At 44.8% G+C, this 57,671-nt stretch carries 49 protein-coding genes, 2 tRNA genes and 3 rRNA genes (2 of these 54 cut by a window edge); 21 read left to right on the top strand and 33 right to left on the bottom strand.

What is annotated here, in order from left to right; genetic code table 11:
- From ilvD to leuB, 9 genes are all read left to right on the top strand, one after another.
- Positions 1 to 817 carry the end of a dihydroxy-acid dehydratase gene (ilvD, locus tag BDE36_RS20180; protein ID WP_141816272.1) on the top strand. Its footprint begins 905 nt before the window's first position, so the window shows 817 of its 1,722 coding nt (coding positions 906-1,722); its start codon lies beyond the left edge, outside the window; it ends in the stop codon at positions 815 to 817.
- A 113-nt stretch (positions 818 to 930) separates the two neighbouring features.
- Positions 931 to 2,670, top strand: a complete 1,740-nt coding sequence (ilvB, locus tag BDE36_RS20185; protein WP_141816273.1) for a biosynthetic-type acetolactate synthase large subunit — start codon at positions 931 to 933, stop codon at positions 2,668 to 2,670.
- A 71-nt stretch (positions 2,671 to 2,741) separates the two neighbouring features.
- A complete protein-coding gene (gene ilvN, locus BDE36_RS20190) occupies positions 2,742 to 3,350 on the top strand; it encodes an acetolactate synthase small subunit (RefSeq protein ID WP_141816274.1) in 609 nt (202 codons plus the stop codon).
- Positions 3,351 to 3,492: 142 nt separating this feature from the next.
- Entirely contained in the window at positions 3,493 to 4,551 is a 1,059-nt protein-coding gene (gene ilvC / locus BDE36_RS20195) for a ketol-acid reductoisomerase (protein ID WP_128768597.1), read from the top strand.
- Between the two features lie 146 nt (positions 4,552 to 4,697).
- Positions 4,698 to 6,206, top strand: coding sequence for a 2-isopropylmalate synthase (locus BDE36_RS20200; RefSeq protein ID WP_141816275.1), 1,509 nt, complete (start codon positions 4,698 to 4,700; stop codon positions 6,204 to 6,206).
- A 57-nt stretch (positions 6,207 to 6,263) separates the two neighbouring features.
- The gene (gene leuC, locus BDE36_RS20205; protein WP_141816276.1) at positions 6,264 to 7,661 is read left to right on the top strand and encodes a 3-isopropylmalate dehydratase large subunit; all 1,398 of its coding nucleotides are present in this window, start codon (positions 6,264 to 6,266) and stop codon (positions 7,659 to 7,661) included.
- Between the two features lie 41 nt (positions 7,662 to 7,702).
- Positions 7,703 to 8,299, top strand: coding sequence for a 3-isopropylmalate dehydratase small subunit (gene leuD, locus BDE36_RS20210; protein ID WP_141816277.1), 597 nt, complete (start codon positions 7,703 to 7,705; stop codon positions 8,297 to 8,299).
- Between the two features lie 94 nt (positions 8,300 to 8,393).
- Positions 8,394 to 9,926 (top strand): alpha-isopropylmalate synthase regulatory domain-containing protein, encoded by a 1,533-nt coding sequence (locus BDE36_RS20215; RefSeq protein WP_141816278.1) that lies wholly within the window; start codon positions 8,394 to 8,396, stop codon positions 9,924 to 9,926.
- A 15-nt stretch (positions 9,927 to 9,941) separates the two neighbouring features.
- On the top strand, positions 9,942 to 11,003 hold the full coding sequence (gene leuB / locus BDE36_RS20220) for a 3-isopropylmalate dehydrogenase (RefSeq protein ID WP_141816279.1): 1,062 nt from the start codon (positions 9,942 to 9,944) through the stop codon (positions 11,001 to 11,003).
- Positions 11,004 to 11,073: 70 nt separating this feature from the next.
- Here the strand turns inward: leuB and BDE36_RS20225 are convergent, their stop codons facing one another.
- Complete coding sequence (locus BDE36_RS20225) at positions 11,074 to 11,640, bottom strand: ORF6N domain-containing protein (protein ID WP_141816280.1); 567 nt, start codon at positions 11,638 to 11,640, stop codon at positions 11,074 to 11,076.
- The gene (locus BDE36_RS23830; protein ID WP_161987732.1) at positions 11,603 to 11,755 is read right to left on the bottom strand and encodes a hypothetical protein; all 153 of its coding nucleotides are present in this window, start codon (positions 11,753 to 11,755) and stop codon (positions 11,603 to 11,605) included. The genes BDE36_RS20225 and BDE36_RS23830 overlap by 38 nt, the downstream gene beginning before the upstream one ends.
- Before the next feature lie 103 nt (positions 11,756 to 11,858).
- Here BDE36_RS23830 and ilvA point away from each other — a divergent pair, with 103 nt between their 5' ends.
- A complete protein-coding gene (gene ilvA / locus BDE36_RS20230; RefSeq protein ID WP_202618165.1) occupies positions 11,859 to 13,106 on the top strand; it encodes a threonine ammonia-lyase IlvA in 1,248 nt (415 codons plus the stop codon).
- Positions 13,107 to 13,294: 188 nt separating this feature from the next.
- Here ilvA and BDE36_RS20235 read toward each other — a convergent pair whose 3' ends face one another.
- The 14 genes from BDE36_RS20235 to hemA all read right to left on the bottom strand — a co-directional run bounded on the left by BDE36_RS20235 (position 13,295) and on the right by hemA (position 26,986).
- On the bottom strand, positions 13,295 to 14,287 hold the full coding sequence (locus tag BDE36_RS20235; protein WP_141816282.1) for an ABC transporter ATP-binding protein: 993 nt from the start codon (positions 14,285 to 14,287) through the stop codon (positions 13,295 to 13,297).
- 100 nt (positions 14,288 to 14,387) lie between these two features.
- A complete protein-coding gene (locus tag BDE36_RS20240; protein WP_141816283.1) occupies positions 14,388 to 15,215 on the bottom strand; it encodes an outer membrane beta-barrel protein in 828 nt (275 codons plus the stop codon).
- A 10-nt stretch (positions 15,216 to 15,225) separates the two neighbouring features.
- Positions 15,226 to 15,990: a hypothetical protein gene (locus BDE36_RS20245; protein ID WP_128768606.1), complete on the bottom strand. Its 765-nt coding sequence runs from the start codon at positions 15,988 to 15,990 to the stop codon at positions 15,226 to 15,228.
- Positions 15,980 to 16,549, bottom strand: a complete 570-nt coding sequence (locus tag BDE36_RS20250; protein WP_141816284.1) for an RNA polymerase sigma factor — start codon at positions 16,547 to 16,549, stop codon at positions 15,980 to 15,982. Before BDE36_RS20250 ends, BDE36_RS20245 begins: the two co-directional genes overlap by 11 nt.
- A gap of 54 nt (positions 16,550 to 16,603) precedes the next feature.
- The gene (locus BDE36_RS20255) at positions 16,604 to 17,734 is read right to left on the bottom strand and encodes a hypothetical protein (protein ID WP_141816285.1); all 1,131 of its coding nucleotides are present in this window, start codon (positions 17,732 to 17,734) and stop codon (positions 16,604 to 16,606) included.
- Positions 17,735 to 17,969: 235 nt separating this feature from the next.
- A complete protein-coding gene (locus BDE36_RS20260; RefSeq protein WP_202618166.1) occupies positions 17,970 to 18,503 on the bottom strand; it encodes a CopD family protein in 534 nt (177 codons plus the stop codon).
- A gap of 13 nt (positions 18,504 to 18,516) precedes the next feature.
- Positions 18,517 to 19,554, bottom strand: coding sequence for a uroporphyrinogen decarboxylase (gene hemE, locus BDE36_RS20265; protein ID WP_141816287.1), 1,038 nt, complete (start codon positions 19,552 to 19,554; stop codon positions 18,517 to 18,519).
- Positions 19,554 to 20,069, bottom strand: coding sequence for a tetratricopeptide repeat protein (locus tag BDE36_RS20270; RefSeq protein WP_141816288.1), 516 nt, complete (start codon positions 20,067 to 20,069; stop codon positions 19,554 to 19,556). Before BDE36_RS20270 ends, hemE begins: the two co-directional genes overlap by 1 nt.
- Before the next feature lie 5 nt (positions 20,070 to 20,074).
- On the bottom strand, positions 20,075 to 20,779 hold the full coding sequence (locus BDE36_RS20275; RefSeq protein ID WP_128768612.1) for a response regulator transcription factor: 705 nt from the start codon (positions 20,777 to 20,779) through the stop codon (positions 20,075 to 20,077).
- Positions 20,769 to 21,644 carry a sensor histidine kinase gene (locus BDE36_RS20280; RefSeq protein ID WP_141816289.1) on the bottom strand — a complete coding sequence of 292 codons (876 nt, stop codon included), beginning with the start codon at positions 21,642 to 21,644 and terminating at the stop codon, positions 20,769 to 20,771. The genes BDE36_RS20275 and BDE36_RS20280 overlap by 11 nt, the downstream gene beginning before the upstream one ends.
- A complete protein-coding gene (gene hemL, locus BDE36_RS20285) occupies positions 21,644 to 22,942 on the bottom strand; it encodes a glutamate-1-semialdehyde 2,1-aminomutase (RefSeq protein WP_141816290.1) in 1,299 nt (432 codons plus the stop codon). The genes BDE36_RS20280 and hemL overlap by 1 nt, the downstream gene beginning before the upstream one ends.
- A gap of 145 nt (positions 22,943 to 23,087) precedes the next feature.
- Positions 23,088 to 24,059: a porphobilinogen synthase gene (gene hemB, locus BDE36_RS20290; RefSeq protein WP_128768615.1), complete on the bottom strand. Its 972-nt coding sequence runs from the start codon at positions 24,057 to 24,059 to the stop codon at positions 23,088 to 23,090.
- Between the two features lie 56 nt (positions 24,060 to 24,115).
- Entirely contained in the window at positions 24,116 to 25,696 is a 1,581-nt protein-coding gene (hemC, locus tag BDE36_RS20295; protein ID WP_141816291.1) for a hydroxymethylbilane synthase, read from the bottom strand.
- Between the two features lie 63 nt (positions 25,697 to 25,759).
- Positions 25,760 to 26,986 (bottom strand): glutamyl-tRNA reductase, encoded by a 1,227-nt coding sequence (hemA, locus tag BDE36_RS20300; protein ID WP_128768617.1) that lies wholly within the window; start codon positions 26,984 to 26,986, stop codon positions 25,760 to 25,762.
- A 243-nt stretch (positions 26,987 to 27,229) separates the two neighbouring features.
- Between hemA and BDE36_RS20305 the strand changes: the two genes are divergently transcribed.
- The 8 genes from BDE36_RS20305 (at position 27,230) to BDE36_RS20340 (ending at position 34,691) form a co-directional block, all read left to right on the top strand.
- Positions 27,230 to 28,060, top strand: coding sequence for an alpha/beta hydrolase family protein (locus tag BDE36_RS20305; protein WP_141816292.1), 831 nt, complete (start codon positions 27,230 to 27,232; stop codon positions 28,058 to 28,060).
- Between the two features lie 108 nt (positions 28,061 to 28,168).
- A complete protein-coding gene (locus BDE36_RS20310; RefSeq protein WP_141816293.1) occupies positions 28,169 to 28,720 on the top strand; it encodes an RNA polymerase sigma factor in 552 nt (183 codons plus the stop codon).
- A gap of 31 nt (positions 28,721 to 28,751) precedes the next feature.
- Positions 28,752 to 29,384 (top strand): hypothetical protein, encoded by a 633-nt coding sequence (locus BDE36_RS20315; protein WP_141816294.1) that lies wholly within the window; start codon positions 28,752 to 28,754, stop codon positions 29,382 to 29,384.
- Between the two features lie 11 nt (positions 29,385 to 29,395).
- Positions 29,396 to 29,809: a hypothetical protein gene (locus BDE36_RS20320; protein ID WP_141816295.1), complete on the top strand. Its 414-nt coding sequence runs from the start codon at positions 29,396 to 29,398 to the stop codon at positions 29,807 to 29,809.
- A 63-nt stretch (positions 29,810 to 29,872) separates the two neighbouring features.
- Positions 29,873 to 31,060, top strand: coding sequence for an aspartate aminotransferase family protein (locus tag BDE36_RS20325; protein ID WP_141816296.1), 1,188 nt, complete (start codon positions 29,873 to 29,875; stop codon positions 31,058 to 31,060).
- A gap of 253 nt (positions 31,061 to 31,313) precedes the next feature.
- Entirely contained in the window at positions 31,314 to 32,765 is a 1,452-nt protein-coding gene (locus BDE36_RS20330) for a circularly permuted type 2 ATP-grasp protein (protein WP_141816297.1), read from the top strand.
- Positions 32,766 to 32,784: 19 nt separating this feature from the next.
- On the top strand, positions 32,785 to 33,720 hold the full coding sequence (locus tag BDE36_RS20335; protein WP_128768624.1) for an alpha-E domain-containing protein: 936 nt from the start codon (positions 32,785 to 32,787) through the stop codon (positions 33,718 to 33,720).
- 11 nt (positions 33,721 to 33,731) lie between these two features.
- Positions 33,732 to 34,691 (top strand): transglutaminase family protein, encoded by a 960-nt coding sequence (locus BDE36_RS20340; RefSeq protein WP_128768625.1) that lies wholly within the window; start codon positions 33,732 to 33,734, stop codon positions 34,689 to 34,691.
- Positions 34,692 to 34,730: 39 nt separating this feature from the next.
- On the opposite strand, the gene BDE36_RS20345 is transcribed toward BDE36_RS20340, so the two are convergent.
- The gene (locus BDE36_RS20345; RefSeq protein ID WP_141816298.1) at positions 34,731 to 35,714 is read right to left on the bottom strand and encodes an acyl-ACP desaturase; all 984 of its coding nucleotides are present in this window, start codon (positions 35,712 to 35,714) and stop codon (positions 34,731 to 34,733) included.
- A 407-nt stretch (positions 35,715 to 36,121) separates the two neighbouring features.
- On the opposite strand from BDE36_RS20345, the gene BDE36_RS20350 reads away from it, so the two are divergent.
- Both BDE36_RS20350 and BDE36_RS20355 read left to right on the top strand, forming a co-directional pair.
- Positions 36,122 to 36,481 carry an ISAon1 family transposase N-terminal region protein gene (locus BDE36_RS20350; RefSeq protein WP_244939621.1) on the top strand — a complete coding sequence of 120 codons (360 nt, stop codon included), beginning with the start codon at positions 36,122 to 36,124 and terminating at the stop codon, positions 36,479 to 36,481.
- A complete protein-coding gene (locus tag BDE36_RS20355) occupies positions 36,471 to 37,457 on the top strand; it encodes an ISAon1 family transposase (protein ID WP_244939628.1) in 987 nt (328 codons plus the stop codon). The genes BDE36_RS20350 and BDE36_RS20355 overlap by 11 nt, the downstream gene beginning before the upstream one ends.
- A 97-nt stretch (positions 37,458 to 37,554) precedes the next feature.
- Here the strand turns inward: BDE36_RS20355 and rrf are convergent.
- The 6 genes from rrf to gnd all read right to left on the bottom strand — a co-directional run bounded on the left by rrf (position 37,555) and on the right by gnd (position 44,941).
- Positions 37,555 to 37,666 (bottom strand): 5S ribosomal RNA (gene rrf, locus BDE36_RS20360).
- Positions 37,667 to 37,817: 151 nt separating this feature from the next.
- Positions 37,818 to 40,690: ribosomal RNA gene (locus BDE36_RS20365) — 23S ribosomal RNA — on the bottom strand.
- Positions 40,691 to 40,944: 254 nt separating this feature from the next.
- Positions 40,945 to 41,018, bottom strand: a tRNA-Ala gene (locus BDE36_RS20370).
- 89 nt (positions 41,019 to 41,107) lie between these two features.
- Positions 41,108 to 41,182: transfer RNA gene (locus BDE36_RS20375), tRNA-Ile, on the bottom strand.
- A gap of 200 nt (positions 41,183 to 41,382) precedes the next feature.
- Positions 41,383 to 42,904 (bottom strand): 16S ribosomal RNA (locus tag BDE36_RS20380).
- The 16S, 23S and 5S rRNA genes sit together here with 2 tRNA genes alongside, the layout of an rRNA operon.
- A gap of 1,077 nt (positions 42,905 to 43,981) precedes the next feature.
- The gene (gene gnd, locus BDE36_RS20385; RefSeq protein ID WP_141816299.1) at positions 43,982 to 44,941 is read right to left on the bottom strand and encodes a phosphogluconate dehydrogenase (NAD(+)-dependent, decarboxylating); all 960 of its coding nucleotides are present in this window, start codon (positions 44,939 to 44,941) and stop codon (positions 43,982 to 43,984) included.
- 202 nt (positions 44,942 to 45,143) lie between these two features.
- Between gnd and ypfJ the strand changes: the two genes are divergently transcribed.
- Positions 45,144 to 45,980, top strand: coding sequence for a KPN_02809 family neutral zinc metallopeptidase (gene ypfJ, locus BDE36_RS20390; RefSeq protein ID WP_141816300.1), 837 nt, complete (start codon positions 45,144 to 45,146; stop codon positions 45,978 to 45,980).
- A gap of 11 nt (positions 45,981 to 45,991) precedes the next feature.
- On the opposite strand, the gene BDE36_RS20395 is transcribed toward ypfJ, so the two are convergent.
- The 10 genes from BDE36_RS20395 to BDE36_RS20440 all read right to left on the bottom strand — a co-directional run.
- Positions 45,992 to 47,233 carry a dicarboxylate/amino acid:cation symporter gene (locus BDE36_RS20395; protein ID WP_128771298.1) on the bottom strand — a complete coding sequence of 414 codons (1,242 nt, stop codon included), beginning with the start codon at positions 47,231 to 47,233 and terminating at the stop codon, positions 45,992 to 45,994.
- Positions 47,234 to 47,235: 2 nt separating this feature from the next.
- Positions 47,236 to 48,222 (bottom strand): glycoside hydrolase family 43 protein, encoded by a 987-nt coding sequence (locus tag BDE36_RS20400; RefSeq protein WP_141816301.1) that lies wholly within the window; start codon positions 48,220 to 48,222, stop codon positions 47,236 to 47,238.
- Between the two features lie 51 nt (positions 48,223 to 48,273).
- Positions 48,274 to 49,083, bottom strand: a complete 810-nt coding sequence (locus BDE36_RS20405) for a glycoside hydrolase family 16 protein (protein WP_141816302.1) — start codon at positions 49,081 to 49,083, stop codon at positions 48,274 to 48,276.
- Positions 49,084 to 49,148: 65 nt separating this feature from the next.
- Positions 49,149 to 50,207 carry a DUF6807 domain-containing protein gene (locus tag BDE36_RS20410; RefSeq protein ID WP_141816303.1) on the bottom strand — a complete coding sequence of 353 codons (1,059 nt, stop codon included), beginning with the start codon at positions 50,205 to 50,207 and terminating at the stop codon, positions 49,149 to 49,151.
- A gap of 75 nt (positions 50,208 to 50,282) precedes the next feature.
- The gene (locus tag BDE36_RS20415) at positions 50,283 to 51,653 is read right to left on the bottom strand and encodes a 3-keto-disaccharide hydrolase (protein ID WP_128771294.1); all 1,371 of its coding nucleotides are present in this window, start codon (positions 51,651 to 51,653) and stop codon (positions 50,283 to 50,285) included.
- A gap of 4 nt (positions 51,654 to 51,657) precedes the next feature.
- Positions 51,658 to 52,869, bottom strand: a complete 1,212-nt coding sequence (locus BDE36_RS20420; protein ID WP_128771293.1) for a Gfo/Idh/MocA family protein — start codon at positions 52,867 to 52,869, stop codon at positions 51,658 to 51,660.
- A gap of 19 nt (positions 52,870 to 52,888) precedes the next feature.
- Complete coding sequence (locus BDE36_RS20425; RefSeq protein WP_128771292.1) at positions 52,889 to 54,244, bottom strand: Gfo/Idh/MocA family protein; 1,356 nt, start codon at positions 54,242 to 54,244, stop codon at positions 52,889 to 52,891.
- A gap of 211 nt (positions 54,245 to 54,455) precedes the next feature.
- Positions 54,456 to 56,318, bottom strand: coding sequence for an LTA synthase family protein (locus BDE36_RS20430; protein WP_161987736.1), 1,863 nt, complete (start codon positions 56,316 to 56,318; stop codon positions 54,456 to 54,458).
- 141 nt (positions 56,319 to 56,459) lie between these two features.
- Positions 56,460 to 57,038 carry a hypothetical protein gene (locus tag BDE36_RS20435; protein ID WP_244939629.1) on the bottom strand — a complete coding sequence of 193 codons (579 nt, stop codon included), beginning with the start codon at positions 57,036 to 57,038 and terminating at the stop codon, positions 56,460 to 56,462.
- A 10-nt stretch (positions 57,039 to 57,048) separates the two neighbouring features.
- On the bottom strand, positions 57,049 to 57,671 hold the 3' portion of the coding sequence (locus tag BDE36_RS20440) for a metallophosphoesterase family protein (protein WP_141816305.1). The gene runs 190 nt beyond the window's last position; the window shows 623 of its 813 coding nt (coding positions 191-813); the start codon falls outside the window, past its right edge — the gene reads right to left on this strand; the stop codon is at positions 57,049 to 57,051.

The following is a 57,671-nucleotide window of genomic DNA, read 5'->3' on the forward strand; positions in this document are numbered from 1 at the left end:
ACTGACTCAGGATGACTTCCAGGCGATCAGCAACAGGATCCCGGTCCTTGCCGATATGAAGCCAAGCGGTAAATATATGATGGAGGACCTGCATAACGTTGGCGGTGTTCCTGCAGTTATGAAATACCTTCTTCAGCAGGGATGGCTTCATGGCGATTGCCTCACCTGTACCGGTAAAACACTCGCGGAAAATCTCGCTGACGTACCCGAACTGGATTTTGATACGCAGAAAATCATTTTACCCGTTGATAAGCCCGTTAAAGCGACCGGGCACCTGCAGATCCTGTACGGCAACCTGGCTGAAGGCGGAAGCGTAGCTAAGATCACGGGGAAAGAGGGTGTTTACTTCGAAGGTCCGGCAAGGGTTTTTGACGGGGAGTCGCATCTGATTGAAGGCATCAGCAATGGCAGGGTGCAGCATGGTGACGTAGTGGTAATTAAGAACATCGGGCCAAAAGGTGCTCCCGGGATGCCGGAGATGCTGAAACCTACGTCGGCTCTGATTGGCGCCGGACTTGGAAAGTCGGTAGCCCTGATCACCGATGGACGCTTTAGCGGCGGTACTCACGGATTTGTAGTAGGACATATTACTCCTGAAGCTTACCTCGGCGGCTTAATCGGCCTGGTACAGGACGAAGACAGGATCGAAATAGACGCGATAAAACGCCAAATCACTCTGAAGGTATCTGAAGAGGAGATTGCCAAACGAAAAGCAGCATGGGTACAGCCCGAATTAAAAGCCAAAAAAGGTTTACTCTATAAATACGCAAAGCTGGTAAGCAACGCTGCTGAAGGTTGCGTAACCGACGAAGACTGAGTTGGGAGTTGAGAGTTGAAAGTCGAAAGTTAAGAGTCGAAAGGCGAAAGCTTAAAGGTAAAAGTTGAAAGCTTACCGCTGATAGCAAAATATCTAATTTTAAATCTAAAAACATGGAAACAGCGCAACAGGAAGTATTGACTGCGAAAGAACCCGACACAGGAATAGAACTGACAGGATCAGTGGCTTTGCTGGAAGGACTCGTCGTGGAGGGTGTTGATACAATCTTCGGGTATCCGGGCGGTGCAATAATGCCTATCTACGATGCTTTATATGATTACTCAGATAAGCTGAAACACATACTGGTCCGCCATGAACAGGGTGGAATCCATGCCGGACAGGGATATGCCCGTTCTTCGGGAAAAGTGGGTGTGGTATTTGCAACGAGCGGACCAGGGGCAACCAACCTGGTCACCGGACTTGCTGATGCACAGCTCGACAGCACTCCTGTTGTTTGCATTACCGGACAGGTATTTGCACATCTGCTGGGGACTGATGCTTTCCAGGAAATCGATGTGATTAACATTACTTCTCCGGTAACTAAATGGAATTACCAGATAACGGATGCTACTGAGATTCCCGAAGTACTTGCCAAAGCATTTCATATCGCCCGCAGCGGCCGGCCCGGTCCGGTCTTGATAGATATTACTAAAAATGCGCAGCTTCAGAAGTTCAACTTCAAGGGATATACTCCCTGCAGACATATAAGGAGTTACCGTCCGAAGCCCATTGTGAGAAAAGAGTACGTGGAGCAGGCAGCCGAACTCATCAACAGTGCAAAGATGCCTTTTGTGTTGTGGGGACAGGGCGTTATTCTCGGCAATGCAGAGCAGGAATTTAAAGCGTTTATAGAAAAATCGGGAATTCCTTCGGCGTGGACTATCCTTGGCGCAGGAGTGATACCCAACGACCATCCGCTTAACGTTGGAATGCTTGGAATGCACGGCAATTACGGTCCTAATGTGCTTACCAACGAATGTGACGTACTGATAGCCATCGGAATGCGCTTCGACGACCGGGTAACAGGCCGTCTGGATAAGTATGCTAAACAGGCGAAGGTTATCCACCTGGACATCGACCCTGCAGAAATCGACAAAAATGTACAAACAACGGTTCCTGTATGGGGCGACTGCAAAGAGACGTTGCCTTTGCTCACTTCTCTTGTTGAAACAAAACAACATGCTGAATGGCTGGAACGATTCAAAGAATTCGAAAAGAAGGAAATTGATGCCTTGATCCGGGAAGAGCTCTTCCCTACCTGTGAAGAGATGACAATGGGCGAAGTGATCCAGTCGTTGAATGAACTCACGAATGGCGACGCTGTTATTGTTACCGACGTAGGGCAGCACCAGATGGTTGCCTGCAGATATGCGAAACTGAACCACACGAGAAGCAATATTACAAGCGGCGGTTTAGGCACTATGGGCTTCGCTCTGCCCGCAGCAATAGGCGCAAAATTTGGCGCGCTGGACAGGCAGGTGGTAGCTATTATCGGCGATGGCGGTGTACAAATGAATATTCAGGAGCTGGGCACCATCATGCAAAGTGGCGTAGATGTCAAAATAATCATTCTGAACAATCAGTTTCTCGGAATGGTTCGCCAGTGGCAGGAACTGTTCAATGAAAGGCGCTATTCCTTTGTAGATATAACCAGTCCCGATTTTGTAAAAGTAGCCGAAGGTTATGGAATCCACGGAAAGAGTATTGCAAAAAGGGAATATCTTAAGGATGCCCTGAAAATGATGCTCGAACATGAGGGATCTTATCTCCTGGAGGTGATGGTTAAGAAAGAGAATAACGTGTTCCCTATGGTACCTCAGGGTTGCAGCGTTAGTGAGATAAGACTGGCTTGAGTTATGAATTATGAGATATGAGTTATGGGATATGAGATACTCAAATCTCAAGACTAATTAATTAAAAAATCATGGATACAGAAAATACTCCGGTAAAGCAGGAATATAACATTACTGTTTATACAGAAAATCAGATTGGTCTGCTTAGCCGTATCGCCATTATCTTCACAAGAAGAAAGATTAATATCGACAGCCTGAATACCTCTCCGTCGGAGATTGAGAGTATTCACCGTTTTAATATTGTGATTAACGAAACGGAGGATGTAGTAAGAAAAGTTACACGACAGATCGAAAAGCAGGTAGAAGTACTTAAGGTGTATTACAATACCAACGAAGATGTGATCTGGCAGGAGATGGCCCTCTATAAGGTACCTACTGACACTATTGCTGAGAAGGCATCGGTAGAACGCCTCCTTCGCGAGAATGGCGCCCGGGCAGTGGTAATCAGAAAAGACTATACAGTATTTGAAACCACTGGCCATCGCGAGGAAACGGATAACCTCACTGCGGCTCTTCAGCCCTACGGATTGATTGAGTTCGTAAGAAGTGCACGGATTGCGATCATTAAGGATAGCGAAGGTTTTAACTGCAAGCTGAGGGAGTTTGAAAGAACTGAACCCGGACAAGATGTAGTAGAAAATGAGTACCTTAACAGCCGCGAAAAAGTATTCACAATGTGAGCGTCGGGAGTTAAAAGTAGAGAGTTAAAAGTAGAAAGTTAAAAGTAGAAAGTTGAGAGTTAAAAGCTGAAAGCTAAAAGCACAAAGCAGAAGGCTGACAGCAATAATCATAAAAACAAAGCAAAAGTTCAAACAAACAATCATGGCAAAATTAAATTTCGGCGGTGTTGAAGAAAATGTAGTGACCCGCGAAGAATTTCCGTTATCAAAAGCACAGGAAGTACTTAGCAAAGAAACGGTAGCAGTAATAGGCTACGGAGTACAAGGACCCGGACAGGCTCTTAATCAGAAAGATAACGGCATCAACGTTATTGTAGGACAACGCAAAAACTCTAAATCATGGGATAAAGCAGTACGTGATGGTTTCGTACCGGGTGAAACTCTTTTTGATATAGAAGAAGCACTTGAAAAAGGTACAATCATTTGCTACCTTTTAAGCGATGCAGCTCAGATAGAACTTTGGCCTACCGTTAAAAAGCACCTTACTGCAGGCAAAGCCTTGTATTTCTCTCATGGCTTCGGTATCACGTTTAATGAGCAAACCGGAATCGTTCCTCCTGCTGATGTTGACGTATTCCTCGTAGCCCCTAAAGGATCAGGCACTTCATTACGCCGGATGTTCCTTGAAGGCCGTGGATTGAATTCAAGCTTTGCAATCTTCCAGGATGCCACTGGTAAAGCATGGGAAAGAGTAATAGCTTTAGGTATTGCCGTAGGTAGTGGTTATTTGTTTGAAACTGACTTCAAAAAAGAGGTTTTCAGCGACCTGACCGGCGAGCGTGGTACTCTCATGGGTTGTATCCAGGGTATCTTTGCTGCTCAGTATGAAGTATTGCGCAGTAAAGGGCACACTCCTTCTGAAGCATTTAACGAGACTGTTGAAGAATTAACTCAGTCGCTGATGCCTTTAGTTGCAGAAAACGGTATGGACTGGATGTATGCAAACTGCTCTACGACTGCTCAGCGCGGTGCCCTTGACTGGTGGAAGAAATTCAGGGATGCTACCAAGCCCGTTTTCGAAGAATTATACGAAAGCGTTGCAACAGGAAAAGAATCTCAGAGATCTATCGACTTAAACAGTCAGCCAGATTACCGCGAAAAGCTTGACGCAGAGCTAAAAGAACTTCGCGACAGCGAAATATGGCAGGCTGGCAAAACTGTAAGAGGCTTGCGCCCGGAAAATCAAACAGTAGAGGCATAAGCCAACGCTCAATATAAGAACAGGGAGCAATTAACAAGTGCTTCCTGTTCTCTGTATAATTACAATTTGAATTAATATATACTTAATTCTATTTCAAAAACAAGTACTTAAGCTTAGCCTGGCAGAACGGGCAACAAAACGAGAATATGTTACACGATCCTAACCGCATATTTATTTTTGACACAACACTCCGCGACGGAGAACAGGTACCCGGTTCTCAGCTCACAACTCCTGAGAAGATCATTATAGGTGAGGCACTTCAGTCGTTGGGCGTAGATATTATTGAAGCAGGATTCCCTATTTCCAGTCCTGGCGACTTCCAAAGCGTTATTGAGCTGTCAAAAATAATTCGCGAGCCTATCATCTGCGCACTGAGCCGTGCTAAAAAGGGAGATATAGACCTTGCAGCTGATGCATTGAAATATGCGAAACATCCACGTATACATACGGGCATCGGCGCCTCCGATATGCATATTAAGTATAAGTTTAACAGCACAAGAGAGGAGATCCTTGAGCGGGCTGTAGAAGCTGTTAAATACGCAAAGAAGTTTGTTGAGGATATTGAGTTCTATGCAGAAGATGCTGGCAGGGCCGACAATGTATATCTGGCTCAAATGATCGAAGCCGTTATTGCGGCAGGTGCAACTGTAGTTAATATCCCGGATACCAATGGATATTGCCTGCCGGAAGAATATGGAGCGAAAATCCGTTTTCTGAAAGAAAATGTAAAAAATATTGATCAGGCCGTTATTTCAGTACATTGCCACAACGACCTCGGCCTGGCAACAGCAAACAGCATGGCCGGCCTTCAGAACGGAGCCCGCCAGGTTGAATGTACTATTAACGGAATAGGTGAACGTGCGGGAAATACTTCACTGGAAGAGGTAGTGATGATCCTCAAAACACACCGTTCACTGAACCTTCATAACAGCATAAACACAAAGCATTTATATAAATTAAGCGGAATGGTAAGCCGCATGATGCGCATGCCTGTACAGCCAAACAAGGCAATTATAGGAAAGAACGCATTTGCACATAGCTCGGGGATCCATCAGGATGGCGTACTTAAACACCGCGAGAATTATGAAATAATAAACCCGGAGGACGTTGGGATCGATCAGTCTGAAATCATCCTGACGGCACGCAGCGGCAGGCATGCCCTGAAGCATCACCTTGAACGCCTGGGGTATTCTGTAGATCGTATCGACCTGGATCATGCTTATGAGCGCTTTCTCGAAATGGCTGATAAGAAAAAAGAGATCAAAGATGATGACCTTCTTTTACTCATGGGCAACGGCAATGATACAAACTATAAAAACGGGGTAAAAATACAATCGCTGAAGGTAATCTGCGGCGAAGAAACCAGTCCCCAGGCAACGGTAAAACTAAGCTATAACGGAAATGAAGTTGAAGCGACAGCCTCTGGTAACGGCCCGGTTAGCGCCACGATTAAGGCGATCGAGAGCATACTGGGCAATCATGTGGAGATTAAAGAATTTAATATCCATTCCATCGAAGGGGGAAGCGATGATGTTAGTAAGGTAGACATGAGGGTGATCCACGAAGAGAAATCATACATGGGCTACGGATTCAGCACCGATATCGTGAGAGCTTCTGCGAATGCGTACCTCGATGCCCTGAATAAATTTGTATAGATATATCTCTTCGAATGGAGAGACGTTAAAAGAACAATATAATTTTGACTAAAGAAAATGAGCAAGACATTATTTGACAAGGTGTGGGATGCGCATGTGGTACGTAGCATTGAAGGCGGCCCGGATGTGTTATTTATTGATCGCCATTTAATCCACGAGGTTACTAGTCCGGTAGCATTCCTGGGGTTAAAGACCCGGGGAATCCCTGTGCTATATCCGGAAAGAACTTTTGCAACCGCAGATCACAATACACCAACAATCAATCAGCATCTTCCTGTTGCTGATCCGCTTTCAGCGAACCAACTGAAGGCGCTGGAGGAAAATGCCGGAGCTTATGGAATCAGGCATTGGGGACTGGGTCACCAGAAAAATGGGATTGTACACGTTGTGGGACCGGAAAACGGCATAACCCAGCCAGGTGCAACCATCGTTTGCGGCGACTCGCATACATCAACTCATGGCGCTTTTGGAGCTATAGCCTTTGGTATCGGTACATCCGAAGTGGAAATGGTACTTTCTACACAGTGTATCATGCAGCCGAAGCCTAAAAAGATGCGGATCAACATTACAGGCAGTCTTAGCAAAGGAGTAACTCCAAAAGACGTGGCCCTGTTTATCATCTCAAAACTTACCACATCCGGCGCTACAGGATATTTTGTAGAGTATGCCGGAGAAGTTTTCGAAAGCATGAGCATGGAAGGCCGCATGACGGTTTGTAACCTCAGTATTGAAATGGGTGCACGCGGAGGTATGATCGCTCCCGACGAAACAACATTCAATTATATTAAAGGACGTGAATTCACTCCTAAAGGTGAAGCATGGGATAAAGCGATGGCTTACTGGCAGACGTTAAAGACTGACGCTGACGCTACTTTCGATAAAGAGTTTACATATGATGGGAGCAGCATTGAACCCATGATCACTTATGGTACCAATCCGGGAATGGGCATGGGAATATCTAACAATATCCCAACGGCGCAGGAACTGGACGGTGGTGTAGCTACTTATGAGAAATCGTTAAACTACATGGGCTTCCATGAAGGAGAATCGATGATCGGAAAGAAAGTAGATTATGTGTTTGTTGGAAGCTGTACGAACGGCCGCATTGAAGATTTCAGAGCTTTTGCTTCTATCGTTAAAGGCAAGAAAAAAGCGGATGATGTTACGGTATGGCTCGTACCCGGTTCTCATGTAGTTGAAGCACAAATTAAAGAAGAAGGATTGCTTGATGTATTAACAGAGGCTGGTTTTTCTTTACGTCAGCCTGGCTGCTCAGCATGTCTTGCGATGAACGACGATAAAGTCCCTGCCGGTAAATATGCGGTAAGTACCTCTAACAGGAACTTCGAAGGCCGCCAGGGCCCTGGTGCCAGAACCATGTTAGCAAGTCCCCTGGTTGCAGCTGCTGCTGCCGTTACGGGAGTGGTAACCGATCCAAGAACGTTAATTCAATAAAACTAATCACACGGGATTCAATTTACCCGCAAAGAAATAATATGGCTTACGATAAATTCACTGTATTAAAAAGTACCGCCGTTCCTCTTCCGATTGAGAATGTCGATACCGATCAGATCATCCCGGCCCGCTTCCTTAAAGCAACAGAACGCGTAGGGTTTGGAGATAATTTATTCCGCGACTGGAGATATAACCCCGACAATACTCCTAAAGCAGATTTCGTTCTAAATAACCCCGTCTACAGTGGTAAAATACTTGTCGGTGGCAAGAACTTCGGGTCAGGATCATCCAGAGAACATGCAGCATGGGCTATTTACGATTATGGCTTCAGATGCGTTGTTTCCAGTTTCTTCGCCGACATATTCCGCAACAATTGCTTGAATATTGGAGTGCTGCCGGTACAGGTTAGCGCAGAGTTCCTTGAAAAGATCTTCAATGCCATCTTCGCCAATCCGCAGACAGAACTGGAAATAAACCTATCTGAGCAAACGATTACGCTTTTGGCTACCGGCGAAAGCGAGAGCTTCGACATCAGCAGTTATAAAAAGGATAATATGTCAAACGGTTTTGACGACATAGACTATCTTCAGAATATAAAGGGAGAGATCCAGGAATTCGCTTCGAAACTACCATTCTAATAAGAATGATGCTATAAGTCCTCGTTTAACGAAAGGCGTTTCAACCCATTAATGAAACGCCTTTTACTTAAAAGGACAGCAAAGGAAATAAGCAATGAGCAAGCTAAACGCCGAAAAAAGAAAAATTGAGATAATGGATACCACACTCCGCGATGGTGAACAAACATCGGGAGTATCGTTTTCTATTTCAGAAAAACTAACCATTACACAATTACTCCTTGACGAGCTCAGGGTAGACCGCGTAGAAGTTGCGTCCGCCCGTGTTTCTGACGGCGAGTTCGGAGCAGTTAAAGCCATAACAGACTGGGCAGAAAAAAACGGATACATAAACGCGATAGAGGTATTATCTTTTGTAGATAACGGCGTTTCTATTGAATGGATGGAAAAAGCAGGTGTCAGAGTACAGAACCTGTTAACGAAAGGCTCACTGAACCATTTAACCCATCAGTTAAAAAAAACGCCCGAACAGCACTTCGCCGAAATCGCCACGGTTATACAATCTGCCAAAAGTAAGGGGATCGATACAAACATCTATCTCGAGGACTGGAGTAACGGGATGAGGCATTCGCCTGATTATACCTGGCAGTACCTGGAATTTCTGTCGACTCAACCGGTAAAGAGGATCATGCTGCCTGATACGCTGGGCGTGCTTACACCATCAGAGACGTCTCAATTTATATCGGCAATCAGGACTAAATTTCCGCAGCTTCACTTTGACTTCCATGCTCATAACGACTACGACCTTGCTACATCAAATGTGCTTGAAGCGGTTAAAGCCGGTATAAACGGGCTGCATTTAACCGTGAACGGCATGGGCGAAAGAGCAGGAAATGCTCCTATGGCGAGTGTAGTTGCCGTTATTAACGACTTTCTTCCTGAAGCTGAAATTGCCTTAAAAGAGTCGTCAATTTACAAAGTAAGTAAACTGGTTGAAACGTTTTCGGGCGTGAGAATTCCGACTAACAAACCCATTGTTGGAGAGAACGTGTTCACTCAAACGGCGGGGATTCATGCGGACGGTGATAACAAGAGTAACCTCTATTGCAACGCCCTGCTCCCTGAACGCTTTGGACGAAAACGGAAATATGCACTTGGCAAGACTTCAGGCAAGGCGAACATTGAAAAGAACCTCCAGGAGCTGGGCCTGAAGTTAAACAATGAGGACCTGAAGAAAGTGACTCAGCGCGTTATCGAGCTGGGCGATAAAAAGGAGGCTGTAACAACAGAAGATCTTCCTTATATTATTTCCGATGTTTTGAACAGCAAGCTCTACGAAGAAAAAGTGATCGTAGAATCTTATGTTCTTACGCATTCAAAGGGACTGAGGCCTTCAGCCACTCTTGCTGTGTGTATCAACGGAAAACTTTTTGAAGAGCATGCGCAGGGCGACGGTCAGTTCGATGCATTTATGAACGCCCTGACGAAGGTTTACTCCCGCATAAACATGAAACTGCCTAAATTAGTGGATTATGCAGTAAGAATAGCTCCCGGCAGTAACTCCGACGCGTTATGCGAGACGATAATAACCTGGGAAACGAACAATAAAACCTTTATTACCCGCGGGCTTGACTCTGATCAGACAGTCTGCGCGATTAAGGCAACTCAGAAAATGTTAAATATTATATAGAAATAAACCAACACAATGAAACTAAACATAGCCCTTTTAGCAGGAGATGGAATAGGGCCTGAAGTAATAGACCAGGCAGTTAAAGTAGTAAATGCAGTTGCTGTAAAGTTTAATCACGAAGTAAACTGGACTTCTGCTTTAACCGGAGCAGCAGCCATTGATGCAGTTGGCGAGCCTTATCCTGATGAAACCCATGAAGTATGTATGGCCGCCGACGCCGTTTTATTTGGTGCCATTGGCCACCCCCGCTTCGACAACGACCCTAAGGCTACAGTACGTCCCGAGCAGGGGCTGCTTAAAATGCGTAAAAAACTGGGCCTCTATGCTAATGTTCGCCCGACCTTTACATTTCCATCGTTAATCGACAATTCTCCTTTAAAGAGAGAGCGGATTGAAGGCACCGACTTAATCATCCTCCGTGAGTTAACCGGAGGTATTTACTTCGGCGAGAGAGGAAGAAAAGATGATGGCAACACGGCCTTTGATACATGCACATATACACGTGAAGAAATACAACGGCTTGCAAAGCTCGGCTTTGAACTTGCCATGACTCGCGGAAAGAAACTGTGCTGCGTAGATAAAGCCAACGTCCTTGAAAGTTCACGCCTGTGGAGGGAAACCGTACAGGACATGGAAAAGGATTTTCCCGAAGTTGAAGTAAGTTACGAATTTGTGGATGCAGTAGCTATGCGACTGGTTCAATGGCCGAAATCATACGACGTGATTATCACAGAGAACCTCTTTGGCGATATCCTTACAGATGAAGCTTCTGTAATTTCAGGATCTATGGGATTAATGCCTTCTGCATCTGTCGGCATCCACACCTCTCTTTACGAGCCGATCCATGGATCATATCCGCAGGCTGCAGGTAAAGATATCGCTAATCCGCTGGCAACGGTATTATCGGCGGCAATGATGTTTGAAGATGCATTTGGCTTAAAAGAAGAAGCAGAACTCATCCGGACAGTAGTTAACAAGTCGCTCACCGAGGGGATCGTAACAGAAGACCTTGCCGGAAAAGACAACAAAGCCTACAAAACCAGCGAAGTCGGCGACTGGCTGGCAAAAAACATATAAGGATTTACCAATTGCCTCCTCTCCCCCTTGCTGTTTAGGTAAGGGGGAATTTTTGTGTTATGGCAGTTGGTTACTTTGAGTTCCCTTCTTTCTCTCCACCAATCCGGTAGCCGATGGCTTTCCTGGGCTCTGCCGGTTGTTCTTTTTTTTCCAGCAGTTCGTCCAGATACTGAAAGACGATCTCCATATTCTTGTCCTGATTGTTCAGTCTATTTTTGATGTATTCGATTTCCAGTTTGAGTGCTGTATTCCCTGAAAGCATTTCCCTTAGTTTTACAAACACATCAATGATCTTAAAGCTTACTTCTATCGCCCGCGCACTTTTTAGAACATTGGACAGTTGCAACACGCCATGTTCTGTAAACACCATAGGTAAGTAGCGGCTTCCGCCCCGCCCCTCTTTTGAGGTCGCATTTTGCGACCTCAAAGTTGCAAACTCCCGTTCGGTCAGTTCAAACATATAAGGAGGAGGAAAGCGGTCCTGATTACGTTTTACCTGTTCTTTCAGACGTTTTGTCTCTACTCCGTAAAGCTCCGCAAGGTCCCGGTCCAGCATGACCTTCTGTCCCCTGATTTGGTAGATCTTACTAATCACTACTTCATCGGGTACTACCTGCATATTTTGTTGCCCGTTCATTGATGATCTTTGTTTTCAACGTTCCAATATAGTCGGCCGCAAGCCCGTCAATTCTGCAATGCTGACTTAAGTTCACGTACACTACAATGAGATTTAAAGTTACTATTCTTTTCATTCGGCGGATGGACTTCTTCAATAAAAAGCCTGGCAGAAGGACTGCCAACTTATTGTAACTATCTGTAATGATCCCTACCTTCGCACTCAATGAAATTCTGAAGATGACTAGTTATCTCTATGATCCCGATCCTGTAAAAGCGCTGGAACGCCTAAAGCCGGTTATCAAGCGTACGCCTTTGATATACAATACCCGCCTTTCTGAAAAATATGGATGCCAGCTATTCCTCAAGCGCGAGGATCTTCAGGCTGTAAGGTCGTACAAATTGCGCGGAGCGTATAACATGATCTGCCAGCTAAGCGCTGAGCAGCTTGCCAAAGGCGTTGTATGTGCGAGCGCAGGGAATCATGCCCAAGGCGTGGCTTTCTCGTGCAGGGAGTTAAATACGCGGGGGGTGATTTTCATGCCCGAAATAACTCCTAAGCAGAAAATTGACCAGACCAGGATGTTTGGTAATGGGATGATTGAGATCATATTGGTTGGTGATACTTTTGACGATTGTCTTAAGGAAGCGCTGGCCTATACCGACGAGAATAAAATGACTTTCGTACCGCCATTTGATAATTACAATATTATCGAAGGACAGGGTACAGTGGCGGTAGAAATTCTGGAAGATCTGCCAGATACCGATATCGTGATTATACCTGTGGGCGGTGGTGGCTTAGCTGCGGGCGCTGGCAGCTACCTCAAGCAGGTAAACCCCTCTATCCGGGTGTTAGGTGTTGAACCTGAAGGCGCACCTTCCATGTTTAGAGCCTTTGAAGCCGGAGGTCCCGAAACACTGCAGTCCATCAATCGCTTTGTCGACGGAGCATCTGTAAAGCGGGTTGGTGAGCTTACTTATCCCATCTGCAGAAATGTTCTCGACCAGATAATCCTTGTTCCCGAAGGAAAGGTTTGTACTACTATATTGAGACTCTATAATGAGGAAGCTATTGTTGCTGAACCGGCGGGGGCATTATCTGTTGCGGCCCTTGATCTTTGTGCTGATCAGATAAAGGGGAAGAATGTAGTGTGCATCCTGAGCGGAGGCAATAATGACATCGAACGGATGCAGGAGATTAAGGAACTTTCGCTGTTATACGAAGGACTCAAACACTATTTTCTGATCCGCTTTCCGCAGCGTCCGGGAGCTTTAAAAAGGTTCGTTAACAATGTACTCGGCCCCGGCGACGACATTACCCGTTTTGAGTTTATTAAGAAAACAGAGCGCGAAAGCGGCCCGGCCCTTGTTGGTATAGAACTTAAGTCGGCCGAGGACTATGCTGCCCTGATCCAAAGGATGGAAGCTCATCGGTTTGACTATAAGGCTATCAACCGCGATCAGACATTGTTTGAGTATTTGGTGTGACGCTTCGCTTAGTAGCAAGTAGATAGTATCAGGTATTAAGACTGGTTTCCTATATTATTAACTGAAAGAAAAGGATTGGCAAATGCTCTCCTATTTAAGGCTGACGGCATATTGCCTGAAGCCAGCCCCATATCTTGATACCTGATACTGGTTACTTGATACTAGTTGCTTGATACTAACTTCAAACTTCAAAACTCCACAAACCTGTCGATACTAACACCAACCTCCTGCCCTTTTACATAGCGGAAATTTCCGGTATTGATTGCCCTTAATTTCACGCCGTTTCGTTCTAACAGAACTTCTTCATAGAAGCCCTTAAAGAAGCAGTCCTTCACGGTGAAAGTCAGCGAGTCATCGTTCCTATTTAACCTTACCCACTCTGCATATACGGCAACCGTATCCTTCCCTGTGTATATGTCTAATTCCCGGGCATCTTCAGAAGAGAGTACATTGCAGTTTGAAAGCAGCTGGGCAGTATATAAACATCCCGGCGCATTGTATAGGTCAGACGGGGCGCCTTCTTCGAGTACTTCTCCATCTTTAAGGACAATCATCTTGTCGGCAAGTGACAGTCCGTCGAGAGGGTCGTGTGATACGAGTATTGCAGTGATCCCCAGGTACCGCGACATCCGTTTAATATCGGCACGCAGTTCGTTTTTCAGTATGGAGTCAACCTGACTAAAGGGCTCGTCAAGCAATAATACTTCAGGACCAGTAATAATGGCTCTTGCTATTGCTACTCTTTGCTGCTCTCCTCCACTCAGATCAACTGCGCGCTTCTGTGCCAGATGGTCAATTTTGAGAAATTCCATCACCTCGAAGGTCTTCTGCTGCTTTTCTTTGAGATTCGTATTAGAAAGCAAGCCGGCAATATTATCGTAAACCCGAGCGTAGATATTTAAATTAAAATCCTGGGCCACGGTTTTCATTGCATCGTGTCCGGGGATTAACCGGCTTTCGGGGCCCATAACAGGCCCGTTCTTATATAATACAACCCCACTATCCGGACTCATTAATCCCGAAATAAGTTTCAGCAGCGTGCTCTTCCCACTTCCGCTCTCACCCGATATCACTGTTACCAGGCCCTCCGGAATGGAAAGGCTTACGGATTGCACTCCCGCCAGTGGATTATTCTGATATATTTTACTTACTTCCTGTAGTTCTATAATAGCGTTATTCATTGGATGGGATTGGCGAATGGCATCATACGCAAATAAACAAAAAAATCCCTGCAATTCCGGGACCGGAAAAACAGGGAAAGGTTAACCAATTGTATGTGTTTTAAAATCCTATGCTAAGGCCGAAGGCCATATTTTTAAGTCCTTTTTGAGCAGGGCTCTTTTCAAACATGTCGTTGAAATAATATTTTGCATATAAGCCAGCGCCACCATATCCTATCCTGGCGAACGCTCCGTATCTGAATTTAGTGAAGTGATAATCATCGTTAAACTTCTGTTTTCCGTTTTCGTTACTCTTTTGCTTCACGCGTCCGTTAAGGAGAAAGCCCATATCCGGCCCGGCTATGAAGCGGAATTTCTTGCCGCTTTTATCTTCCTTCGTCCTGAACTCAAAGGATAGTGGAATCCGAAGGTAGGTGGAGGAAAAGCGATTCTTACTGAACTGAATATCGGATTCATCATATTCAAGTACAGGGGCATTTCTTCTCATGGTGATATTGCGCTCTAAACGGAGGTGAGTCCAGTCAACCCCACCTGAGAGATATATTTTAAATGCACTGTTGAAGCGATATCCAAACTGAAGAAGATCAAAACCTACATTACTTGTTTTCCAGCCGTCGTATTCCAGGAATTCGTTCTCTGGAGAAAGCGTAAAGCTTCCGTTATCTATCAACTTAGAAAAACCGATATCAAAGCGGGCAAACGTTAAACCGAAAGACACACCTGAATGTCGCGAACCTTTCGAGCCATCTTCTTCGCTACGGCTCTCATCACTTTTCCCTATCGAAAGACTAACTTCTGTCTTTTTGCTCTTTGTAACAGTCCGGCTTGTTTTAGTAGAATCAGTAGGGAGGCTTTTGTTGTAAACTTCATCTGCGTATATAGTGTTAACCGCTGTAAGCACTATAAATAAAATAAATATTCGCTTCATGATATATTTTCTAATTCTGTTTGTCCTCTGCATTTTTGGTTTTGATCTTAATAAGCCCAAGATTAATACCTGAAATCAACGTTCCTTCGTCGTTCTCTGAAAACTCTATCACCTTATCCTTCCTCTTATCAACCTTGGCTACAACAAAATTTACAAGATCGCCCATTGACCGGATACCGGATGTTGATCTTTCAGTTTCAGCAACTGCTCTTTCTTTTACTTCACTTTCGACGTTTGCTAAAGCAAGTACAGGTTTACCAGTATCGTGCATAACAACGGTTGCAGGCGGAGCTACTGGCGATATCTGGCGATCTTCAACATAAGACAATACCTCTGTCTGCACATTGTGTTCAGTTATTTCTGTTTCGTTGACTAACTGTTGTTGTTCGGGCACACGCTTCCGGCTTTTTATTGATTCATAATATTCAGCCTGCCGATCATGGTTCATCTTCAGGGATGAAAGTTTTCTAAAAAAGCTCTCTCCTGCTGCTTCCTTCACCCGACTGGGCCGAGATGGTACAACCGCAGCTTTAGCGACCTGCTCCGGCTCTGTCGTTCCACGTAGCTTTATAGTTTCGGATGGTTTTGAAAACCAGATTGCGGCGCCTATTACAACGACTATACTGGCAGCTGCCATCCAGGCCGGAGTGAAAAGCGTCTTCTTCTGTGATTGCCTTAAATCTTCGGAAATCCTCCCCCACACCCTGTCAGAAGGCTCTGCCTCAAATGAACTGAATTTCCCTCGGAATAGTTCGTCAAACTCTTTATCCGACATAGTTTGCATGTTTATCACCCTCCATTTTAACTATTTTTTCTTTCAGGATCGCCCTGGCACGAGATAACTGCGATTTTGAAGCTCCTTCGGTTATACCTAATTGCTCTGCGATCTCTTTATGTGAATATCCTTCAATAGCATAAAGATTAAATACCACCCTGTAGCCGCTCGAAAGATGCTGTATCAGGTTAAGAAGATCCTTCGCTTCGAGTTTGTTCATGTCAAACATGCTCTGTGGGGCATCATACACTTCGTCAATATCCACCACGTTTATCATTCTCTGATTTTTCCGGTACACTTCTATTGCCGAGTTTATCATTATACGCCTTATCCAGCCTTCAAATGAACCCTCTCCGCGAAACTCCTTTACCTTTTGAAACACCTTTACAAAGCCTACCTGTAACATATCTTCTGCCTCAAAGCGATCTTTAGCATAACGCATACAAATACCCATCATTTTTGATCCGAGTAATTTATACAACAGCTCCTGGGTCCTTCGCTCTCCACGCCGGCATCCCTCAAGCAGATCGTCTACTGTCACTTTACGACTTATATTCATATGCGTTCAGATATAAGATGCCAATAGTGCCTGTTTGGTTGCACGGAAGCTTAATTATTTTCTTTTTATTAATCTGAAGTCCTGTTTGTAGACCAGAAAAAGAGAGTGATAGAAATCCATTTGATTTGAGCCGGGGCTTTTGAGATCAAAAACGGGCTCTATCCGAAAGTCGAGGTAAAAATGGGGCACTAGTTCCTTCTGATAAACATAACGAAGTATCAGCAGTTCACGTTTGTTTTCTGAATATCCCTCCATTCCGATCTTATTGGATACTGATTGATAAATGGGCATTCCGGCAGATGAAGCATATTTGTTGCCATTCCAATACGACACAATAAGCGATCCATACCGGCTTTTTACTCCTGCGTTGAGAAACAGGGCTTTGCCGTCAGCAAACGGATATTGATTAACCGACGAATTATCTTTAAATCCCACAAAATAATTCTCGGTATTGAATTCTGTTATAAAACCTTCCCCTGTACGAAGTTTCAGTTTAATACCGGTGGAGTAATTCAGCAAGGTTTTTAGCGGCTTATCAATCGTATCAATCTGGCCCCCCTGATGGAATGCTAAAACCTGGAGCGGTAACGACAGCTTAATCTTTTCGTTCTGGCGGATCGTAATATCAGCCGAGCCACCGGCAAATAGTTCTTCCTGCTCACCAGAAGGTTTGTAGATCATATTGTTCCAGTTGATGAAAGCATCGAGAAATAAAGACGGCTTGTTTATTACTACCTGCGTTCCATACTCAACAGGGTTGGCAATTTTTCGTTCGAAATCGTATAATGGTTCTATGAAACGATGCTGGGCATTCCCTTCAAGCACCCCGTTGATTAAAGCGGTGTTCCCGCTTTGATATTTAATGCTGAACAGTGGATATGTACGATAAATACCATTGCCTCCGAAGTCCTTCCTTAGATGAATTCCGGCCATCACAGACAGCTTTGGATGGGCGTAATATACTAGCTGCGGCTCAAGCTGAGCGCCATATAAGGTATAACCATCCTGAAAATCATTAAAAAACTCGTAGTTACGCAGGAAGTTGAAATTATGAATGCTTAAATGCAGCTCTCCCGTTCGAAGACTATCCGGCCGGATCCGGTATTCAAGGCTATCATTGGGTAATTGAGCTTTTACGAAGAACGCGAAGACTAACGCGACAATTAAAAGAAGATACTTTTTCATTCCGGCTTAAAGCACAAACGTACACGATTTAATTAATACACACAAACGATCTTTGTTGGTTTCAGTCCCCCCAGCGGTATCAGAGACCTAACCATCATCTGACCAGGAAGTCACCCGGCTCCTGACACCGTGTTTCTTCCATTGATAAAAACAGGGGTTCGCATCGCCGTTTCCCCATTCAAACCCGACTGAAGGTCGAAGCAGTTCCGATGGCGATGGCTTGTTGGGAACCCTATTACTTCTTCAGACGGTAATATTTGTAAATCTTTACTCCCATCATGATAATGAAGATGAAAAGAAAGAGGCCTATGATGCCGTATATCCAGTTAAGTGCGTTCTTCAGGACAACAACAAAGACAATAGCAACCAGCAGAATGGTGGCAACTTCATTCCAGATGCGCAGCTGCGTAGAGGTCCATGAAAAGATACCATTCCTGAGCTGGATCATCACATGCTGGCACACGAAATGATAAATGAGCAATCCAACTACGAAGCCCAGTTTCACCAGCATCCAGTCGGCTTGAAAAAGGTATGGGTTAAGATATAACATCGCGATGCCCGCCAGAACTGTAAGTATCATTGCCGGCACAGTGATAATATTCCACAAGCGGCTGGCCATAAGGGCAAATTGAGGGAAGAGGATCTTTTGTACATCCTCTTCCCTCTCTCTCGCTTCGATATGATAAATAAAAATCCTGACAATATAGAATAAGCCAGCCATCCAGCAGACTACAAAAATAATATGGATCGCTTTTATATATAAGTACAGCACTTCAAGCAGCTTATGTAAGTTCGTTTTTAATTACGTCTATGGCGTATTTGACATTATCGAAAGGCAAATCAGGCATGATACCATGGCCAAGATTGAAAATAAACCCATTCTCGCCCTTCATGCGCTCATGCAGCTTCACAATACGGTCTTTAATTACCTTCTTATCTGCATATAAAATATGAGGATCAAGATTCCCCTGTACTGCAATTCCAGCTGGGAGACTTTTCTTAACATTCAGGAGGTCGGCGTTCCAGTCTACCGAGATAACATCCGGTTTCGCTTCTGCCATCAGAGGGGCGAATACCGAGCTACCCTTACAGAAAGATATTATGGGTATGTCCTGCCGGTTTAGACCGGCTATGATCTTCGAAATATACGTATGTGAAAACTCTTTATAGTCGTCCCATGCCAGGGCGCTGGCCCAGCTGTCAAATATCTGCAGAGCATCCACTCCTGCTTCAATCTGAAGGTTCAGATAGCCCGTTGTTACTTCAGCGATCTTAGCTAAAAGCCGGTGAGCCAGTTCGGGCTCATTATGAAGCATTAGTTTGGTAAGTTTAAAGTCTTTTGACGAACCACCCTCAACCAGATAGCTCATCACCGTAAAGGGCGAACCCGCGAAACCGATTAAAGGAATTTTCCCGTCAAGCCTTTGCTGAACGATCTTAATTGCATCCGCAACATACTGAAGTTTCCTGACTACGCCTGTTTCGAGCCTGTCAACATCGTCGCTTGTTCTTACCGGATTAGAGAAACGCGGTCCCACTCCCTGTGTAAAGCTAAGGTCGCCCCCCATGGCCTCGGCGGTAACCAGGATATCAGAGAAGAGGATAGCGGCATCTATTCCGAGTAAATCAACAGGCAGCATGGTTACATCTGCAGCTATTTCCGGCGTTTTGCACATCTCCAGAAATGAATACCGGTTTTTTATGTCCCAGTACTCTTTCATAAATCGTCCGGCCTGACGCATCATCCAAACCGGAGGACGCTCTGTTGGCTGCGAAAAAGCAGCTTTTATAAATAAAGAATCTTGTTGCTTAGTACTCACTATGGTTTTTGTATTTCTTTTTCTATTCTCTCAATAATACTCTGTATTCTGGCGCTAATCTTAAGATCTTTGGCTATCTCAATATAAGCTTTGGCCCTATCGTACTCTTTCTTACGAAGATTCAGGTTGGCCAGGTGTACCAGCACGATTCCTTTATCGTTCTCTGAACTTAAAGGAAAGCGGCTCGCAATCTGAAAATGAAGTTCAGCCTCATTATAATTTTCCCTCTGAAGCTCGATATTGCCGTAAATAAACTCGTAATACCCTCTCCTCGCTTTCCTTAAGTAATCGGGATTTCTGATCTCCTTTAAAAGCGTTTCAGCCTTTTGATATTCCTTATTTCTGAAAGCTTTTGCTGCCAGAACAACGGTGCCTTCTTTAAAATATCCTCTTATCAGAAGAACTATCCCCAGCCCTACCACGGCTGAAACCTCGTAATTCCTTTCATAAAAGGTGTATCCCAGTAAGACAACAGCCACTGCGAGAACAGCAAAACGCGTCCTGGTAGTCATCATACCTTCTACTGGCTGTCGGTAAACTTATATCCGACACCACGGATAGAATGGAAATAGACTGGGTTCTTCTGATCGGGCTCAAAATATTTACGGAAGGTAAGAATGAAATTATCTATCGTTCTGGTAGAAGGATAAACATCATAATTCCATACCGTTTCGAGGATCTGCTCACGCGACACGGCCTCATTCCGGCGCTCGATAAGCAGCTTCAGCAGCATAGTTTCCTTTTTTGTAAGTGGCGTTACCGATCCATCTTCGTTACGAAGTTCGAAAGAGTTGAAATAAATGGTTTTACCACCAATCTTGTAGGTGTTTAACTCCTTCTTTTCGTCTCCCGACAGGCCCCTTTTCACAAGGTTATTCACTCGCAAGATAAGTTCTTCGAGATTAAAGGGCTTCACGAGATAGTCGTCGGCACCTTTCTTCAGACCGGTAACACGGTCTTCGCTGGTATTCTTAGCCGTAAGAAACATGATTGGAACTTCTGTATTCTCCAGCCGGATGGTTTCAGCTACCTGGAAGCCGTCTATTTCAGGAAGCATTACGTCTAGAACGATCAGGTTAAACCGCTCCTCCTTAAAAACCCGGAGAGCTTTCTTTCCGTCTGTCGCAGTTGTAACTTTGTACCCTTCGAGCTCCAGGTTGAGCTTGATAGCTTCCAGAAGATGTTCTTCATCTTCTACTAATAAAATACGTTGTTTAGTTGCCATATGTGCTAAAACTTACTTCAAAAATACTTCCTGTAGGCCGGTTATTTTTAACTCTTATCTGTGCCTGATGCTTATCAAGTACCTGTTTTACAATGTACAAACCCAGACCTGTACCTTTAGTCTTGCGGGTATCTTCACTGCCTACACGGTAAAACTTCTCAAATATGCGAAGTTTTTCCTCATCCCTTATACCGATCCCCTTATCTGCTACTGTAAAAAGAATCTCCCCCTCTTTTTGATATAAGCCTGCGCTTATTTCTTCACAAGGAGGGGAATATTTAACGGCGTTTTCAATTAGATTTGATACAACCAGGGTCAAAGCGAACTTATCTCCCGTTATATATATGTCGCGATCAACATTCGTCTTAATAATCTGTGTACTGCAGCTATGGATCTGCAGACGCCCCGCCACCTTTTCTACAAGCTCCGAAAAGTTGAATTTCTCTTTGGGGAAAGAGTATGAATGATTTTCTATACGGGTAGCAATGAGCATGTTTTCTACCAGATCATCCAGTCGTTCGATATCTTTAAGAGAGTTATTTAAGAAAGTGCGTGTCTGCGACTTATCCAGATCGCGTTTGAGGATTGTCTGAAGATAAAGCTTTATTGAGGCCAGGGGCGACTTTAGCTCATGTGTTACCGACAGAAGGAAATTCTTCTGCTGCTCATGAAGTTTGCGTTCCCGCTTTAGTGTCTTCTGCAAAAAGTAGGCCCCGGTAAAGAAAAGGATGAGAAATACCGCTCCCTCGCCCATGATCATAGCTTTGCGCTCGGGCTGCACCTTTACCAGCAACACCCCCCACCAGATAAGCTCTGCCAGGGCGTATAAAATAAGACCATAAAATATTACAAGCGACTTATGCATCAGGAATAAACAACATCTAAACTTTCAAATATAGCTCTTTTTGCATTCTCCAGAGTATCAACGGTATGCGCAGACGATATAAACCCTACTTCATAGCCGGAAGGCCCCAGATATATTCCCCGGTTCAGCAGCTCGCGATGAAAGATCTTGAACTTGTCCATACTCAACGGATCTATATCTTCAGCCTTTTGAATATTTCTATCAGTGAAGGCAAACCAGAAAAGTGAACCGATAGAGAAAACAGTCAGTTGATATTCTTTGTCGGCAGCATATTGCTGTACAGACGCCACAAAAGCAGCAGTTTTTTCGTTCAGCTCTTTGTAGAAGCCGGGGCGCAGTAATTCTGATAACTGACCGATCCCCGCAGCCATAGCCACTGGATTTCCCGACAGTGTTCCGGCCTGGTAAACAGCGCCCTCCGGTGAGATATTGCTCATGATCTCCGCCGACGCCCCGTAGGCGCCTACCGGCATACCACCACCAATAATCTTTCCGTAGGTTGTAATGTCCGGCTGTATATCATAATACCCCGCAGCGCCTTCAAAGCCAAGGCGGAAACCAGTTATCACCTCGTCAAAAATAAGAAGGGAGCGATTAGCTGTGCTGAGCTCCCGGAGGAACTGTATGTACTCTTTATTCTGAATGAGCAGCCCGTTATTTGCGGGAACACCTTCAATGATAATGGCAGCGATCTGATCGGGAAATTGCTTAAATGCTTGTTCTACTGCTCCCCGATCATTTAAGGGAATAACAATAGTTTCGTCTGCAAATGATTTTGGCACCCCGGCAGATGAAGTCTCGCCGAAAGTTACCAGTCCCGACCCTGCTTTAACAAGCATAGAGTCAACGTGACCGTGATAGCATCCTTCAAACTTTAAGATCTTATCGCGCTTGGTATACCCCCTGGCCAGCCTGATAGCCGACATGACAGCCTCTGTGCCTGAACTAACGAAACGGATCTTTTCAACCTTCCGGTTATGCGTAAGAATAAGCTCCGCCAGCTCGTTCTCAAGTGCTGTAGGCGCCCCAAAACTCATTCCCTTTTCAACTGCATCTATCACATTCTCACGAACAGAGGGATGATTGTGCCCTAATATAAGGGGGCCCCAGGAACAGCAAAAATCAATAAACTTATTTCCATCAGCATCCCACAGGAAACATCCATCTCCTTTTTCTATAAAAAGGGGTGTTCCATACACCGATTTGAAAGCTCGTACCGGAGAATTCACTCCCCCCGGAAAAAACCTCTGTGCTTTTTCAAATAATTCGGATGACCGTTCACGTGATATATCGTTCATTTTATTTTGGCTATTAGGTATTAGCAGTTGGCTATTAGCTTTCTATATAACGCCCAATTCTTGATTCTTAATTCTTGTATCTTGATTCTTGATTCTTAATCCCGACTCCACTTCCCACATCCTGCAACCCAGAACCCACAACTCACTATATCCACCTGTTTTCCAGTACCTCTTTCGCGTGATACGTTAATATAGCAGATGCTCCAGCCCTTCTTATGCTTGTTAATATTTCTGTTATTGTGCGGCGTTCGTCGAGCCATCCCTTTTGAGCAGCGGCTTTAACCATTGCGTATTCTCCACTCACGTTATAGGCTGCTACAGGCAGATTAGAATGATCGTTTACAAGTTTGATGACATCCAGATAGGCTAAGGCTGGCTTAACCATCAGGAAATCGGCCCCCTCCTGTTCGTCCAGGGCCGCTTCGATCAAAGCTTCCCTCTGGTTGGCCGGATTCATCTGATATGTTTTCTTGTCTCCAAACTTCGGAGCAGAATCAAGGGCGTCGCGGAAAGGTCCATAAAAAGCGCTTGCATACTTCGCACTGTACGACATAATGGAGATATTGGTAAAGCCATTGTCGTCGAGCATCTTCCGGATATATCCAACGCGACCATCCATCATATCAGAAGGAGCGATAATATCGGCTCCCGAGCGTGCGTGAGCCAAGGCCATCTTTCCGAGGACCTCCAGCGTTTCATCATTCAGGATTTCGCCGTTTTCAACGATCCCGTCATGTCCATCACTGCTATAGGGGTCCATAGCCACATCGGTAATTACACAGGCTTCAGGAAACCGGGCTTTAATGGCCCTTATTGCCCTGAGATATAAACATTCTTCGTGATAGCTGATAGTAGCATATTTATCTTTCAGTGCCTCATCAATATTCGGAAAAAGATCAAATGCCTTCAACCCAAGGTTCAGACATGATTCAACTTCGCGCAACAGGTTGTCTATCGACAAACGATAAACGCCAGGCATTGATGCAACTTCTATTTTCTTGTTGTCACCTTCTGTTATAATTAACGGAAGTATTAGATTCGACGCAGAAAGATACGTCTCTTTAACCATTTCGCGAATAACTTCGCTTTTCCGGTTTCTTCTCGGTCTTTGTAACATAACGACTCTTTATATATTCTCTCTTCACTAAGAGATTTAATTGGTATAGCAAGATACTAAAGGCCAAAAACAGCCTCTGCCAGTCCCATCTCGTCAGGCGAATAAGGCAACGTATACCTTACCCCCATCTCATCGAACTTCCTGCCGGTCGAGCGGCCTATACAAACTACTTTCTGTCCGGGTTCGAGAAGGTTATGAGCAAAATAGGCTTCAACATTCGAAGGACTGGTAAAGATCAGCACGTCGGCATGCGATTGCTCTACATCTTCCTCTATCACCGTTTCATAAACAGGAAGGTCAATTATCTTTGTCTGAACAGAGAGTGTTTGCTGAATGGTTCTCAGAGAACCTTTTGCTCCCGGAAACAATACGGTTGTGCCGCTTGCTATTGCTGCAAATTCCTTTGCAATTTCAGAAGTATCAATCCCCTCTTCCTCTCCATTAAAGTCGGGCACTCTGCCAAAACGCCGGAGGGTTTCTTCTGAAGCCCGCCCGAGCACACCCAGCTGTGTTTTTTTACTGATCTGTGGATCAAGCTTAAAGAAATATTCTATCGCATTTTTGCTGGAAAAAAATATCCAGTCGGCATCTCTTAATATATATGGATCCAGTCTGTTAATAATGGGAAAAGTGCGGATCAGCGACCGGCACTCCAGGGCTATGCCATTCTTTTCCATCGCTCTTCTGAAGTAACTCGATTCAGAAATATCACGGGTAATAAAGACTTTAGCAGGGAAACCCCTGTCTGGCGAAAACTTCGCCACGATCCTTTCTGCGAGGCCCACAGTAGTGTCGGATTCGAGGAAAAGCCTGTTAGGAAAAGCATCTTCGCCGTTTGCTTTCGACGTCCAAACCTGGTATTTGCCATCCTCCTTTCTGCAGTAACAGCCTAAAGGCATATGACAACCACCGTTAAAGATATTAAGCACCTTGCGCTCCACAGCAATCACCTCAGCAACCTCCTCGTTATGCAGAGCCTGCAGCTTCTCATATAACTCAGCGTCGGTCTCACGGATCTGTATAGCCAAAACTCCTTGCGCAGGGGCCGGAATAAATTCCATTGGCTCAAGTTCCTCCACATAAAACTCGCTCAGATCAATCTTCAAGCGCTCTACACCGGCTTTTGCCAGAATGATAGCATCATAGCTTTCGTCTCTCAGCTTCTGTATACGCGTAGGAACGTTTCCGCGTAAATCTTCAATCTCCAGATCAGGCCTCAACGAAAGAAGCTGTGCCTTGCGGCGGTTCGACGACGTACCTACCAATCCCCCATACTTAACCGACAACTTTTGTTTAATGTCTACACAGTCTTTAAGGATCAGCAAAAGTTCATTGGGATCTTCACGTTCAGAAACTGCAGCAATAATAAGGCCTTGCGGATTTTGAGTAGGTAAGTCTTTGTGCGAATGAACAGCAAGGTCTATGGTATTGTTCAGTAAGGCTTCTTCAAGTTCCTTGGTGAAAAAACCTTTTCCTTCGAGCTTATCCAGGCGAAGGTTCAAAATCTTATCGCCCTGTGTTTTTATGATTTTAAGATCGGCATCTACACCGATTTCTGCTAGTTTATCCTTTACAAAATTTGCCTGCCAGAGAGCCAGCTCACTCCCTCTTGTACCTATAATGACTTTTCTATCCACAATAAAATTTAACCTTTTTGCAAAAATAACGACTTATCATATTTGCTGTAGTACTAAAACAGGTTAGCTGTTGTTAACGAGGATTTCTTTAGCCATAACCATTGGAACACTGATATATTTTTTTTCCATGTAGTTAATCACCCTCTCTAGTACTTCCCTTGAATTACTGTCAAGCTGCTGAATATCGTCGGCAAATACAGAATTAACCGCAACTCTCCTGATCTCTTTAATCTTTAACGGCACCTCTCTCATAGCAAGCTCAATCTGGCGTTGCTTCAAAATCGGCTTAAACTCGTTAATATTTTGTTCTATAATCACTTCTGCATGTACCAGTTCCTGGTAACGTTCCTGCATATTCTGATTGGCAATCTCCTGAAGGCTGCGTACCTCGATAAAGTGAACCGGATTTCGCTCGAGGATCTCGGGATGAGTATCGTTAGGAATAGCCAGATCTACGATCACCTTTTTATCGGTTTCTCCATTGAGAAGCGAGTGATATATCTCGTTCGTAATAATAGGCTCAACGGCACTGGTGCAAGTAATAATTACGTCGAATCCCTTTTTATAATTTATAAGTTCTGTAATGCTGAAGGCTTCGCCATTAAGCTCTTTGGCAAGTTCTTCTGCCTTAGAAAGCGTACGGTTAAATACCGCGAAGTTGGAATATTTATGTTTTTGCAGGTATTTTGAAATGCACTTATTGGTTTCACCCGCACCAATAATAAGGATCCGGGAATTTGAACACATGTTTAAATCGCGCAGCTTACGATAGGCCAGCGAAACCACCGAAACAGGATTTTTGGAAATCTTGGTCTCTGTGTATACCTCTTTGGCTGTTTTTACAATATGGCTCATAATCAGCCGCATATAATCCCCGGTAAAGCCAGCTTCCCTGCAGGTTTCATACCCTTTGCGTACCTGTGCGAGTATTTCTTTCTCCCCTACTACTAAACTTTCCAGAGAACATGAAACGCGAAGCAAATGATTGAAAGCATCTACATCTTCGAATAATCTTACCTTACTAACAAAATCATCTAACTTATCGTCAGGAATACAAAAGTCTAAGGTTTGAATAAAATCTTTTACGAAAGCAGGAGTAATGTGCATAGAGCCGCTGAAAACGAACTCCACACGATTACAGGTGCCTATATAGAAGATCTCAGGTATGTCAAACTTCTCCCTTACGGAATTTAATCTGACAGCCAGCGTCTGATTGCAGATCACAAACTTCCCTAAATCCTTTAAATCTATCTGCTGATGAGTAAATGCTAAAACTTTTAACTGTTTCAACGCCTGTATACCTAATTTATTTTAAAACCAAACAAAGGTATCAATAGAGCCCCATACCGCTGTCATTCCTTTGTCAAACAGCGGTATTTAGATTATTTATAAATAATCAGGAAAATCAAATGACATAATGAACGCAGGTAAAACGTACGACTTACCACGTACAAGTAACGTCAAAAGAAGGCACAACAAACTAAGCTGTGCGCTATTTGTTAAGTTTGATGTATTATTGAAGAACTAAAAAGCATGAACGTAACATCTTATACAATAGAGGGGGCCGAAGGCCGGTCCATCCCCATTGACATAACTTCTCCCGAAACGGGCAGTAAAGGGCTGCTTGTTATTTTTGTTCATGGATTTAAAGGGTTCAAAGACTGGGGGACGCATTCATTAACGGCTGAATATTTCGCTGAGCGGGGTTTCGATTTTCTAAAATTCAACTTCTCCCACGCAGGCATTAGTGCAAACAGTACTAATGGCATGTTCGACGACCTGAATGCCTTTAGCCTGAATACCTTTTCGAAAGAATTGTTCGACCTCGACCAGGTTATTACCTTTGCCAGCAGCGGAAGGTCGTTTCCCTCGCCGGATCACATTTTTATTATCGGCCACAGTCTTGGCGGAGCTATCAGCGTTATCCAAACTGCAGAAGACAAAAGGATTGATAAACTGGTAACATGGGCCTCTGTTAGTAATTTAAGAAACTTATGGAGTAATGAACAGGAAGAAGCATGGAGAAAAAACGGTACTCTATATATTCACAATACCAGAACAAACCAGCAAATGCCTTTAAGCATTGAAATACTGGAAGACCTCAACCACCATTCTGAAAGGCTGGATGTTTTGAACGCTGCCCGAAGTGTAGAAAAACCGTGGCTCATTGTCCACGGAGATGCGGATACAAGTATAGCTCCTGAGCAGGCACATGAGCTAAACAGGCAGCAGGAACTTGCGCGGATTTTGCTCATTGAAGGGGGTGATCATGTTTTCGGAGGAAGGCATCCCTGGACCGAAAAAGCCCTGCCCGAGAAATTAAAGGAGGCATGCGATGCAACGGTTGACTTCCTAAAGGGATAATCGTTGACTGCTCTGAAATCTAAAAGCCCCATGCTGCTTTTTGTTTATGGGTATATAATTTATCGATCAAAACGACGTACTTTGCCGTAAAGAGCCAAATGATACCGCATGAATCAAGTTGAAGACTCAGAAATACTTTTAAAGTTCTCGAATAAGGAGACCCGGAACGAGGCTTTTGGCTTGCTCTTAAAAAAGTATCAGCAAAAAATTTACTGGCATATCCGGCGTCTGGTAATAAATCATGACGATGCCGATGACCTGGTACAAGACGTATTTATCAAAGTGTGGAAGAATCTGGATAACTTTCAAAGTAATTCACAGCTTTATACATGGCTTTACAGGATTGCAACTAACGAATGCCTTACTTTCCTCAATAAAAAGAAACAACAGAATAATATGCCCCTTGACGAAGTAGCTTACGACCTTGCCGATTCGCTGGCTGAGGGCTCTTATTTTGACGGCAATCATGCTCAGATGAAGTTACAGAAGGCATTGTTAACCCTTCCCGAAAAACAGCGGCTTGTATTTAACATGAAATATTTTGACGACTTGAAATATGAAGAGATATCCGACGTACTTGGAACCAGTGTAGGGGCTCTTAAAGCGTCCTTTCATCATGCAGTAAAAAAAATTGAGGCTTATTTATCAAACAATGATTAAACCTTAAGGCTTCAGATTAATCAGTATCTATATGGAATTGAATAAAAATAACGGAAACTGGGAGAAGGATGCACCGGCTCTGGCGGCGGTTGAGAGGACTAATCCGTTTACAGTTCCCCTTAATTACTTCGAAAACATGCAGGATCAGCTGCAAAGCAGAGTGGCTATCACAGAGTCGTCCGGGGATGGCGGGAATACGCGCTTTACTGTTCCTGAAGGGTACTTCGATACACTCGGCGACCGGATCATGTCGGCGGTGAAAGCCGAAAGTTTTAAGGAGGAGATGAGTGAGAACGGGTTTAGTGTACCCCACAATTACTTTGTTAATCTTGAAGAAAGTATAATTAAAAAAGCGGAGGCACTGAACGCTACTCCGTCAAAAACTGTGCGCCGGCTGGTTCCTGCCTGGATGAAGTATGCAGCCGCAGCTTGTATAACGACTGTAACCGGCTCTGTGATCTTCTTTAGTCAGCAGAATAATACCTTAGAATCGAAGCTTTCGAAAATACCTGAAAATGACATTGTGACCTACCTCCAGGCATATAGTGATACAGGTGACTTTCCGGTGATTGTAGAGAACCTTGAAAAAAATATTGTAGCAACAGAAACCGGCGCGAGCCTGTCAGACCGGGAGATCGAGCAATATCTTGAGTCTACGCTGTAAATGATGTAAAAATGAAGAAATGGATCTTTAGTACTTTATTATATTTATCTGTATTTGTAACAGTACCGGCTGCAGCACAACATGAGAACAAGCATATTGATGCGGTGAAAATTGAGTTTCTAACTAAAAAACTTGATTTAAGTCCGGAGGAGGCGCAAAAGTTCTGGCCGGTGTATCACAACTATCAGCGGGAAATGATCTCTATATTTAAAGAAAGACGACGAGCCCGCCAACTGCAGAAGGAGGCTAATACTCCGCCCGACGAGTTAAAGTTTGAAACCCGTATCCTTGAAACAAAAAAGCGTTACCGTAAAGAATTTCAGGATGTATTGCCTGCACAAAAAGCAGATCTGGTATTTCCTGCTGAAAGAGAATTCAGGGAATGGCTAATCAACCAGCTGCGCGAAAGACGACAACATCCTTAATTTATAGTTTTTAGTTTTACTATAGCCTCCCTAAAACTCGGGAGGCTTTTGTATTTTTGTGGCATGATAAGCCTACGGCAATTATTCCTCCTTAACAACGCTCAGACATCCTCTACTCCACGTCTTCTTGAAATAGAAAGAGCAGAAGGCATTTATTTATTTGGCCCTTCAGGAAAGGCCTATATGGACCTGGTTTCAGGTTTTGCAGTAAGTAATGTGGGGCATTGTCATCCGGCGGTTGTGAAGGCTGTTAAAGACCAGGCAGAGCGGTATATGCATGTTGCAGTTTATGGCGAATATGTTCAGTCGCCTCAAGTGCTGTATGCAGAAAAACTAATTTCCGTATTACCGGCCGCGCTCAATTCGGTATACTTCGTTAATTCGGGGGCCGAAGCTACAGAGGGTGCACTGAAGCTTGCTAAGCGGTTTACCGGCAGAAGTAAGATTGTTTCGTGCTATCAGGCGTATCATGGAAGTACGCACGGTGCACTGAGTGTTATGGGTAACGAATATTATAAGCAAGCTTACCGGCCACTTCTGCCAAATGTACATTTCATTCATTTTAATGAGTCGGCTGATCTTGATCTGATCGATCATGATACTGCATGTGTGATTGTTGAAAGCATACAGGGCGAAGCGGGTGTACGTGTGCCGGAAAACGCTTATATGCAGGCTTTAAGGAAGCGTTGCGACGAGACGGGCGCACTCCTGATCATGGATGAAATACAGACAGGATTCGGCCGGACGGGTAAACTTTTTGCATTTGAACATTTTGGAATCCATCCGGATATCCTCCTGCTGGCAAAAGGTATAGGAGGCGGAATGCCGATAGGGGCGTTCATAGCTTCGCGCGAGATAATGGACTGTTTAAAGGATAACCCAATACTTGGTCATATTACGACATTTGGAGGCCATCCGGTGAGCTGCGCTGCAGGACTCGCCACTCTTAACACTATTCTTGAAGAGAATATGGTGGCTGAAGTGGGCAAAAAGGAGGCTTTATTCCGAACGCTTCTGTCTAAACCGCCTATACGCGAAGTCAGGGGTATGGGACTTATGCTCTGTATCCAGATTGACACTTTTGCCCAGGTGGAAGCTGTAAGCAAAAAATGCCTTGAGGAAGGGATCATTGTAGACTGGTTCTTGCATTGTGATACCGCATTGCGCATTGCTCCTCCTCTTACTATAACAGAACCAGAAATCAGGGAAGCCTGCAGAATTATTACAGAAACAGTGGCGGCAATCGTGTAGAACGCATAGCCTCTTTCTTGAAAACACTTTCTTCTTTGGTCAAGACCTGCAACAGGTGTTGATAACGATCATGCTGAAAAAGATTTAAGCCTTATCGTGAATCTACAGGATATTCGGTAATGATATTTTTAGCTTCAAAAGAAAAAAACTCATGTCTTAATACCCAAACCATACCTCATAGGAGTTTTTTATTCTTAATAATTTGATAAAATGACCAAATAATTAATATTTTTATAAAAAAAGGCAAATATTTATGAGTGAATTGGATTTTTTACAACAATATATCCCCGAAACAAACACCTGGGATGAAATGTTCAATTCAAATAATACCCTAAGGAAACCTTACGAGAAAATAATTGAGTATTTATCCAGGGAATCTTTAGACGACCTGAACAAGAAAGAGGAACTCGCCCGTAAATTATTCCTCAGCCAGGGTATTACTTTTACGGTCTATAACAGCGGTGAAGGGATAGAGAAGATTTTCCCGTTTGATATTATTCCAAGGATTATCACTGCACAAGACTGGGCCTTAATAGAGAAAGGGATAAAGCAGCGACTCAGGGCGCTCAATATTTTTCTGAAAGACATTTACAGTAACATGTTTATCGTAAAGGATGGTGTTATCCCTATAGAAATGATCTACTCCTGCCCGCATTTTCTAAGGGAAATGCATAATGTAAAGGTGCCGCACGACATATATGTACACATCGCGGGAATAGACTTAATAAGGGACTTCGATGGATCTTTCTACGTGCTCGAAGACAACCTTCGTACTCCGTCAGGCGTGAGTTATATGCTTGAAAACAGGGAGATAACCAAACGCCTTTTCCCCGATCTGCTTCCTCAATGCAAAGTAAGGAGTGTTACCGAATACCCGGAAATATTGTACAGGAACTTAATGGCTATTTCTCCGCGGCAAATTTCGAATCCTACTATTGTATTACTCAGCCCTGGAATTTACAACTCGGCTTATTTCGAACATACCACGCTTGCCCGCCTGATGGGGGTAGAACTCGTTGAAGGGCGGGATCTTCTTGTCGACAACCACAAGGTCTATATGAAGACTACCAACGGAAGGCAGCAGGTAGATGTTATTTACCGCAGGGTGGACGATGAGTACCTCGATCCGCTGGTTTTCAATCCGGAGAGCATTCTTGGAGTAGCCGGAATGATGAGCGCATACCGCAAGGGAAATGTGGCTATTGTTAACGCTATCGGCAATGGAGTTGCAGATGATAAGGCCATTTACACCTATGTGCCGCAAATGATAAAATATTATCTGAACGAGGAGCCCTTACTTAAAAACGTTCCTACTTATCAGCTTGGCGATCCGGAGCATAAGGAGTATGTTTTCGATAATATCCATAAAATGGTGATCAAAAAAACAAACGGAAGCGGAGGATATGGGATGCTTATGGGCCATATGGCTGGCAATGAAGAAATTAAAAATTATAAAGCCGATATAGAGAAGGAACCGCGGCAATATATAGCGCAACCTACTATAAGCCTTTCGACAGCGCCATGTTTTCTGAACACGAAGCTCCGCCCGAGGCGGATAGACCTGCGGCCTTTTGCTCTTTGCGGCCCCGATGGAATAGAAATAGTCCCGGGAGGATTGACAAGGGTTGCGTTGCAGGAGGGTTCTTTAATTGTCAACAGTTCGCAAGGTGGCGGAAGTAAAGACACCTGGGTCCTTGCATCTTAAATTTATTATCTAAAAACACATGTTAAGCAGGGTTGCAGCAAATTTATACTGGCTAAGCCGCTACATCGAAAGAAGTGATGGCATTTTGAGAATGCTGAAAATTAATTATGCCTCTTCTCAGGATTCATTACAGCAATTTTCCTGGGCTCCGGTGATTAAAATATACAGCGGATTGGATGAAGATACCATCAGATCAATGGAATTTAACAGCCGGGAAGTCCTTCTGTTTATGTTCTCAGGGAAAGAAAATCCAAATTCAATTTCCAATATTATTACCCTGGCACGCGAAAATGCCAGGAGTGTGCAGGATCACATCCCCAAAGACCTTTGGCAATGTCTTAATGAATACTATCATCTCGTAAAAGATAAAAGACTCATTTATTCATTGCGCAGAGACGACCCTACTTCGGTTCTCGACGAACTTATAAAACAGGTAATGCTTTACTACGGCATTGCAGAAGTAACTATGGAACGAGGCGAAGGCAGAAGCTTTATGAACATCGGGAAATACCTTGAACGCAGCATCCAGTCTGCCGACATTCTTGATACCAAGCTTGATGTCACAAACAACGACCCCGATTTGCTTTCAGGTACCTCCTATTTAAAATATTTGCTTCTATCCCTCGGCGCCTACGATCTTTATCTTAAAACGTACAGGCAAGGCTTCGATGCCGAGAATATACTCGAACTGGTTGTCCTGAATAACGACTTCCCCCGTTCTGTACTCTATTCTGTGAATAACATCCACCGGTATTTCGAACGGCTAAAGAGCAACAAAAATATCATCGAATTTAAAGAATTGTCGTTTCTGATCGGACGCCTGCAAAGCATGATTCAATATAGCACGGTCGATTCGATTATGCAGCAGGGGCTGCATTCATACCTAGCTCTTATAAAAAAGGAACTTTATAGAGTTGGGAATACGTTAAATGTACATTACTTTGCATATTCTTAATACACGGAACCATGCCTCAGTTTAAAATTAAGCATACTACGAAATACACTTATCAGGGATCGGTCCGCGATGGCGCTAACCAAATCATCCTGTTTCCGATAAGCGACCAGTATCAGGAAGTACTGAAGCATGAGCTTAAAATAAGTGGTGATCCTGCGGTAGATGTTTATAAAGATTATTATGGCAATGAGGTTGGTAACTTCACATGCAGTAGTCCGCATTCCGAACTAACTATAACGTCGAACATCATTGTAACGACCAGAAGTAAGCCTCTACCTGAAGATGATATTTTCCCTAACCAGCAATGGCAGGACCTGGTTAAATTGCAAAATAAGATTCCGTATATCGATTATCTCAATCAGGAATATTTCCATGGCTTAGACGAACTAAAGGAGATCGTAAAAAGAGAGCATCTTCCTGCCCGTACGCCATATGAGGCGGCTCTCAAGTATTGTCTCTATGTGTATGAGAACTTCGATTATATACCCGGGATAACCACTGCTGAAACGACTCTTGATGTAGTATGGAAATTAAAAGCAGGGGTTTGCCAGGACTTTGCGCATATTCTGCTGGTGATGCTGCGACTAGTAAAGATACCTGCGCGGTATGTGAGCGGTTATATCTGCCCTCATAAAAATGGCATGCGTGGCGAAGGCGCTACCCATGCCTGGGTGGAGGCCTACCTTCCCAATTATGGGTGGCTGGGATTTGATCCCACTAATAATTGTGTTGCAAACGAAACTCACGTCCGTTTAGCGGTCGGCCGAAACTTCTCTGACTGCTCTCCTGTAAAAGGGGTCTATAAAGGACTGCCCGAACATAAATTAGAAGTGTCGGTTTCTGTTTCTTACGAGGATGATCAGGTGATCAAAGACGAGATGCCCGAAGTTGTTATCGAAAAGGCGCACACTGATTTTCCAGTAAATAGCTTCCAGCATTATCTGGAAATGGTACAGCAGCAACAGCAATAGGACGTCAAACTACGTCAGCTGATAAGCATGCGCTTAAAATTACATGGCGTGTATCCACTTAAATTGATATTCCAGTGTTGGATTCTTCATCCTTTCAGCAATCCTGGACAAACGGTCGGGAAGCTTCATTAGATAATCGCGGGCTTTTTCGCCAGCATCGTTAAGACTGCGAAGACCTTCAATCTCCCAGTCGTTTATTAACTGTTTAAGGATGTCAACATAGTCAACAGATGTATATACCCCTAAACGCTGAGCAGCATCAGCAAAATGAGTAAAAGTCTCACCAGCTTTTTTACCAAGCTCTCTTAAGAAATGCGCTGGCATAACGATCTTCTTCCGCATCATATCTTCGAAAGCCAGGAGGACCTCATTTGGGTCAACCTTAATTATCTCAGAAATAAAATCCTTGTACGCCCTGGCGTGCCGCGCCTCATCACTTGCTATTACGCCACACATTTTCGACAGGAGAGTATCTCCATCCCTTTTTGCCAGAGAGGCCACCCTTCTGTGCGAGATATTCGTTGCAAGCTCCTGAAAGCTGGTGTAAATAAAATTCCGGTAAGGATCCTGATCGGTGCCGATGTCAAAGCCATCAGCCAGAAGATATTGTGTAGAAACCTCAAGCTGGCGCATATTCACGCGGCCCGAGAGATAGAGATATTTATTTAGCAGGTCGCCATGACGGTTCTCTTCCGAAGTCCAGTGTCTTACCCATTTCATCCAGCCGCCTTCCTCATCTTTTGAAACACCTTCGACCATAGTCAGCCACGATTCATACGTAGGAAGAGCCTCTTCAGTAATGGTATCTCCGATTAAAACAGCAAGAAGATCATAAGACAGGCCTTTGGCACTCTCCCGTAACTCTTTCACTTCTTCAAAAAAGTTTCCTTTAGTTGAGTCCGGCAAAAAGTCTGAAGGCTGCCATATGGTATCAATAGACTTAAGGTAGTTATTCATATTATCCAGCATAAATTTCTCTATATGCTGCATTACTTCACGCCGTACTGCAAAACTGTTGTTCATTCCTGCTAATTAAAATGCAAAGATACTAATATACATGTTCAAACCTATAAAGGAAACCAGCACAGTTGAAAGAAAGTTTTGAAGTATTTAAAAATTTAAGGATCAACGCGATAAGGGCATCTATAGGCAATCAGTGTATCTGAAGTGTTACAGGGCATTGCACCTTTTATTTGCGGTAGTGGTAAAGCCAGGCTGGAATATCCGGTTAGTCCGAAAAACGTCGACTTCTTTATGTATCGTCTGACGAAAACTCATACTTAGTCTAAAACTTTACAGGTGGCTCTGCTAAAATCAAAGTCTTCAGAGAACAATACAGAAGAGTAGGAAATGTTAATTTTCTCTTCTTCAGGCTCATGAAATTATGGATCAACCCGTAAAGTTGTGGACTAAGAAGTAAATAAATAACTTTGAAGGCAAAAAGAGCTTTGGAGAAAGAACTGTTGTCCTTGTTATTGCCTGATGGTCTGACCGAGTTGTTCGATGTAGATCGGATCGAGAAAAAAGAAGATCAGATCCATTTGTACTTATCACAGAAGAATACACCGCCTGCAGGTCATGAAGGCAGTTTGTTATCCAAAGGCTTTTTCGATGAGATCACCGTGCGTGATTTCCCCCTGCGCGGCAAAGCCTGTTTCCTGCATTTGAAACGACGTAAATGGGTGGATAAGAGCACCGGTACAGTCATCTTCCACGATTGGAACCAGGTAGCGGAAGGCACTCGAATGACCACCGAGCTTGCCGCTTTTTTAAAAGGATTTGATCGATAGATATCCCTTGGGTATCCAAACCATTGCCAAACTTTTTGGACTGGAGGGCAAGCGACTGGAAGAACATTACGTGCGCCACCTGAGTGACTTTATGAGCTGGCAAGCACGGGAACATGCCCCTGACTGGCTCTTATTCCCTGAGAACGTTGGACCTTATCTAAGTATTGATGAGACCAGTCTGTCACAGGGAGAGCTCTATACCGTGGTGACTAACAAGCAGGCAAATGGACGTAAAGGTGCCCTGGTAGCCATTGTCAAAGGTGTCAGGAGTGATCAGATCATTCAGATACTGAAGAAGATACCCCGCCGTAAGCGCTATATGGTTGAGGAGGTAACCCTGGACCTGGCTGCCACCATGGAACGTATTGTTATCCGCAGCTTTCCCCGGGCTAAACTGGTCTCCGATCGTTTTCATGTTCAGCAACTGGCTACCGATGCCGTTCAGCAGCTGCGTATTGAACATCGATGGCAGGCCATCGATCAGGAGAACCTGGAAATAGAACTGGCTAAAGAACTTCACAAAGAGTATGTTCCGGATTTGCTGGAGAATGGCGATACTCCAAAGCAGCTATTGGCACGGAGCCGGTACCTGTTATTCAAAGACGAAACTGCCTGGACACCCGCTCAGCGGCAACGGGCTGAAATCCTTTTTCGTATTTACCCCGATCTGGAAAAGGCCTACAGGATGAGCCGTAACCTCTCTCATATCTTCTCATCTACCAAAGAGAAGGAGCTGGGGTATACCCGCCTGGCCCAATGGTACGATCAGGTGGAAAAGGCTGGCATCAAAGCCTTCTCATCGCTTAGAAGAACTATCCAAAATCATTACATTACTATCCTTAATTACTTTGACAACCGAAGCACAAATGCTTCTGCTGAGTCCTTCAACGCCAAAATCAAAGCACTTAGAAGTCAATTCAGGGGAGTGAAAAACGTCGACTTTTTTATGTATCGTCTGATGAAAATTTATGCTTAGTCCACAACTTTACGGGTTGATCCCTTTTGACTCAGATCCATAGCTAAATTCAGGCTATAAAAAAAGCCCGTCAGAGTGAACTAACGGGCTTTAGAAAGGTTGGCACCGACCTACTCTCCCACGTGTTACCGCAGTACCATCGGCTCTGGCGGGCTTAACTTCTCTGTTCGGAATGGGAAGAGGTGGACACCGCCGATATAGGCACCTGAAGATCTTTCAGGGTGAAAGCCAAAAGCGCAAAGCTTAAAGCATTCCCTTTATCTCTTTAACAGTAGCTTTCACCTTTCGGCTCTCAGCTTGCTGCCTTAATTTAACATAATCAGAAGAAGTAGTTGAAGATTCGTCCAACAGAATATTCTGCCTTGAAAGCTTCGGGTAATTAGTACTACTCGGCTATGGTATCACTACCTTTACACCTGTAGCCTATCAACGTGATAGTCTCTCACGACCCTATATGGAAGTCTCATCTTGTGGCTAGTTTCGCACTTAGATGCTTTCAGCGCTTATCTATTCCAAACGTAGCTACTCTGCAGTACAGCTGGCGCCATAACAGATTCACCAGTGGTTTGTCCATCCCGGTCCTCTCGTACTAAGGACAGCCCCACTCAAACTTCCTGCGCCCACAACAGATAGGGACCGAACTGTCTCGCGACGTTCTGAACCCAGCTCGCGTGCCACTTTAATCGGCGAACAGCCGAACCCTTGGGACCTTCTCCAGCCCCAGGATGTGACGAGCCGACATCGAGGTGCCAAACCTCCCCGTCGATATGAGCTCTTGGGGGAGATCAGCCTGTTATCCCCAGCGTACCTTTTATCCTTTGAGCGATGGCCCTTCCATGCAGAACCACCGGATCACTATATCCGTCTTTCGACCCTGTTCGACTTGTCTGTCTCACAGTCAAGCAAGCTTATGCTATTGCACTCCCCGTACGGTTACCAAGCGTACTGAGCTTACCTTTGAAAGCCTCCGTTACCTTTTTGGAGGCGACCACCCCAGTCAAACTACCCGCCAAACAATGTCCTCCCTCAAGAGAGTTAGACACCGTGTACAGAAAGGGCGGTATTTCAAGGTTGACTCCACGATGGCTGGCGCCACCGCTTCACTGCCTCCCGCCTATCCTACACATTCTGTACCCAGTATCAATGTTAAGTTGTAGTGAAGGTGCATGGGGTCTTTCCGTCCCGTTGCGGGTAACCGGCGTCTTCACCGATACCACAATTTCACCGAGCTCATGGCTGAGACAGCGCCCAGATCGTTACACCATTCGTGCAGGTCGGAACTTACCCGACAAGGAATTTCGCTACCTTAGGACCGTTATAGTTACGGCCGCCGTTTACCGGGGCTTCGATTCAATGCTTCTCCTTTAACAGATGACATCCCCTCTTAACCTTCCGGCACCGGGCAGGTGTCAGGCCTTATACCTCATCTTTCGATTTTGCAAAGCCATGTGTTTTTGTTAAACAGTCGCCTGGGCCTTTTCACTGCGGCTGAGATTACTCTCAGCGCCCCTTCTCCCGAAGTTACAGGGCCATTTTGCCGAGTTCCTTAGCCATGATTCACTCGAGCACCTTAGGATTCTCTCCTCGACTACCTGTGTCGGTTTACGGTACGGGTTTCTTTAACCTGAAGCTTAGCGGGTTTTCTTGGAAGTCTGGTTACCTGCTCTATCCGCTCCCCCGAAGGTTCGCGGTACTATTGGGTTTCAGCATCAGTGACGGATTTGCCTGTCTCTGATATGCCTACGCCTTTTAACGATCTATTCCGTCAGATCGCGGCAGTGTCACTACTCCGTCTCCACATCGCAGTTAAAGAAAGTACTGGATTATTAACCAGTTGTCCATCGGATGAGCCACCCGGCGTCTCCTTAGGTCCCGACTAACCCTGATCCGATTAGCGTTGATCAGGAAACCTTAGTCTTTCGGTGGGCGGGTTTCCCTCCCGCCTTATCGTTACTTATGCCTACATTTGCTTTTCCAATCTCTCCACAATACCTTACGGTACTGATTCACTGATATTGGAATGCTCCCCTACCACGCATTGCTGCATCCATAGCTTCGGTATAACGCTTAATGCCCGTTTATTATCCATGCCCGATCGCTCGACTAGTGAGCTGTTACGCACTCTTTAAATGAATGGCTGCTTCCAAGCCAACATCCTAGCTGTCTGTGCAATCGGACCTCGTTAGTTCAACTTAGCGTTAATTTTGGGACCTTAGCTGATGGTCTGGGTTCTTTCCCTCTCGGCGCGTGACCTTAGCACCCCGCGCCTCACTGCAGATTATATTTTATAGCATTCGGAGTTTATCTGGATTTGGTAGGATGTGACTCCCCCGCACCCAATTAGTAGCTCTACCTCTATAAAACTTAACATCCACGCTGTTCCTAAAAACATTTCGGGGAGTACGAGCTATTTCCCAGTTTGATTGGCCTTTCACCCCTACCCTCAAGTCATCCGGAAGCTTTTCAACGCTTATCGGTTCGGTCCTCCAGTACCTGTTACGGCACCTTCAACCTGCTCAAGGGTAGATCACAAGGTTTCGCGTCTACCTCCTCTGACTATACGCCCTATTCAGACTCGCTTTCGCTTCGGCTTCGCGGCTTAACCGCTTAACCTTGCCAGAGAAGAGTAACTCGTAGGCTCATTATGCAAAAGGCACGCCGTCACAGAACAAGTCTGCTCCGACCGCTTGTAAGCACACGGTTTCAGGTTCTATTTCACTCCCCTGTTCGGGGTTCTTTTCACCTTTCCCTCACGGTACTGGTTCACTATCGGTCTCTCAGGAGTATTTAGCCTTACCGGATGGTGCCGGCAGTTTCCCACAAGGCGTCTCCGACCTCGCGGTACTCAGGATACCACTAGTTTAGTATTGGTTACGAATACGCAGCTATCATGCTCTATGGCCGGGCTTCCCATCCCGTTCTTCTTCGCTTTACTAATCATGTTGTGGTCCTACAACCCCGGTTATGCCGTAACATAACTGGTTTGGGCTCTTTCCCTTTCGCTCGCCACTACTCAGGAAATCATTATTATTTTCTCTTCCTATGCTTACTTAGATGTTTCAGTTCAGCACGTTCGCGCTATTGCAACTAGTCTTCAACTAGTTAGGTTTCCCCATTCGGAAATCTGCGGATCAATTCATATTTGCTGATCCCCGCAGCTTATCGCAGCTTATCACGTCCTTCTTCGCCTCTGAGAGCCAAGGCATTCCCCGTGTGCCCTTTCTTACTTTCTTCTTGTTTGCTGCTTTTGCTCAGCAAACAATGCTTTTTTTGAGTTCTAAGTCTAAAGTTCAACGTTTAAAGCTTCGTGTATCGCTACCTTCTGCTTTTAACTTTCTACTTTTAACTTAAGAGACTCTTTCTGTTGTTTTCTCTTCAATTACTTCTTCCAATATGTCAAAGAACGTTGTTAAACAGTATCAAGTAGCTAGTATCAGGTATCAAGACATCGTCTTCTCTCTTTTACTGCCCTCTTTCTGCTTACCGGTGGAGAATAACGGATTCGAACCGTTGACCCCCTGCGTGCAAGGCAGGTGCTCTAGCCAGCTGAGCTAATCCCCCGTGTTGAGTTTTTCGTTTAACGTTCCGAGTTTAAAGTTACCGTATTGCTACGCTTCACTTTCAACCTTCAACTTTAAACTCCTCGCCTGTAGTCCCGAGCAGATTTGAACTGCTGACCCCTACATTATCAGTGTAGTGCTCTAACCAAACTGAGCTACGGGACTGTTTTTCCAATCACGCCAGCTCTTCTGGCTATTGCCACTGTTCTGGCTTTCCTCTTGCGGGTGTTTCTTCTTGTGTTTCTTTTGAAATGTCTTTCTCTTTTTTCGTCTTCTGCTTTCAGTTTCCAGCTTTTAACTTTCTACTTTCCACTTTTAACTCTAAAAGAATATCTGTAGCATAACAGGCTCTTTCCAGCCTCTAGAAAGGAGGTATTCCAGCCGCACCTTCCGGTACGGCTACCTTGTTACGACTTAGCCCCAGTTACCGGTTTTACCCTAGGACGCTCCTTGCGGTTACATACTTCAGGTACCCCCAGCTTCCATGGCTTGACGGGCGGTGTGTACAAGGCCCGGGAACGTATTCACCGCAGCATTGCTGATCTGCGATTACTAGCGAATCCAACTTCATGAGGTCGAGTTGCAGACCTCAATCCGAACTGTGAATGGCTTTTTGAGATTGGCATCGTATTACTACGTAGCTGCCCTCTGTACCATCCATTGTAGCACGTGTGTAGCCCCGGACGTAAGGGCCATGATGACTTGACGTCGTCCCCGCCTTCCTCTCTGTTTGCACAGGCAGTCTGAATAGAGTCCCCACCTTTACATGCTGGCAACTATTCACAGGGGTTGCGCTCGTTGCGGGACTTAACCCAACACCTCACGGCACGAGCTGACGACAGCCATGCAGCACCTAGTTTCCTGTCCCGAAGGACTGACTCATCTCTGAGTCATTCAGTAACTTTCAAGCCCGGGTAAGGTTCCTCGCGTATCATCGAATTAAACCACATGCTCCTCCGCTTGTGCGGGCCCCCGTCAATTCCTTTGAGTTTCACCCTTGCGGGCGTACTCCCCAGGTGGAACACTTAACGCTTTCGCTTAGACGCTGACTGTATATCGCCAACATCGAGTGTTCATCGTTTAGGGCGTGGACTACCAGGGTATCTAATCCTGTTTGATCCCCACGCTTTCGTGCCTCAGCGTCAATACCACTTTAGTAAGCTGCCTTCGCAATTGGTGTTCTGTGACATATCTATGCATTTCACCGCTACTTGTCACATTCCGCCTACCTCAGGTAGATTCAAGCTCATCAGTATCAAAGGCACTGCGATGGTTGAGCCACCGTCTTTCACCCCTGACTTAATAAGCCGCCTACGCACCCTTTAAACCCAATAAATCCGGATAACGCTTGGATCCTCCGTATTACCGCGGCTGCTGGCACGGAGTTAGCCGATCCTTATTCTTACCGTACATTCAACCTCTTTCACGAAAGAGGGTTTATTCCGGTACAAAAGCAGTTTACAACCCGTAGGGCCGTCTTCCTGCACGCGGCATGGCTGGTTCAGAGTTGCCTCCATTGACCAATATTCCTTACTGCTGCCTCCCGTAGGAGTCTGGTCCGTGTCTCAGTACCAGTGTGGGGGGTCATCCTCTCAGATCCCCTAGACATCGTCGCCTTGGTAAGCCGTTACCTTACCAACTAGCTAATGTCACGCATGCTCATCTTACTCCTATAAATATTTGATAATAATATGATGCCATATCATTATGTTATGCGGTGTTAATCCGGATTTCTCCGGGCTATCCCCCTGAGTAAGGTAGATTGCATACGCGTTACGCACCCGTGCGCCACTTTCATGAAGAGCAAGCTCTTCAATCTCGTTCGACTTGCATGTATTAGGCCTGCCGCTAGCGTTCATCCTGAGCCAGGATCAAACTCTCCATTGTAATGAAGTTTTTGTTCTCTGACCCTATTTAAGTATTATTCAAATAGAATCGTTTGTATTAATGCTATTTGCTGAATTGACTTGGGATTTCGTTAACTTCTTGTTGTTTTGTTAACAGATATTCCTACCTGTTACGCTACATGACATTTCTTTTTTAAGAACTTTTGCGCCTCCCCCTCACGGCTTGGCTATCTTCAAAGCTTTGCAGCTTTTGATCTCTTTTTTATTGGCTTCCAGCGTCGCGCCTTCGGCTTCCTTTTTCCCTTTTCGGTTGTCCCGTTTTGGGACTGCAAAGGTGAGAATCTTTTTTCTTTTCTGCAAGAACTTTTTTTACTTTTTTTTCTCGCCCCTTTCTTCACTTCCGTTCCCCCTTTTCAGGCCTCCCGGTACCCTTCTCTCATCCTTTTTGCCTCAACAGCCTTGCGCCGTATCTCCCGTTTTGGGATTGCAAAGATGCACACTTTTTTGGCCCCCTGCAAATCTTTTTTCCCTTTTTTTCAAACCTTTTCCCGATTGAGGGGTTGTCTCTCTCCCACCCTGCTCATCTTCAGGCGTCTAACGGGCCTGCTGAACCCTCTGTTTTTTTGTTTTATTCCAGCCTTTGCCGTACCATGGCCGTACCTGAAGGCACTCTGCGCCCTCTTTTTACCGGCACGGCATCGGAAAACGGGTGACCCAGGGTGTCCCCGGATCGGGCCCCGATCCGGGGACTGGTGGCGCACAGGAGGCAGGCTGATGGCAGGCTTGCGGCCCAATTGGTCGTCATTTCATCGACTCGCTATGCTGCTTTCATCGACTTTTTATCGACAAAGACTCGAACAATCCGGCTCAAACTGGCGTCGCGCCCCGCATCGCTCCGGCCGTCAGTCTGCCAGCAGTCTGCCACAAGACTGCCGCAAAAGCGCCAGTTGCCCCAATGAATTCAGCCGAACTTCTGACTATAGCGCGCCGTAAGCGCAATCGCAGAAAGCCTAAGTCTCCTGATCCCAATATTCCGAAGACAGCCCGACAAAGCCTCTATTTACCGGAAGCCTTTTAAAACGCTAAAGAGATTGCATTTAATAAGGGGTTCTGAATACTAGTCACCCTTTGCCGGCTGATATCCTCCAACTTTACCAAAGTTCCTTTCATGCCTGATGCCATCGTCGGTTCCAAAGGGATGGCCGCCGAAACCATTTCGCATCATTGCTATTGCTTTAGACGAGAGGTTATCGCTATCCCTTGAAGCAATCAGTTGCATTACCGACGAGGCTATCACCGGTACCGAGACGTCCATGTGCATTGCATCCGTAACCAGCCAGTTTACTTCTCCGGTATCCTCCACATAGGATGGTACATTAAAGCCCTGCTTTTCGTCGTATATATTTTTCATGAGTTCAATCAACCACGAGCGTACAACCGACCCGTTATTCCAGGTTTTCAATATCCCGCTTACATCCAGTTCCTCGCGATATTTACCCAGCAGAGCCATTCCTTCGCCAATAGCTTGAAGCATGCCAAATTCGATACCGTTATGAACCAGCTTTACAAAGTGCCCCGAGCCGGGAGCGCCTGTGTGAATATATCCCTCTGGTACTGCAAGATCTTTCAGCAGTGGCTCTATCTCTTTCACTGCCTCGGTTTCGCCGCCAATCATGAAGCAGGCACCGTTCCGCGCGCCGCTTACTCCCCCGCTTGTACCGCAATCAATAAAATAAAGCCCTTTTTTCTTAAGCCTCTCCGCCCTTCTGATACTGTCCCCCCAATACGAGTTTCCTCCGTCGATAATAATATCCCCAGGATCAAGTAAAGGCGACAGATCGTCAATTAAGTTATCAATGCCAACTCCGGCCGGTATATAAATAAAGATCCTTCTTGGTGTGGGTAACTTATCAACGAGACTGTTAACGCTATGTGCTAAAATCAAATTCTCCTGCTCTATATCTGTAGGAAGGTGCTTATCGTATCCCACAATTGTATATCCTTTCCCGGCGGCCTGCATGGCCAGATTAGCACCCATTTTTCCTAAACCAATAATACCATATGATTTATTTTCCATGTCTGTATATATTGAAAATTTAATTAGCTATAGCAGAAGAGTTTTTTTCTTTAATAGTAAAAGTAATACAATACTAAGGGTTGGATGTTACGCATTCAAAACAAAAATGTCTTTATAGGGATTAACCCGGATCAAAATCACTCATTTACCTTTAACACAAAACAATCGCTGTTTTCAGGGTGTTGTGCCATAAAAAACATATATGCGCTGGATAGGAAGAAGAAGCAGTGGAAACCTGGAAGACCGCCGTGGCGGAGGAGGGCGTTATGCCCTTGGTGGGGGCGTCGGAATTATTGTAGTGATCGTAGCCCTGCTCTTAGGGAAGAATCCTCAGGAGCTTATGAATGCCATTCCCGGTCAGGGACAAGAGCAAACAACTACTTCCGGCACCCCGAATGATGAGCAGGGAAAGTTTGTAGATGCTGTTCTCGTAGATACAGAAGACGTATGGAATGAGCTTTTCAGTCAGATGGGCTCTCAATACAAAGAGCCTAACCTGGTGCTTTTCACACAGAGCACTTCTTCGGGATGCGGTTTTGCCGGTGCGGCCACCGGTCCTTTCTATTGTCCCGCCGATGAAAAAGTTTATATCGACCTTTCTTTTTATGACGACCTGAAGACCCGGTTCAATGCTCCCGGCGATTTCGCTATGGCTTACGTGATTGCCCATGAGGTTGGGCATCATGTTCAGAACTTAATGGGCATAACCGATAAGGTAGATCGTATGCAGGGAAATATTTCTGAATCAGAATACAATAAAATGTCGGTTCGGCTTGAACTGCAGGCTGACTTCTTTGCTGGAGTATGGGCGCATCACGACCAGAAAATGAAAAACATACTCGAGGAGGGTGATATTGAAGAAGCTCTTCAGGCGGCTAATGCGGTAGGCGACGACCGGCTGCAGAAGCAAAGCAGCGGCACCGTCACGCCCGATGCCTTTACTCACGGAACGTCAGAGCAGCGCATGCGATGGTTTAAGAAAGGATTTGAAACCGGCGATATTAAACAGGGCGATACTTTCGCAGCTTCAGCCTTATAGGATAAGCCGCGCTAAATAGGCTCACCCGATACAGTGTCCGTCTTGCTTAGCCAGTTCCTTCCTTCTGAAAAGCGGCTCACCAACATCCCGGCAACGGTATCTCCTGTAGCGTTCAATAACGTTGCCAGAGGATCTACAAGTGTCCCAATAACCATCGCCGGAGGTAACGCTTCCGGAGGAAAACCGTAAGCTGATATGAACAGCATTTCCCCTACATAGCCGCCGTTGGGTATACCTCCCTCTACGATACTAACAAGTACCGTCATGCCTAAAGCGAGTAAAATCACATCGACACTGTCGAAGCTTTTACCGAACAAGGCAAATACCACTGCCATTTTAATGATTGAAGAGATACTGGATCCGTCTTTATGTAGAGTGGCCCCCAGGGGGACAGTAACATTTGCGATGATATCAGGAATACCGATTCGTCTGGCGGCATCAAGATTAGCGGGAATAGTGGCAATACTGCTGCAGGTGCCCAATGCAGTTGCAGAAGGTATGATATTATTCTTCCAGTACCTCCTTACTCCTTTTACCCCGCCTGCTATGAATGCATATAAGCTGAAAATAACGACAAAATAAAACAGGCCATACCCATAAAACAAGCCTAAAGAACGGGCATAAGCGCCGAAGAGCTGCGGACCAAAAACACCTACCTGATAAGCGAAGTAAGCCCCCAATCCAATGGGCGCAAGTTTCATGATCAGGATGAAAACGTTCTTAAAAACTTCGTTCCCGGCATGAATGAAATCGCGGAATACACCATGTTTCTCTCCTGCACGCCGTGTTGCAAAACCTACAAGCACAGAAAAGATGATCATAGCCAGCATGTTCTGCCGCGACAGGAGCTCATAAAACTCTCCTGTGGTGAATAAGCGGGTCAGCTGTTCGCCTATCGGCTTTTCGCTAAGGCTTTCGGTAAGCCGCAAGGGTGTAAGCTGCTCATGAATTGGGAACAACCATACGGCAACGATGGTTAAGAACGCAGAAATCAGCACCGTAGAAAGAAAGACGAGCGACATGATGCCCATGATCCTGCTTAACTTGCCCGAACTCCCTAGTCCCGCAATTGCCGATGCAATGGCAAAAAACACTAATGGAATAACCGCCGTGAAAAGCAGGTTGAGAAAAATGTCGCCTACCGGCTTCAGAACTTCTACTCTCTTACCAAACAGCACTCCGGCTACACTCCCCGCGATAATACCACCTATAAGCCAGATGATGCCCCGGTAGTTCCTCAACCAATTATTCATATTTATAGCTTATCGGGCTTTACGCCTTCGAACGTAATCTTTACCGGCTTGATTAGCCCTTCACTGTCAAACTCCATTTTATCAATGCAAACCACGCGGTGATTACCGTCTGTTTCCCCAAGGGGTCTTCTGTGATAGACGATATACCATGCATCGTCTTTTTTATTATGAACTACAGAATGATGCCCCGCACCTGTTGCAACGGAAGCATCCTGCTGGAGGATCTTACCGATACGCTCAAATGGGCCCATCGGTGAATCGGCTATTGCATACGCCACTGAATAATCGGGACCAGTCCAGCCGCCTTCAGACCACATGAAATAATATTTCCCATTACGGATAAACATAAAAGGCCCTTCAACGTAACCTTTTGGTGTAATTTCTTTAAAAACCGATCCGTCTTCAAAAGGAATAAATCCTGTAAAGTCATCTTTCAGCCGGGCTATATTACAATGTCTCCATCCCCCATAAATGAGGTAGTATTTCCCGTCTTTGTCGTGAAATACAAACTGATCAATGGGCTGTGCGCCATTGTGAAATTTATCGATCAATGGTTTGCCGAGATAGTCTTTAAACGGGCCCTGCGGCTTATCCGACACTGCTACTCCGATACCGCCGGATTCATTATCGTTCTGGATATCGTTTGCGCCGAAGAACAGATAGTACTTTTTATCTTTCGAGACGATCGAGGGAGCCCATACCGCCTTTTTTGCCCATTTTACGTTGGCCGTATCCAGCACCCGTTCATGTTTTTTCCAGTTAACAAGGTCGTTTGATGAAAATGCATCGAAGAAAACCTGTTTTTCATATTTTGCAGAATAGGTTGGATATATCCAGTACTGCTTACCAAAAACAGCGCCTTCAGGATCCGCGTACCAACCCGGAAAAATCGGATTGCCGGATGAAGCTTTCTTGCTTTTCGTCTTCTGACCAAATGAAGCGAGACTTGCGAGCGTTAATAGCAAAAGGAAAAAAGGTGTGATTCTCATTGTATAAAACGTTTCAGCAAGTATACAATAAAATCAATTAAGATAGTATACTTACTGCTTCTGGTATACCCGGATGTAATCTACTACCATAGATTGTGGGAAAACCGAATCATCAACACCCTTCAGTCCTCCCCAGCCCCCACCTACGGCGACATTCAACAGAAGATGAAAGCGTTTGTCGAAAGGCCACTCCTCCGGGCCATTACCGGTATTCTTGAAGGTCAGGTAATGAGTATCATCTACGTAAAAGTCAATTTTGCTGCGGTCCCAAACTATGGTATAATTATGAAATGCAGAATAAGGGTTTAGCACCCGGTAGCCCCTGGTAGTTTGTGTATGGAGCACATGATTGAATTTTTTAGTATGAGCACTGCCATAGACGCTGTCGGGCACATAACCCACATGCTCCATGATATCAATCTCTCCGCTCGCAGGCCAGCCACCATACTTCCAATCAGTAGGTAACATCCAGATCGCAGGCCAGAGACCTCTTCCTGCGGGAAGCATCGCTCGTGCTTCTATCTTCCCATACAGCCAGTCGCCTTTACCTTTTGATATTATCCGGGCCGAAGTATATTCCGCTTTTCCTTTCTGCTCTTTTCTGGCAGTTATGTGCAGCTTCCCGTCTCTAACTATGGCATTTGTTGTGTCGGCAGAGCTATAATACTGCATTTCATTGTTACCCCAGCCATGATCGCCCTCTTCAAAGCTCCACTTGGCAGAATCGGGCAGTCCCTCATATTCGAATTCATCAGACCAAACCAGCCTCCAGTTTTCACTTTTTGGCTTCTCCTTCTTTTGGGCAAAGCCGTTCACTGAGATGACTAAAAGTAATACGACGACAATCGGGCTTCTTCTCATTTAGCAGAAATTAAACAGGTCTATATAGTTATAGTGCTAAAGATACGACTTCTGCTAACGTGTAGTTATTTATTTGAAAAGGCCTTTGACTCTTCTGTAGCCTGGCTCTTAGACAAATGTCCGCCGGATTTAATGATGATCCTATAACGAAATGTGACAGACTGTCCAGGTGCGAGCCGCATATTCAGAGAGTCCTTGCCATTGCTCATTGCATTCTGGCCCAGGGAATTTATTGCAAACAATCCATAGCCCCTTGCATGCCAGTAAGAAGGGAAACCGGGGTTCTTCTGATGGTCGATGATCATCACCGATACCGGCTCTTCTTTTATCCGGCCACTTAGTACCACCCAGCCAGCACGGGTTCCCCAAACAGAGTCACCTTCTTTTCCTTCACTACTTAGATAGTGCCCTGTTACGCCTTCATTATTTAATACAGGGACATCGGTTACATTCCCCTGCGCGTCAGTAAATTTCTCAGGTTTGTCGGATGGATGTTCAAGCTCGCGGGCAATCCTTATAGCTAATAAACCTTCCTTATTATCTTTAAACAATACTGATTCTTTCAGGGCCGTTAGGGTAGTGATCCGGTCGATCACCCTGGTAGTGTTGTTACCGCTAAAAACGAACCTTGTATTCTCCTTTAACAAAGCGTTATTTTTATCCGTCAACCAGTCTGCCGTAATATAAAGTTCACCTTTCTCTTTTCCGTTAACAATCTTGTTGACTTTTTGGTGCCGGATAGTACCAAACGGACCAGCGTGGCCTCTAACATCATTAGAGTTGTTCCAAAAATCATACCCGTTCACATCCCCGTAATTAAACCAGATCCCCACATGATGAGGATGGTCTATTCGTTCTCCCGGCCGTGGGTCCATCGGCCAGCCACGCGTTATAATGGTTCCCGTTGAACTTCTAACCGGATACAGAACTGGCTTTTTTAGCACATCGGGATAAATATATGAGGTAAAAGGCTTCCCGCCAATGAAGACATCTACGCGCTTGTCCTTTTCACTGGGAACAAGCTTTACCGATTGGGCCTGGCCGGCTTTATCAGTCTGAGCAGTGGCTTTAAAATAAGTTGTTGCAAGAAGCAACGAAGAAACAATATAACACGTGTACTTCATAGTTTACTCCTCCAAAATTTATCGTTGGGAATCGGTTTTGTGTCTGTATATCGGGGTAGCCTTTTATTAATCCCTTTACAGTTTCTTAATCTTAATACTTCTGAAGCTTACTTCGTTTCCATGATCCTGAAGAAGAATATGCCCCTTCTCTGCCTCTCCGAAGTTCTTCCAGTCTTTATATTTGCTAATGGATACAAGGCGGCGGAAGTCGTCCGATCCTCTGGTATATTCGATAACCTTAATTCCATTCAGATAATGCTCTACTCTGTTATCCGGATACACCACTACCCTTCCCCTGTTCCACTGCCCTATAGGACGCAGGAACCGGGCCTGTTTCTCGGCTTTGATCAGATCGTATAAGGAGGCAAGTGTGCGGTTTCCATCACGCCCCAGCTTTGCGTCGGGATGAAGGGCATCGTCGAGTATCTGGTATTCGAGCCCGATAGCCGAGCCTGTATTTTTCTCACTCAGGGTTACAAAATATTTCACTCCGCTGTTAGCCCCTGGACTAAGTTTAAATTCGAATGAGAGATCAAAAGCACTGAATTGTTCCTTCGTTACGATATCGCCTCCGTTTGCCGACTCTTTGCCCTCTGACGACAAAACGGTCAGGACTCCTTTGTCAACCTTCCATCCTTTGTCGGGAAACTTTTCTTTATATGCTCCAGTCCAGGCTGCCGTAGTCTTACCGTCAAACAGCAACGACCAGCCCGTGGTCTTCTCGTAAGGGCTTAATGAGTTGGGAACCGTATTGACTACATACACACCTGCGGGAAATGCAGTGGCTTTGAGGCCTTTTGTTTTGATGCGGATATTCTTAAAATAAACGTTCTTACCTGCCTGCGCTTCCTTGTCGATGCCATGTACCTGTAATCCAATAAACCCTTTCTGATCAATTGTGTCTACAACATAAGCTGCAGGAATATTATTGATCCAGGTTTTCATTTCGTTACCGATACATTCAATACGGATATGATTATATACGCCCACCTTGAAAGCACCTCGCGCTCCCGGATTCAATGAAAGCGGATACAGCCAGTCGCGACGGGCTTCATCGTAAACACCTCCTGTCCAGTCTCGTTCCGAAGGATCAATCTCCATCTGCCTGCCATACACCTTCCCTTTTCCGCCATTGCCAGCGGGGTCAAAATGACTACGCGTCTGCACGCCCGAATTGCTTACCGAACTTTCTATCTTAGCATCGAGTTCGAGGATAAAGTCGCCGTACTCCTTTTCTGTAGTGAGAAAGGTGTTGCCTGAATGCATTACGGTTGTACCTACAATAGCGCCATCTTCTACTTTATATTGTGCCGTTCCGGCCAGTCGCTTCCAGCCATTCAGCGTTTTTCCATCGAATAAATCAGTCCAGCCCTGTTGGCTTTGTGCCTGGCCGCTTAATGAACAAAATATAAAGGCTGCGCCGGCAAGTAATGATTGATATTTCATGATTTTAAGAAAGATTATATAATGGTTTCCATGATTGGATGTTCCTGTTGTACATCGCCTGATTGGCTAAATCAACACAAATGGCTGTTGTTGCGCCTGTAAGAACGTTTGATGAGGGTTGTTCGTGTTTGTTTATGCATTTGTGAAAATCGTTGAGCGCATACCAGGTGCCATCTTTCGCCGGCTCTTTCAAAAGCGGTATGCCGCCGTCCTTGCTAAGTGCTATTTTAGTAGCCCCCGTTACGCCATCTACCATCTCAAGTTCCTCCCGCATCTCCTTTTCGGGATAGAAGAAGCCTTCATTTACCAGCAGCGAGATCATTCCCTTGCTGCCCTTCAGGCGGAACATATATCCGTCGTGTGCATTCGCACAAGTGGCGCCAAAGTTACCGATCATGCCGTCTTTCTGGTAGCGCAATATCGCCTGTACGTTATCGAAGGTCTCACGACCATCTTTATAGAAATCAATTCCCCCCGAACCGAGAACTTCATCGGGATGCGTTTTAAACACCCAGTTGATAAAGTCGATCTGATGAGACAAAAGCTCGGCTGCAAGTCCGCCTGAATACTCTTTATACATTCTCCAGTTGATCTGCCTTTCGAGGGAAGGGTTGGGCACCGCTCTTTTCCAGTTCCAGTTTCTATCCCAACGGCAATCTATTTGAGTTACCTTACCCAGGTATCCATCTTCAATTATTTGCTTTACCCTGAAATAAAGAGGAGTATACCTGTACTGATGACCTACCTGAAAAACCAGCTTGGGCGACTTTTTAACCAGACTTACCAGGTCCATGGCCTGAGAAGTGTTATATGTCATTGTCTTTTCCAGATACACGTGTTTTCCGGCCTTCAAGGCATCCTGAGCTATCTGAAAATGCAAATTAAGTGGAACGGCTATAATAACAGCATGGATGTTTTTATCATCCAGTAGCTTGCGATAATCACTATACGCAGTCGGCTTCCATTGTGCGCCCTCTTTCGCGGCTTCTTTAAGCCGAAAATCTAACGTATCGCAGATGGCACTTACATTGAACTGTGTATTCAGTTCTTTCATGGTATGCATTATCCCTCTTCCGCGATCGCCGGTACCGATAATCCCTACATTTACGATCCCTGCCGCATCATCGTCCAGGGCAAGGGCGGCTGCGATTTGGTTATGAAGCAGGAGCCCGCCGGTCAATACTCCTGCCTGTTTAATAAAATTTCGTCTGAACATTTTTATTTAATCGAAGTTCTCAATATTTAAAAACCTTGCCACCAGCCAGAACTTCCTGTGTTTTCTCATCAAAAGTAATCTTCTCACCAGTCCTTACTGCTGCATTGGTCATGATCGTGGCGATTGAATGGGTATAACCAGCTTCCACTGGCGCGTTAGGTTGTTTCCTGCTGCGAATACACTCCATCCAATTCCTCATATGATTGGAAGTAAGAGGATCGGCCCCCGTATTTGCTGAAGTGGCTACCTTCTGAACGTTAGCCGAAAGATCAATTTTTGGAAGAAGATTCGGCTGCATTTTCATTGCGGCTGCTTCACGTTCCTGCAAACCACCATTAGGTGATATTTTGTTAGTCATGAGATTAAGCTCGCCACCATTCGAGTAATATACTTCTCCTACACCTCCGCTTTCGTTCTGCATCCTGGAAGTGAATACTACCTGGAATCCTGAGCCAAGGTCGTCCAGCGGGCCATAATCGAATACGGCAGTGGTAGTATCCCAGTTCTTCCTTCCATCCTTCCAGGTGTAGATGCCACCATTGGCTACTACACTACGGGGATGCTTAAGCCCGCTGAACCAATGTACCGTATCGATCTGATGCGACATCCACTGCCCCGGCATCCCTGAAGAATAAGGCCAGAATAAGCGATACTCAAGGTATTTCCGGGGATCCCAGGTGTCTGCCGGGCGATTGATAAGGAACCGCTTCCAGTCAGTATCCTTTTCCTGTAATTGAGCGACAAGATCAGGACGACGCCACCTACCCGGCTGATTTACATTCCAGACGAGGTCAACAGCTGTTATCGGACCAAACTTTCCGCTTTTTATAAAGTCATGGGCGGCGTGATAGTTAGCGCCGCTCCTGCGTTGTGATCCAATCTGAACAATTCTATCAGAAGACTTCACCGCCTTGAATGCAGCACGGTTATCTTCCATAGTTTCCGCAAAAGGCTTTTCTACATAGGCGTCACATTTGGCTTTTATAGCTTCAATGGTATGGACAGCATGCTGAAAATCAGCTGTACTAATGATGACTGCGTCTATATCCTTTAGGCTATATAGCTCTTCATTATTGCGACAGGCCGTTATATCGTGACCAAATTTTTCCTTCAGGAAGCTAACGCCTTTATCTCTTCTCAGCGACCACAGATCCGACAACGCCACCATATCAAAATTCAACTCCTGGCGATGGTTCAAAAAGCTTGGAAGCAAGGTATCTTTAAACCGGTCGGAAAAACCGATAGCCCCAACTCTCACCCTGTCATTGGCACCAAGTATTCGTCCATAACTTTTTGCGCTGAAACCAAAAGTTCCTAAATAGGTACCAGCCGCAGCTATGGCTGACTGCCGGATAAAATCTCTGCGTGTGTTCATGTTTAATCTGCTTTGTCTATAATTAAATCTAAGGCCGTTTCGGATTATATGATGATGGTTGTTACCACTTTGCCTTTCATACTCATCCCATTTTAAGAGGCTGAAGTTGAGAAAAAAAAACAAAGGCATCAATTTAATAACGCAGAATTTTTACGAAAACGATTTCGTAATAAAAATGATAGATAAGCTACGCTGAACCGATTTAGCTATATTAATAATCTACATACTGCTGGTAAACATGCTGCATGCATGCCTTTCCATATTTTAAAAGGAGTTTATCTGAAGAAGTATTTGCTGAATCCTGTCGAAACACAATATTGTCGCCTACTATATCATATGAAATTGCTTGCTGAGGGCTTACAAATCCAAGACCATGTTCCCAGTTAAAAAAGGCAAAGCCGGCAACCCCAGGATTTAAAAGATCTTTGCTCCAGGTGTATGCATCTGACTTAATTGCAACCTGATTAAGCAACGTTGCGGCAAGATCATTCTGGCTTCCGGCTTTCTCAATTTTCACACCTCTGAATTCAGGTTTAATTACTTCACCAAAAAACAAAAGGGGAATACGGTATCGCTGCGGATCAAATATTTCGAGATTAGTGCGGGGCAGATAGTGCCCATGGTCGGCAACTATAATAAACAAAGTATTCTTATACCAGCTCTGTTTCTTTGCTTCCCGAATAAAAGCGCCAACGCAGGAATCAGCATAGTATGCTGTGCTCCGGAACTTATTTTCAATTTCTTCTCCTTTAAAACGAGGTGTTGAGGGCAGTTCAAAGGGTTCATGATTGGTCAGCGTGAGCATAGTCGAAAAGAAGGGTGCCTGCGCTGTCTTCAAATCCGACAACATCCTGGTATAAACAGCACCATCATACGCACCCCATTTCGAATTCATATCTTTTGGATCGAAGTCACTTTTATCAACGATCTTCTGATAATTGTGACTCAGTAAATAGGATCGCATGTTAAAGAACCGGCTCTCGCCCCCGTAGAAAAAAGAGGTAGAGTACCCTTTACCTGCGAAACTTTGCGACAAGGCCGGAATCTTTACCTGCTTACTGTTCTCTTTCATGATACTCCGTCGTCCCTGAGCCGGAAAAGCGCTTAATACGGCCACAACACCTTTATCAGTGCGCCCTCCGGACGCGTAAATGTGATTAAAAAACAATCCTTCAGAAATAAGTTTCTCTGTTTGGGGAGCAACGCCTTTTTCCCCATCAAGACTCTCTACTACATTGCCCGTAAAGCTTTCCATGATGATCAGTACCACATTAGGGGTTCTGGTAGTCAGTACATCGGTAGTTGCTGTATTGGGTTTTAAATATAATCCCTTAACAATACTTTTGGCTTCGGAAGGACTATAGTACTTAAAGGGATTGCTGTTATTGTATTTGTTATTTAGAATATCATGAACAAGACTCCACTCTGTATTGACTGCGGCATAATTCAGCAAAGGTTTCAGCGAAAAATAGGCCATACTTTCGTTCATAGGAGAGAGCTGCCAGCCTCCCCTTATAGCAAGGAAATTAAAACCAAGCATCAGCACAGATAGCAATAGCCTGATCGCAAAATTTCCGCCCCTGAATATTCTGTATTCTATAATCAGCCGCGACAAAAAGATCCCGGCAGAGGTAAGAACAGCAAAGATAAACAACGAAAGGAATACAGGGGATGACTCACTGCTTGAAAAGGCCTCTGCGGGCGACCCAAAGGCGAACTCGAGCGCCCTGAAGTTAATTTTCGTCCCCCATTCGCGGTAGATATTGAAGTTCACCACTGTCAGAAAAGAAAACAGGCCCACCAACAGCCAGGTATATATTTTTACTATTGTTATGGGAAACTTTTTTATTCCAAAGAGCCAGACTATCACAAACAAAAGCGCCGGAATTGCACATATATAACCTGCCATAGAGGCATCCATCCATGCTCCATAGAAGTATACCTGGATAAATTCATAAAAAGAAACGCCTTTCAGACGATGGATATAGTAAAGTAAAAAGACACAACGTTCGAGTAAAAAAAAGAGAAGCCAGAATGTAAAATATCGCAGTAATACGAAAATGTTCTTTAGCATAGTAATCAATTGTGACTGCAGAAGGCAGACAGAAAGAAATCCTTCCCTTATCAGAAAAGACATTCTAACGTTTAAACCTCACAAATATAAAATAAAAGTTATATCAATATTAAGAAGAGGTTAGGCGATGCTCTCACCGCGTCAAAAGCCGAGCCTTATGCCAATCCCCAGCTTAAAGATATCTGTAAGAGACAGGTCTTTTGTATTCAGTACATAACTTACCATATAGAGGTCGTTGGTGTTAAACTCGGAATAGATAGACAATGATTTGATTTTGCCACTGCCGAACAGCTTCTTACTGTCCAGCTTTATCTCATTGCTAAAAGATATATGAGGCCGGATAGCAGACGACCACCAGTAATATCCCTCGTCATATTGGCTTTTGTCCCAGTAAAAATCAAACTCCTTCCCATAGTGATATGAGACGAACGCCCCGGGATTTAGGGGATAAAGCTTAGCCCAGTCCTTTAACTTGATCTCGAAGGGCCGGTAAACAAACTTTGCACTGATGATATGCAAAGTTCCCCCCTTATTCTCGGGTACAAAGCCGTAGTTAAAATCAAGATTACCTCTTTTATTTTTAAATAAACGATAACCCGCGCCAACGCTGAAATAGCCAATGCTCCCCGCATGTTGTACAATCACATCTTTAGGAATAAGGATTTCAGGAAATTGCGAAAACACTTTCCCGCTTTGCAGAAAAAAGATGATTGTTATCAACTGAAAACATCTAATAGCTGATATTTTTAAAACTGAATTTCCCATTGATAATCTCTATTAGCACAAACTCCCTGTTTTCAATCGCATTCGTTACTACATACGGAATATTCCCTCTACCGGGATAAAAGAGGTTTTTACTGTGGGTATGGGCAAATAACGCAGCCAGCGTGTTTGGCGAATTATTGATAACGTTTACATATTGCTCTGAAAGGCTTGTATCGAAGTCGCCGTTGTTAGGTGGAACATGCGCCACTCCAATATATGCAGTCACTCCATCTTCAGCCTTAAATTGTTCGCGCAGCCATGGAAGGTCGGGAACACTTCCATCAAATGCAGCTTCTCTGCTATTTGTGTTGTGGCATACAAACTTTACACCGCCGTAAACAAACGAAAAATTTAATTCTCCGAACATCCGCTTGAAAACCTTTTCGCCATTGGCAACCAAATCATGATTTCCTATTACTCCGATATAGGGCATCTTTAGTTTTGAAAAGATCTCATTGACCCACTCCATCTCCTGTAACAAGCCAAAATCCGATATGTCACCTGCCAGCAGGACAAAGTCAACTCCCGGAATATTATTTACGGTTCTCACTAATTCTTCAGAATGAGTATACTCTCTTTGACTGTCCC

Origin of the sequence: Arcticibacter tournemirensis (assembly GCF_006716645.1) — a bacterium.
GTDB lineage: Bacteria > Bacteroidota > Bacteroidia > Sphingobacteriales > Sphingobacteriaceae > Arcticibacter > Arcticibacter tournemirensis.

What these genes read in the sequence shown, in the direction of transcription:
- BDE36_RS20240 (WP_141816283.1), bottom strand. Translation starts at nt 15,215, where the DNA reads ATGAAGCGAATATTTATTTTATTTATAGTGCTTACAGCGGTTAACACT.
- gnd (WP_141816299.1), bottom strand. Translation starts at nt 44,941, where the DNA reads ATGGAAAATAAATCATATGGTATTATTGGTTTAGGAAAAATGGGTGCT.
- BDE36_RS20200 (WP_141816275.1), top strand. Translation starts at nt 4,698, where the DNA reads ATGTTACACGATCCTAACCGCATATTTATTTTTGACACAACACTCCGC.
- BDE36_RS20305 (WP_141816292.1), top strand. Translation starts at nt 27,230, where the DNA reads ATGAACGTAACATCTTATACAATAGAGGGGGCCGAAGGCCGGTCCATC.
- BDE36_RS20250 (WP_141816284.1), bottom strand. Translation starts at nt 16,549, where the DNA reads ATGAATATAAGTCGTAAAGTGACAGTAGACGATCTGCTTGAGGGATGC.
- BDE36_RS20345 (WP_141816298.1), bottom strand. Translation starts at nt 35,714, where the DNA reads ATGAACAACAGTTTTGCAGTACGGCGTGAAGTAATGCAGCATATAGAG.
- BDE36_RS20255 (WP_141816285.1), bottom strand. Translation starts at nt 17,734, where the DNA reads ATGAAAAAGTATCTTCTTTTAATTGTCGCGTTAGTCTTCGCGTTCTTC.
- BDE36_RS20320 (WP_141816295.1), top strand. Translation starts at nt 29,396, where the DNA reads ATGAAGAAATGGATCTTTAGTACTTTATTATATTTATCTGTATTTGTA.
- BDE36_RS20315 (WP_141816294.1), top strand. Translation starts at nt 28,752, where the DNA reads ATGGAATTGAATAAAAATAACGGAAACTGGGAGAAGGATGCACCGGCT.
- BDE36_RS20275 (WP_128768612.1), bottom strand. Translation starts at nt 20,779, where the DNA reads ATGGCAACTAAACAACGTATTTTATTAGTAGAAGATGAAGAACATCTT.
- BDE36_RS20245 (WP_128768606.1), bottom strand. Translation starts at nt 15,990, where the DNA reads ATGTCGGATAAAGAGTTTGACGAACTATTCCGAGGGAAATTCAGTTCA.
- BDE36_RS20325 (WP_141816296.1), top strand. Translation starts at nt 29,873, where the DNA reads ATGATAAGCCTACGGCAATTATTCCTCCTTAACAACGCTCAGACATCC.
- BDE36_RS20225 (WP_141816280.1), bottom strand. Translation starts at nt 11,640, where the DNA reads ATGAACGGGCAACAAAATATGCAGGTAGTACCCGATGAAGTAGTGATT.
- BDE36_RS20330 (WP_141816297.1), top strand. Translation starts at nt 31,314, where the DNA reads ATGAGTGAATTGGATTTTTTACAACAATATATCCCCGAAACAAACACC.
- leuC (WP_141816276.1), top strand. Translation starts at nt 6,264, where the DNA reads ATGAGCAAGACATTATTTGACAAGGTGTGGGATGCGCATGTGGTACGT.
- ilvA (WP_202618165.1), top strand. Translation starts at nt 11,859, where the DNA reads ATGACTAGTTATCTCTATGATCCCGATCCTGTAAAAGCGCTGGAACGC.
- leuD (WP_141816277.1), top strand. Translation starts at nt 7,703, where the DNA reads ATGGCTTACGATAAATTCACTGTATTAAAAAGTACCGCCGTTCCTCTT.
- BDE36_RS20310 (WP_141816293.1), top strand. Translation starts at nt 28,169, where the DNA reads ATGAATCAAGTTGAAGACTCAGAAATACTTTTAAAGTTCTCGAATAAG.
- BDE36_RS20280 (WP_141816289.1), bottom strand. Translation starts at nt 21,644, where the DNA reads ATGCATAAGTCGCTTGTAATATTTTATGGTCTTATTTTATACGCCCTG.
- BDE36_RS20405 (WP_141816302.1), bottom strand. Translation starts at nt 49,083, where the DNA reads ATGAGAAGAAGCCCGATTGTCGTCGTATTACTTTTAGTCATCTCAGTG.
- BDE36_RS20400 (WP_141816301.1), bottom strand. Translation starts at nt 48,222, where the DNA reads ATGAGAATCACACCTTTTTTCCTTTTGCTATTAACGCTCGCAAGTCTC.
- hemL (WP_141816290.1), bottom strand. Translation starts at nt 22,942, where the DNA reads ATGAACGATATATCACGTGAACGGTCATCCGAATTATTTGAAAAAGCA.
- BDE36_RS20340 (WP_128768625.1), top strand. Translation starts at nt 33,732, where the DNA reads ATGCCTCAGTTTAAAATTAAGCATACTACGAAATACACTTATCAGGGA.
- ilvC (WP_128768597.1), top strand. Translation starts at nt 3,493, where the DNA reads ATGGCAAAATTAAATTTCGGCGGTGTTGAAGAAAATGTAGTGACCCGC.
- leuB (WP_141816279.1), top strand. Translation starts at nt 9,942, where the DNA reads ATGAAACTAAACATAGCCCTTTTAGCAGGAGATGGAATAGGGCCTGAA.
- BDE36_RS20335 (WP_128768624.1), top strand. Translation starts at nt 32,785, where the DNA reads ATGTTAAGCAGGGTTGCAGCAAATTTATACTGGCTAAGCCGCTACATC.
- BDE36_RS20235 (WP_141816282.1), bottom strand. Translation starts at nt 14,287, where the DNA reads ATGAATAACGCTATTATAGAACTACAGGAAGTAAGTAAAATATATCAG.
- BDE36_RS20270 (WP_141816288.1), bottom strand. Translation starts at nt 20,069, where the DNA reads ATGATGACTACCAGGACGCGTTTTGCTGTTCTCGCAGTGGCTGTTGTC.
- BDE36_RS20425 (WP_128771292.1), bottom strand. Translation starts at nt 54,244, where the DNA reads ATGAACACACGCAGAGATTTTATCCGGCAGTCAGCCATAGCTGCGGCT.
- BDE36_RS20215 (WP_141816278.1), top strand. Translation starts at nt 8,394, where the DNA reads ATGAGCAAGCTAAACGCCGAAAAAAGAAAAATTGAGATAATGGATACC.
- ypfJ (WP_141816300.1), top strand. Translation starts at nt 45,144, where the DNA reads ATGCGCTGGATAGGAAGAAGAAGCAGTGGAAACCTGGAAGACCGCCGT.
- BDE36_RS20420 (WP_128771293.1), bottom strand. Translation starts at nt 52,869, where the DNA reads ATGTTCAGACGAAATTTTATTAAACAGGCAGGAGTATTGACCGGCGGG.
- BDE36_RS20430 (WP_161987736.1), bottom strand. Translation starts at nt 56,318, where the DNA reads ATGCTAAAGAACATTTTCGTATTACTGCGATATTTTACATTCTGGCTT.
- BDE36_RS20410 (WP_141816303.1), bottom strand. Translation starts at nt 50,207, where the DNA reads ATGAAGTACACGTGTTATATTGTTTCTTCGTTGCTTCTTGCAACAACT.
- hemB (WP_128768615.1), bottom strand. Translation starts at nt 24,059, where the DNA reads ATGTTACAAAGACCGAGAAGAAACCGGAAAAGCGAAGTTATTCGCGAA.
- BDE36_RS20415 (WP_128771294.1), bottom strand. Translation starts at nt 51,653, where the DNA reads ATGAAATATCAATCATTACTTGCCGGCGCAGCCTTTATATTTTGTTCA.
- BDE36_RS23830 (WP_161987732.1), bottom strand. Translation starts at nt 11,755, where the DNA reads ATGAAAAGAATAGTAACTTTAAATCTCATTGTAGTGTACGTGAACTTA.
- BDE36_RS20395 (WP_128771298.1), bottom strand. Translation starts at nt 47,233, where the DNA reads ATGAATAATTGGTTGAGGAACTACCGGGGCATCATCTGGCTTATAGGT.
- ilvB (WP_141816273.1), top strand. Translation starts at nt 931, where the DNA reads ATGGAAACAGCGCAACAGGAAGTATTGACTGCGAAAGAACCCGACACA.
- ilvN (WP_141816274.1), top strand. Translation starts at nt 2,742, where the DNA reads ATGGATACAGAAAATACTCCGGTAAAGCAGGAATATAACATTACTGTT.